Annotated in this window: 52 protein-coding genes and 1 tRNA gene (2 of these 53 only partly in view); 21 read left to right on the top strand and 32 right to left on the bottom strand. The window is 63.1% G+C overall.

Annotation, left to right across the window (positions count from 1 at the left end):
* A protein-coding gene (locus tag ACF8C6_RS11145) for a GNAT family N-acetyltransferase (RefSeq protein ID WP_392499332.1) crosses the window boundary here: on the top strand, positions 1-320 show its 3' portion. It extends 160 nt beyond the left edge of the window; the window shows 320 of its 480 coding nt (coding positions 161-480); its start codon lies off the left edge, out of view; it ends in the stop codon at positions 318-320.
* A 54-nt stretch (positions 321-374) separates the two neighbouring features.
* Here ACF8C6_RS11145 and amn read toward each other — a convergent pair whose 3' ends face one another.
* Positions 375-1,841 carry an AMP nucleosidase gene (gene amn / locus ACF8C6_RS11140; protein WP_392499424.1) on the bottom strand — a complete coding sequence of 489 codons (1,467 nt, stop codon included), beginning with the start codon at positions 1,839-1,841 and terminating at the stop codon, positions 375-377.
* Positions 1,842-1,987: 146 nt separating this feature from the next.
* On the opposite strand from amn, the gene ACF8C6_RS11135 reads away from it, so the two are divergent.
* The 4 genes from ACF8C6_RS11135 to ACF8C6_RS11120 all read left to right on the top strand — a co-directional run bounded on the left by ACF8C6_RS11135 (position 1,988) and on the right by ACF8C6_RS11120 (position 4,983).
* A complete protein-coding gene (locus ACF8C6_RS11135) occupies positions 1,988-2,698 on the top strand; it encodes a hypothetical protein (protein ID WP_392499331.1) in 711 nt (236 codons plus the stop codon).
* Positions 2,699-2,838: 140 nt separating this feature from the next.
* On the top strand, positions 2,839-2,982 hold the full coding sequence (locus ACF8C6_RS11130) for a hypothetical protein (protein ID WP_277689092.1): 144 nt from the start codon (positions 2,839-2,841) through the stop codon (positions 2,980-2,982).
* A gap of 113 nt (positions 2,983-3,095) precedes the next feature.
* The gene (locus tag ACF8C6_RS11125; RefSeq protein WP_392499330.1) at positions 3,096-4,250 is read left to right on the top strand and encodes an MFS transporter; all 1,155 of its coding nucleotides are present in this window, start codon (positions 3,096-3,098) and stop codon (positions 4,248-4,250) included.
* A 67-nt stretch (positions 4,251-4,317) separates the two neighbouring features.
* Positions 4,318-4,983 carry a YoaK family protein gene (locus tag ACF8C6_RS11120; RefSeq protein WP_392499328.1) on the top strand — a complete coding sequence of 222 codons (666 nt, stop codon included), beginning with the start codon at positions 4,318-4,320 and terminating at the stop codon, positions 4,981-4,983.
* A gap of 101 nt (positions 4,984-5,084) precedes the next feature.
* Here ACF8C6_RS11120 and ACF8C6_RS11115 read toward each other — a convergent pair whose 3' ends face one another.
* The 3 genes from ACF8C6_RS11115 to ACF8C6_RS11105 form a co-directional block, all read right to left on the bottom strand.
* Positions 5,085-6,734 (bottom strand): acyl-CoA dehydrogenase family protein, encoded by a 1,650-nt coding sequence (locus tag ACF8C6_RS11115; protein ID WP_392499327.1) that lies wholly within the window; start codon positions 6,732-6,734, stop codon positions 5,085-5,087.
* A gap of 1 nt (position 6,735) precedes the next feature.
* Positions 6,736-7,371, bottom strand: a complete 636-nt coding sequence (locus ACF8C6_RS11110) for a TetR/AcrR family transcriptional regulator (RefSeq protein WP_392499326.1) — start codon at positions 7,369-7,371, stop codon at positions 6,736-6,738.
* A gap of 158 nt (positions 7,372-7,529) precedes the next feature.
* Positions 7,530-9,920: a 7TM diverse intracellular signaling domain-containing protein gene (locus ACF8C6_RS11105; protein WP_392499324.1), complete on the bottom strand. Its 2,391-nt coding sequence runs from the start codon at positions 9,918-9,920 to the stop codon at positions 7,530-7,532.
* A gap of 190 nt (positions 9,921-10,110) precedes the next feature.
* Between ACF8C6_RS11105 and ACF8C6_RS11100 the strand changes: the two genes are divergently transcribed.
* The 9 genes from ACF8C6_RS11100 to ACF8C6_RS11060 all read left to right on the top strand — a co-directional run bounded on the left by ACF8C6_RS11100 (position 10,111) and on the right by ACF8C6_RS11060 (position 19,922).
* Entirely contained in the window at positions 10,111-10,908 is a 798-nt protein-coding gene (locus ACF8C6_RS11100; RefSeq protein WP_392499322.1) for a hydroxymethylpyrimidine/phosphomethylpyrimidine kinase, read from the top strand.
* Positions 10,905-11,534 (top strand): thiamine phosphate synthase, encoded by a 630-nt coding sequence (gene thiE / locus ACF8C6_RS11095; RefSeq protein ID WP_392499321.1) that lies wholly within the window; start codon positions 10,905-10,907, stop codon positions 11,532-11,534. The genes ACF8C6_RS11100 and thiE overlap by 4 nt, the downstream gene beginning before the upstream one ends.
* A gap of 18 nt (positions 11,535-11,552) precedes the next feature.
* Positions 11,553-12,836 carry a glutamate-1-semialdehyde 2,1-aminomutase gene (gene hemL, locus ACF8C6_RS11090; RefSeq protein WP_277689084.1) on the top strand — a complete coding sequence of 428 codons (1,284 nt, stop codon included), beginning with the start codon at positions 11,553-11,555 and terminating at the stop codon, positions 12,834-12,836.
* A 141-nt stretch (positions 12,837-12,977) separates the two neighbouring features.
* Positions 12,978-13,580: a tetratricopeptide repeat protein gene (locus tag ACF8C6_RS11085; RefSeq protein WP_392499320.1), complete on the top strand. Its 603-nt coding sequence runs from the start codon at positions 12,978-12,980 to the stop codon at positions 13,578-13,580.
* Positions 13,581-13,643: 63 nt separating this feature from the next.
* The gene (locus ACF8C6_RS11080; protein WP_392499319.1) at positions 13,644-14,657 is read left to right on the top strand and encodes a class I SAM-dependent rRNA methyltransferase; all 1,014 of its coding nucleotides are present in this window, start codon (positions 13,644-13,646) and stop codon (positions 14,655-14,657) included.
* 88 nt (positions 14,658-14,745) lie between these two features.
* Positions 14,746-17,769, top strand: a complete 3,024-nt coding sequence (locus ACF8C6_RS11075) for a DUF748 domain-containing protein (RefSeq protein ID WP_392499317.1) — start codon at positions 14,746-14,748, stop codon at positions 17,767-17,769.
* Complete coding sequence (locus ACF8C6_RS11070) at positions 17,769-18,059, top strand: DUF2845 domain-containing protein (protein WP_392499316.1); 291 nt, start codon at positions 17,769-17,771, stop codon at positions 18,057-18,059. The genes ACF8C6_RS11075 and ACF8C6_RS11070 overlap by 1 nt, the downstream gene beginning before the upstream one ends.
* A gap of 50 nt (positions 18,060-18,109) precedes the next feature.
* Positions 18,110-18,421 carry a DUF2845 domain-containing protein gene (locus ACF8C6_RS11065; RefSeq protein ID WP_392499315.1) on the top strand — a complete coding sequence of 104 codons (312 nt, stop codon included), beginning with the start codon at positions 18,110-18,112 and terminating at the stop codon, positions 18,419-18,421.
* 46 nt (positions 18,422-18,467) lie between these two features.
* The gene (locus tag ACF8C6_RS11060) at positions 18,468-19,922 is read left to right on the top strand and encodes a rhomboid family intramembrane serine protease (protein ID WP_392499313.1); all 1,455 of its coding nucleotides are present in this window, start codon (positions 18,468-18,470) and stop codon (positions 19,920-19,922) included.
* A 49-nt stretch (positions 19,923-19,971) separates the two neighbouring features.
* Here ACF8C6_RS11060 and ACF8C6_RS11055 read toward each other — a convergent pair whose 3' ends face one another.
* The 16 genes from ACF8C6_RS11055 to ftsH all read right to left on the bottom strand — a co-directional run bounded on the left by ACF8C6_RS11055 (position 19,972) and on the right by ftsH (position 36,616).
* The gene (locus ACF8C6_RS11055; protein WP_277689077.1) at positions 19,972-20,169 is read right to left on the bottom strand and encodes a CsbD family protein; all 198 of its coding nucleotides are present in this window, start codon (positions 20,167-20,169) and stop codon (positions 19,972-19,974) included.
* Positions 20,170-20,215: 46 nt separating this feature from the next.
* Positions 20,216-20,566: a BON domain-containing protein gene (locus tag ACF8C6_RS11050; protein ID WP_392499312.1), complete on the bottom strand. Its 351-nt coding sequence runs from the start codon at positions 20,564-20,566 to the stop codon at positions 20,216-20,218.
* Positions 20,567-20,771: 205 nt separating this feature from the next.
* Entirely contained in the window at positions 20,772-22,184 is a 1,413-nt protein-coding gene (locus ACF8C6_RS11045) for a hypothetical protein (RefSeq protein WP_392499311.1), read from the bottom strand.
* A 94-nt stretch (positions 22,185-22,278) separates the two neighbouring features.
* The gene (gene pnp, locus ACF8C6_RS11040; RefSeq protein ID WP_277689074.1) at positions 22,279-24,384 is read right to left on the bottom strand and encodes a polyribonucleotide nucleotidyltransferase; all 2,106 of its coding nucleotides are present in this window, start codon (positions 24,382-24,384) and stop codon (positions 22,279-22,281) included.
* A gap of 211 nt (positions 24,385-24,595) precedes the next feature.
* Positions 24,596-24,865 carry a 30S ribosomal protein S15 gene (gene rpsO, locus ACF8C6_RS11035; RefSeq protein ID WP_277689073.1) on the bottom strand — a complete coding sequence of 90 codons (270 nt, stop codon included), beginning with the start codon at positions 24,863-24,865 and terminating at the stop codon, positions 24,596-24,598.
* Positions 24,866-25,014: 149 nt separating this feature from the next.
* Positions 25,015-25,935 carry a tRNA pseudouridine(55) synthase TruB gene (truB, locus tag ACF8C6_RS11030; RefSeq protein WP_392499310.1) on the bottom strand — a complete coding sequence of 307 codons (921 nt, stop codon included), beginning with the start codon at positions 25,933-25,935 and terminating at the stop codon, positions 25,015-25,017.
* Between the two features lie 2 nt (positions 25,936-25,937).
* A complete protein-coding gene (gene rbfA, locus ACF8C6_RS11025; RefSeq protein WP_277689071.1) occupies positions 25,938-26,315 on the bottom strand; it encodes a 30S ribosome-binding factor RbfA in 378 nt (125 codons plus the stop codon).
* Between the two features lie 99 nt (positions 26,316-26,414).
* Positions 26,415-28,910 (bottom strand): translation initiation factor IF-2, encoded by a 2,496-nt coding sequence (gene infB, locus ACF8C6_RS11020; protein ID WP_392499309.1) that lies wholly within the window; start codon positions 28,908-28,910, stop codon positions 26,415-26,417.
* Between the two features lie 27 nt (positions 28,911-28,937).
* On the bottom strand, positions 28,938-30,419 hold the full coding sequence (gene nusA, locus ACF8C6_RS11015) for a transcription termination factor NusA (RefSeq protein WP_392499308.1): 1,482 nt from the start codon (positions 30,417-30,419) through the stop codon (positions 28,938-28,940).
* A gap of 47 nt (positions 30,420-30,466) precedes the next feature.
* A complete protein-coding gene (gene rimP, locus ACF8C6_RS11010) occupies positions 30,467-30,925 on the bottom strand; it encodes a ribosome maturation factor RimP (protein ID WP_392499307.1) in 459 nt (152 codons plus the stop codon).
* A 271-nt stretch (positions 30,926-31,196) separates the two neighbouring features.
* Positions 31,197-31,282: transfer RNA gene (locus ACF8C6_RS11005), tRNA-Leu, on the bottom strand.
* Positions 31,283-31,292: 10 nt separating this feature from the next.
* Positions 31,293-31,670 (bottom strand): preprotein translocase subunit SecG, encoded by a 378-nt coding sequence (gene secG, locus ACF8C6_RS11000; RefSeq protein ID WP_392499305.1) that lies wholly within the window; start codon positions 31,668-31,670, stop codon positions 31,293-31,295.
* A gap of 3 nt (positions 31,671-31,673) precedes the next feature.
* Positions 31,674-32,429, bottom strand: a complete 756-nt coding sequence (gene tpiA, locus ACF8C6_RS10995) for a triose-phosphate isomerase (RefSeq protein ID WP_392499304.1) — start codon at positions 32,427-32,429, stop codon at positions 31,674-31,676.
* A gap of 66 nt (positions 32,430-32,495) precedes the next feature.
* Positions 32,496-33,833 (bottom strand): phosphoglucosamine mutase, encoded by a 1,338-nt coding sequence (gene glmM, locus ACF8C6_RS10990; protein WP_392499303.1) that lies wholly within the window; start codon positions 33,831-33,833, stop codon positions 32,496-32,498.
* A 15-nt stretch (positions 33,834-33,848) separates the two neighbouring features.
* Complete coding sequence (gene folP / locus ACF8C6_RS10985; RefSeq protein ID WP_392499302.1) at positions 33,849-34,700, bottom strand: dihydropteroate synthase; 852 nt, start codon at positions 34,698-34,700, stop codon at positions 33,849-33,851.
* Positions 34,701-34,708: 8 nt separating this feature from the next.
* Positions 34,709-36,616 carry an ATP-dependent zinc metalloprotease FtsH gene (gene ftsH / locus ACF8C6_RS10980; protein ID WP_392499300.1) on the bottom strand — a complete coding sequence of 636 codons (1,908 nt, stop codon included), beginning with the start codon at positions 36,614-36,616 and terminating at the stop codon, positions 34,709-34,711.
* A gap of 484 nt (positions 36,617-37,100) precedes the next feature.
* On the opposite strand from ftsH, the gene yhbY reads away from it, so the two are divergent.
* Entirely contained in the window at positions 37,101-37,412 is a 312-nt protein-coding gene (gene yhbY, locus ACF8C6_RS10975) for a ribosome assembly RNA-binding protein YhbY (RefSeq protein ID WP_392499299.1), read from the top strand.
* Between the two features lie 12 nt (positions 37,413-37,424).
* On the opposite strand, the gene ACF8C6_RS10970 is transcribed toward yhbY, so the two are convergent.
* From ACF8C6_RS10970 to grpE, 8 genes are all read right to left on the bottom strand, one after another.
* Positions 37,425-37,826, bottom strand: a complete 402-nt coding sequence (locus ACF8C6_RS10970) for a DUF4149 domain-containing protein (protein ID WP_392499423.1) — start codon at positions 37,824-37,826, stop codon at positions 37,425-37,427.
* Positions 37,827-37,836: 10 nt separating this feature from the next.
* On the bottom strand, positions 37,837-38,313 hold the full coding sequence (greA, locus tag ACF8C6_RS10965; protein WP_277689062.1) for a transcription elongation factor GreA: 477 nt from the start codon (positions 38,311-38,313) through the stop codon (positions 37,837-37,839).
* Positions 38,310-41,531 carry a carbamoyl-phosphate synthase large subunit gene (gene carB, locus ACF8C6_RS10960; RefSeq protein ID WP_392499297.1) on the bottom strand — a complete coding sequence of 1,074 codons (3,222 nt, stop codon included), beginning with the start codon at positions 41,529-41,531 and terminating at the stop codon, positions 38,310-38,312. Before carB ends, greA begins: the two co-directional genes overlap by 4 nt.
* A 36-nt stretch (positions 41,532-41,567) precedes the next feature.
* Positions 41,568-42,704 carry a glutamine-hydrolyzing carbamoyl-phosphate synthase small subunit gene (gene carA / locus ACF8C6_RS10955; RefSeq protein ID WP_392499296.1) on the bottom strand — a complete coding sequence of 379 codons (1,137 nt, stop codon included), beginning with the start codon at positions 42,702-42,704 and terminating at the stop codon, positions 41,568-41,570.
* A gap of 184 nt (positions 42,705-42,888) precedes the next feature.
* Positions 42,889-43,692, bottom strand: coding sequence for a 4-hydroxy-tetrahydrodipicolinate reductase (dapB, locus tag ACF8C6_RS10950; protein WP_392499295.1), 804 nt, complete (start codon positions 43,690-43,692; stop codon positions 42,889-42,891).
* Between the two features lie 10 nt (positions 43,693-43,702).
* Positions 43,703-44,833 carry a molecular chaperone DnaJ gene (gene dnaJ / locus ACF8C6_RS10945; protein ID WP_392499294.1) on the bottom strand — a complete coding sequence of 377 codons (1,131 nt, stop codon included), beginning with the start codon at positions 44,831-44,833 and terminating at the stop codon, positions 43,703-43,705.
* A 117-nt stretch (positions 44,834-44,950) separates the two neighbouring features.
* Positions 44,951-46,867, bottom strand: a complete 1,917-nt coding sequence (dnaK, locus tag ACF8C6_RS10940; RefSeq protein ID WP_392499293.1) for a molecular chaperone DnaK — start codon at positions 46,865-46,867, stop codon at positions 44,951-44,953.
* Between the two features lie 108 nt (positions 46,868-46,975).
* On the bottom strand, positions 46,976-47,569 hold the full coding sequence (grpE, locus tag ACF8C6_RS10935) for a nucleotide exchange factor GrpE (protein WP_392499422.1): 594 nt from the start codon (positions 47,567-47,569) through the stop codon (positions 46,976-46,978).
* A gap of 124 nt (positions 47,570-47,693) precedes the next feature.
* Between grpE and recN the strand changes: the two genes are divergently transcribed.
* Positions 47,694-49,367, top strand: a complete 1,674-nt coding sequence (gene recN / locus ACF8C6_RS10930) for a DNA repair protein RecN (protein ID WP_392499292.1) — start codon at positions 47,694-47,696, stop codon at positions 49,365-49,367.
* 58 nt (positions 49,368-49,425) lie between these two features.
* Here the strand turns inward: recN and fur are convergent, their stop codons facing one another.
* A complete protein-coding gene (gene fur, locus ACF8C6_RS10925; protein WP_277689055.1) occupies positions 49,426-49,836 on the bottom strand; it encodes a ferric iron uptake transcriptional regulator in 411 nt (136 codons plus the stop codon).
* 97 nt (positions 49,837-49,933) lie between these two features.
* Here fur and ACF8C6_RS10920 point away from each other — a divergent pair, with 97 nt between their 5' ends.
* Entirely contained in the window at positions 49,934-50,449 is a 516-nt protein-coding gene (locus ACF8C6_RS10920) for an outer membrane protein assembly factor BamE (protein WP_392499291.1), read from the top strand.
* A gap of 52 nt (positions 50,450-50,501) precedes the next feature.
* Here ACF8C6_RS10920 and ACF8C6_RS10915 read toward each other — a convergent pair whose 3' ends face one another.
* Both ACF8C6_RS10915 and ACF8C6_RS10910 read right to left on the bottom strand, forming a co-directional pair.
* Positions 50,502-50,813, bottom strand: coding sequence for an RnfH family protein (locus tag ACF8C6_RS10915; RefSeq protein ID WP_392499290.1), 312 nt, complete (start codon positions 50,811-50,813; stop codon positions 50,502-50,504).
* Entirely contained in the window at positions 50,806-51,240 is a 435-nt protein-coding gene (locus ACF8C6_RS10910; protein WP_392499289.1) for a type II toxin-antitoxin system RatA family toxin, read from the bottom strand. Before ACF8C6_RS10910 ends, ACF8C6_RS10915 begins: the two co-directional genes overlap by 8 nt.
* Positions 51,241-51,370: 130 nt before the next feature.
* Here ACF8C6_RS10910 and smpB point away from each other — a divergent pair, with 130 nt between their 5' ends.
* A complete protein-coding gene (gene smpB / locus ACF8C6_RS10905) occupies positions 51,371-51,865 on the top strand; it encodes an SsrA-binding protein SmpB (protein WP_277689051.1) in 495 nt (164 codons plus the stop codon).
* A gap of 36 nt (positions 51,866-51,901) precedes the next feature.
* Here the strand turns inward: smpB and ACF8C6_RS10900 are convergent, their stop codons facing one another.
* Positions 51,902-52,666 carry an FCD domain-containing protein gene (locus tag ACF8C6_RS10900; RefSeq protein WP_392499288.1) on the bottom strand — a complete coding sequence of 255 codons (765 nt, stop codon included), beginning with the start codon at positions 52,664-52,666 and terminating at the stop codon, positions 51,902-51,904.
* A gap of 273 nt (positions 52,667-52,939) precedes the next feature.
* Between ACF8C6_RS10900 and ACF8C6_RS10895 the strand changes: the two genes are divergently transcribed.
* The 3 genes from ACF8C6_RS10895 to dld all read left to right on the top strand — a co-directional run.
* On the top strand, positions 52,940-54,634 hold the full coding sequence (locus tag ACF8C6_RS10895) for an L-lactate permease (RefSeq protein WP_392499287.1): 1,695 nt from the start codon (positions 52,940-52,942) through the stop codon (positions 54,632-54,634).
* 67 nt (positions 54,635-54,701) lie between these two features.
* Positions 54,702-55,841: an FMN-dependent L-lactate dehydrogenase LldD gene (gene lldD, locus ACF8C6_RS10890; RefSeq protein ID WP_392499286.1), complete on the top strand. Its 1,140-nt coding sequence runs from the start codon at positions 54,702-54,704 to the stop codon at positions 55,839-55,841.
* A gap of 2 nt (positions 55,842-55,843) precedes the next feature.
* Positions 55,844-57,118 carry the 5' portion of a D-lactate dehydrogenase gene (gene dld, locus ACF8C6_RS10885; protein ID WP_392499285.1) on the top strand. Its footprint extends 438 nt past the window's final position, so the window shows 1,275 of its 1,713 coding nt (coding positions 1-1,275); its start codon is at positions 55,844-55,846; its stop codon lies off the right edge, out of view.

Here is a 57,118-nt window from a genome sequence, read left to right as displayed (position 1 = left end):
CCCGGCAGTACTTCGACCTGGTGCGGCTGATCTGCCTGCGCGATGAGCGCGGGCAGATTCTGGGGTTCGCCGGCACCGCCGAGGACCGCCTGGAGATGCTCTTCGTTGATCCGGCCCATCACGGCCAGGGCGTCGGCAAGCTGCTGCTCAAGCATGTGATCGCCCATCAAGGCGTGCGTCGGGTCGACGTCAATGAACAGAACCCGGGCGCCGTAGCCTTCTACCTCGCCCAGGGCTTCGAGCAGATCGGCCGCTCGCCGCTGGACGGCGCCGACCGGCCCTTCCCGCTACTGCATCTGCGCCTGCGCGACACCGCCTGACAGGCCCAGAGCGTAGCCCGGATGCATCCGGGCTACCTGCCCCCTGAACGGCGCTTAGCGGAACGGCGGCTCGTCGAAGCTGCGCAGCTTGCGCGAGTGCAGCGCGTTGAGCTGGCAGCGCATCAGGTCCAGCGCCGTGATGCCGATGGCAAGGTGCTGGCTGACGGCGCGCTGGTAGAAGCTGCTGGCCGAGCCGGGCAGCTTGATCTCGCTGTGCAGCGGCTTGTCCGACACACACAGCAAGGTGCCGTAGGGCACCCGCAGGCGATAGCCTTGCGCGGCGATGGTGCCGCTTTCCATGTCCACCGCCACGGCGCGCGACAGGTTGATCAGCGGCCGTTCGTGGGCCCAGTGCAGCTCCCAGTTGCGGTCGTCGTAGGTCAGCACGGTGCCGGTGCGCAGACGCTTCTTCAGGGTTTCGCCGCGCTCGCCGGTGACCTGCGCCGCCGCTTCCTGCAGCGCCTGCTGCACCTCGGCCAGGGCCGGAATGGGGATGTTCGGCGGCAGCACGCGGTCGAGGATGCCGTCACGACGCATGTAGGCGTGGGCCAGCACGTAGTCGCCGATGGTCTGCGATTGGCGCAGGCCACCGCAGTGGCCGATCATCAGCCAGCAGTGCGGGCGCAACACGGCCAGGTGGTCGGTGATGTTCTTGGCGTTGGACGGACCGACACCGATGTTGACCAGGGTAATACCGTGACCATCGGCGGCGATCAGGTGGTAGGCCGGCATCTGGTAGCGGTGCCAGACAATGGCGTCGGCCACGGCCTGGGCATCGTCTTCGGAAGTGCCGCGCTCGATGATGACGTTGCCCGGCAGCACCATGCGCACGAAGCGCGGGTCGTTGCGCAGCTGCTCCAGGCCATGGCGGATGAACTGGTCGACGTAACGGTGATAGTTGGTCAGCAGGATCCACGGCTGCACATGGCACCAGTCACTGCCGGTGTAGTGCTGGATGCGTTTGAGCGAGAAATCGGTACGTGCCGCATCGAACAGCGCCAACGGCAGGTCATTGTTGTCGCCCCAGCCATACAGACCATCGGCCACCGAGTCGGTCGCAGCGGACAGGTCGGTGCTGGGGAACACCCGCGCCAGCTCGGCGGCGCTCACTCCGGAGCCAGCCAACTCGTCGCCCTGATCCACCACATAGGGGTAGGGAATGTTCTGCTGGCTGAAACCGACCTCGACGGTAACGGAAAAATCTTCCATCAGCGGGCGCAACTGATCCAGCAGATAGCCACGAAACGCCGCCGGCTGGGTCACCGTCGTACGGTAGGTGCCCGGTACCTGCACCTTGGCATAGGCGCGCACGCTGCTCGGCACTTCGCCCTGACAGTGGTAGGTCAGGCGCAGCTCGGGGTAACGAAACACCGCGCGCTCGGTTGCACTGGGCTGGGTACGCTCCTTGAGGTAGCGCTTGAGCGCCAGGCTCAGGGCAGTGGTCGCCTGATGATGCAGATCGGCGAGGCGGTCAACCGCCTCATCCGCGGTGGCGGCAACGATGAAATCGGTGTGCGGCATAAGGGTCACGGGGCAGCTTCCTGGCTTGATCTGACGCTCTATCTTGCGCTCGTCAGCGCATCCAGTGCCAGTGTCAAAACACCGATAGCGCGCGCGTGGGGTACGGGCGTTCTACGCTTTAAACAAAGCATCCGTGGAGAGCTGTTGTGCGCTGCCTGCCTATTGTCTGCCTGTTGCTCGCCACGCCTATCCTGGCCAACCCGCTGGACGGGCGCTACCAGGCCACCCTCGACAACCAGCCAACCGAACTGATCCTGCGCAGCCATGAGCAGCAGGTGGAGGGTGAGTATGTGGAAGGCCAGCACCTGCGCCTGCGGCTTACCGGCCGTTTCGACGGCACCCTTCTGCAGGCGCAGATCAGCGATCCCAAGTCGGGCCAACTGCTGGCCAACATGAACGCGAATTATGCCGACGGCATGCTCAGCGCCAGCCTGGCCGCCCGTGACCCGCACAGCGGCGAGGCACTGCTGCGTGAGGCGCTGTTCCAGCGGGTCGCCCCAGCTCCACCGCCAGTCGACCCCAATCAGGATCCAGCGCTGGTCGGCACCTGGGTCTACGAGCAGATGAGCAACAGCACCGGCCTGGAGTTCGCCTCGCTGACCACCGTCACTACCCTGCGCATCCGTGCCGATGGCACTATCGCCCAGTGGCGCCGCAGTGTGGCCGGTGGCAGCGAGTGGAGCTACGACCGTCCCGGCGAGCTGCAATACCGCGGCCGCTGGCGCAGCGACGACGGCCTGCTGCTGGTGCAACTGCAAGATGCCCGCGAATACCTGCCAGCGGCGCGCTACCACTTCAGCGAGCCCTACCTGGTCACGGAGAGCAATACCGGCAAGATGCTCTGGCAACGGCGCTGAACGCCCACCACACCTCGTCAAAAACCCCGCACAGAATCACCGGACTGACGCCCCGCTCAGGCGGGGAACCGAGATGGATTGACCCCAATCTGGCCGCGCCATAGACTTCGCGCCCCGTTACGACCAAACACCTCGCTGCCATGCTGCCGCTCGCCCACCTGCCCTGCTCCGCCCAGCCCGATCCCGAGCTGCTGGCGCGCACCCGGCCCGGCGACAGCAAGCTCAAGCGCCGGCGCAGCGTGCTGTTCGCCTTTACCTTCTCTCCGCCCGCCTCGCTGCGCTGAGTCCTGCGGCCCCGCGCCGCAACGCCACCGACTCCCATACCGGCCCCGCCAACGCGCGTGGGCATCCGTCGCTTATTGGCCGCGCCCGGGCCGCAAACGGGCTGGAGAGAACAATGAACAATCGCTATCTGCTCGGCGTGCTGATCTTCGCCGTGTCCGTGGTCGGCCTGAGCATGGGCGCCACTCTGCCGCTGGTGGCGCTGCGCCTGCATGAGGCCGGCTCCGGCAGCCTGGCCATCGGCATCATGTCCGCCCTGCCGGCAGCCGGGATGATGCTGGCCGCCGTATTGATCAACCGCCTGTGCCGCCATTTCAGCGGTCGCCAGCTGTACCTGCTGTGCTTCGCGTTGTGCCTGCTGGCCTGCGCCGCGCTACTGCCAGACGAGCCATCGCTGCCCGTGCTGGCCGGCGCACGCCTGCTGCTCGGTCTGGGCATGGGCGTGCTGGTGATCCTCGGCGAGAGCTGGGTCAACGAGCTGTGCGACGAGCACAAGCGCGGCCAGATCGTCGCGCTGTACGCCGCCTGCTTCACCGGCTGCCAGCTGGGCGGCCCGGCGATGATCAGCCTGTTCGGTGCCGCCAGCGACTGGCCGGTGCTGGTGGTGCTGGGCTGCAACCTTCTGGCCCTGGCCTGGATCTGGCACAGCCTGCCGACGGACGGGGCGGAAGCTGCGGAGGAAGCGCCACGCAGCTTCTCCCTGCTCGGTTTCATGCGCGTGGCCCCGGCGCTGTGCCTGGGCGTGCTGTTCTTCGCCTTCTTCGATGCCGTAGTGCTGTCGCTGTTTCCCGTCTACGCCAGCAGCCATGGCTGGGCTGTGGGCGTGGCGGCGCTGATGGCCAGCGTGATCCTTGGCGGCGACATGCTGTTCCAGGTACCGCTGGGCTGGCTGTCCGACCGCATCGACCGCCGCGCCCTGCACCTGGGCTGCGGCGTGCTGACCCTGGCCCTCGGCCTGGCCCTGCCCTGGCTGATCGGCCAGGGCGAGCTGCTGTGGCCGGCACTGGTGCTGCTCGGCGCCGCCGCCGGTGGCATCTACACCCTGGCGCTGGTGCTGATCGGCCAACACTTCCGCGGCCCCGACCTGGTCACCGCCAATGCCTGCGTCGGCCTGCTCTGGGGTGTTGGCAGCCTGCTCGGCCCGCTGCTCAGCGGCGCACTGATGAGCGTCGGCCCGCAGGGCGTACCGCTGGCCCTGTGCCTGGCCGTCAGTCTGTTCGTGGTCGCGGCACTCGGTGCATGGCCGGCGGCGCGCCGGGTGTTCTCCTAACAGCGCATGGCGCACCCTGCACATTTCGGGCATAACGGGGCGACGACGGACGGGGGGACGTCTCGCCATGATCAATCAACTGCCACGCTGGGTGGAGATCGGCGGCTTCTGCCTGGCGCTGATCGCCGGCAGCGTCAATGCCATCGCCCTGCTCGGCTTCAACCATCAGGGCGTGTCACATCTCTCGGGCAGTTCCAGCCAACTCGGCGTGGAACTGGCCCAGGGTGAACTGGCCGGCGCCCTGCACCTGCTGCTGATCCTGCTGAGCTTCGTTGCCGGCGCGGCCATCAGCGGCTGCGTGATCGGCAACCAGTCGCTCAAGCTCGGCCGCCGCTACAGCGTGGCCCTGCTCGCCGAGAGCCTGGCCCTGTTGCTGGCCATGCTGATGCTGGAACAGGGCAACCACCTCGGCCACTACCTGGCCTCGGCTGCCTGCGGCCTGCAGAACGCCATGACCAGCACCTACAGCGGCGCGGTGGTGCGCACCACCCATGTGACCGGGCTGTTCACCGACCTCGGCATCATGCTTGGCCTCAAGCTGCGCGGCCAGCCGGCGGACCGCCGGCGCATCCTGCTGTACCTGATCCTGATCGGCGGCTTCATCGGCGGCGGGGTGCTCGGCGGCCTGGGCTATTTCGACTGGCACTACCGCGCATTGCTCGGCCCGGCGGCGCTGGCTGCGCTGCTGGCGCTGGTCTACCTGGCCTATTGGCGGCGCCAGCAAGGCGCCTGAAACGACTGAGGCCCCGCGCAGGACGCGGAGCCTCGGCTGCGTAGCCGGCGAGCGGCGATCCGGCTACCCCGCCTCAGGGACAAGGGCGGGGAGTGCCGCGATCACACCAGATGCGGCGTGGCGCGGGTCACCAGTGCCTCGGCATCGATGCCGCGCGCCAGGGTGCCGAAGACCCGTCCGCGGCCGGCCAGACGGCTGGCGATAAAGGCGTCGGAAACAGTGGCGTTGCCAGCCTCCAGCAGCAGCTTGGCCTGCAGCGCCACAGCCACGTCCTCGGTCAGCTGGCGGGCGCGGTACTGGATGTCGGCGGTGTCGCGGAAGTCGGCCTGCAGCTGCTGGATATGCGCCTTGAGGCGGACATCGCCGTGGCCGTCGCCCAGCTCATGGAACAGCGCGTCGAGCACGCCCGGCTCCTTGGACAGGGCGCGCAACACGTCCAGGCACTGCACGTTGCCCGAGCCTTCCCAGATCGAGTTGACCGGCGCCTCGCGGTAAAGACGCGGCATGATGGTTTCCTCGACGTAGCCGGCGCCGCCCATGCACTCGCTGGCCTCGCCGACCATGGTGGTGGCGCGCTTGCAGATCCAGTACTTGCCGATGGCGGTGACCAGGCGGGCGAACTTGTCCTCCTGCTCGTCGTGGGCGTTGTCCAGGGCCTTGCCCATGCGCAGGGTCAGGGCCAGGGCGGCCTCGCTCTCCAGGGCCAGGTCGGCCAGCACGTTCTGCATCAGCGGCTGCTCGGCCAGCACCTTGCCGCCGACCTTGCGGTGCGCGCAGTGGTGCGCGGCCTGGCTCAGCGCCTGGCGCATCAGGGCGCTGGAGCCGACCATGCAGTCGAAGCGGGTCAGCGAGACCATCTCGATGATGGTCGGCACGCCGCGACCTTCCTCGCCGACCATCCAGGCCAGCGCGCCACGGTATTCCACCTCGCTGGAGGCATTGGCCCAGTTGCCCAGCTTGTTCTTCAGGCGCTGGATATAGAACTGGTTGCGCGTGCCGTCCGGGCGATGGCGCGGCAGCAGGAAGCAGCTCAGGCCCTTGTCGGTGTAGGCCAGGGTGAGGAAGGCGTCGCACATCGGCGCCGAGCAGAACCACTTGTGGCCGACCAGCTCGTAGGCCTCGCCCGGGCCGCCGACGCCGACCGGGTAGGCGCGCGTGGTGTTGGCGCGCACGTCGGTGCCACCCTGCTTCTCGGTCATGGCCATGCCGATGGTGGCGCCGCTCTTCTGGGCGATCGGCAGGTTGCGCGGGTCGTATTCGGTGGAGAGGATCTTCGGCAGCCACTGCTCGGCCAGGTTCGGCTGCAGGCGCAGCGCCGGCACCGAGGCGAAGGTCATGGTCAGCGGGCAGCCGCTGGCGGCCTCGACCTGGCTGTGCAGGTAGCTGAGGCCGGCGCGGGCGACGTTGGCGCCGGAGCGCGGGTCGACCCAGGGCAGCGACGGCAGGCCGTGTTCGATGGCCGTGCGCATCAGCTCGTGGTAGGCCGGGTGAAACTCCACCAGGTCGACCCGGTGGCCGTAGCGATCGTGGCTCTTGAACACCGGCTTGTTCTCGTTGGCCAGGAAGCCGGCCTGCATCAGCGGGCCGCCGGCCAGGGCGCCATAGGCCTCCAGCTTGTCCTCGGCCCAACCGCCCCCGAAACGCCGCGTCCACTCCTGCAGCGGCAGGTCGACGCGGTACAGGTTGGCGCCGTCCAGGGTGGGCACCTGGTTGAACACTTCGTGGGTTTCGGCGAATTCGTGCAGGGACATCTCAGGACTCCGGGGCGCCAACGGCGCGCAGGCAAAAAGTGATCAGGGATTGGCTGACGGTGGCCAGCTCGACGCCAGCCTGGCCGCTCTCACGGGCAGCCCGCGCCGGCGGCGAGAGCGGGCCGACCAGCGCCTCGGCAATCGCACCCACCAGGCAGGCAGCCACCAGCTGCACCTGGCCGACCCGGAAGTCGCCGCTCTGCACGCCCTCTTCGAGCAAATCGACGAACAGCTCGGCGTAGGCCTCGCGATACAGCAGGCGTTGCTCGTCGACCTCAGGGTCGACCGGCTCGGCGATCAGGGCGAAGGCCAGGCGACGGCTATGCCAGGCACGGCTGGCAAACTGGTCCAGCCCGGCGGCCAGACGCTCGACAGGACTGCCGGCCCCGCGCAGTACAGCGGCCAGGGCATCCACTTCGACACGGCAGGCATTGCTGAAGACTTCCGCCGCCAGCTCGCCCTTGCCGCTGAAGTGCCGGTACAGGCTGCCGGTGGCGATACCGGCATCCTCGGCCAGGGCCTGCATGGTCAGGTTGGCGAAGCCGCCTTCGACGACACGGGCATGGGCGCAGGCGAGGATGCGCTCACGCAACTCCTGGGCGCGCTCCAGGCGGGTAGTGGGGAGAGGTGAGGCCATAAAATGAATCCTGATTCAGCTTTAGTAAAAGTGAATCATGGTTCATTTCTTTAGGAAAACGACATTTCCGCCAAACGTGGCGGCTTTGGCGGATCTGCAGTGCAGCAGTCAGGTGGAAATTCGCGCAACGATTTCCACCTTGAGTTCGAACGGGAGGGTCAGGCGCTGGCCGGCTGGCACAGCACCCAGTCATGCAGCAGGGTTTGCAGCTCGAGGAACTTCACCGGCTTGGCCAGGTAGTCACTCATGCCGGCGGCCAGGCAGCGCTCGCGGTCGCCGCTGTGGCTATGCGCGGTAATGGCCAGCACCGGCAGTTCGGCGCAGCCCGGCAGCTGGCGCAGCGCGCGACAGGTGGCGAAGCCATCCATCACCGGCATCTGGCAGTCCAGCAGCACCGCGTCGATGGGCTCGCTGCGCAGCATCTCCAGGGCCTCGCTGCCGTTGTCGGCGGTGCGCACGCGGTAGCCGAGCTTGAGCAGCATGCCGCGGGTGACCAGCTGGTTGATCGCGTTGTCCTCGACGATCAGCACGGTGCACTGCTCGGGACGCCGCTGCGCCATGCCGCCGATGCGCCGCAGCGGCGCTGGCGTGCCAGTGCGCGGCTGGACCGGCTGGCTGAGTTCCAGGCTGATGGCGAACGCACTGCCCTGCCCCACGCGCGACTGGTGCTGCAGGCTGCCACCGAGCAGCTCGACCAACTGCCGGCAAATCGCCAGGCCAATCCCCAGGCCACCGTACTGACGGGTCAGGGAGCTATCCAGCTGATGGAAGCGCTGATACAGCTTGCCGTCTTCGGGGGCCGCGAAGCCGATACCGCTGTCGATCACCTCAAAGCGAAACGGCATGCTGGTCGTCAGCGGGCCAGCCGCAGAAACCCGCAGGCTGACCTGCCCCTGGTGGGTGAACTTGATGGCATTGTCGAGCAGGTAACCCAGGCTCTGCGTCAGCTTGGCCGCATCGCCCTCAAGCGTGTCGGGCAGGTTGTCCTCCAGCTCGACGACAAACTCCAGCCCCTTGTCGCTCGCCTGCGGGCCGTACTGGGCACGCAGGCCATCGACCAGGCCACGCAGGCTGAACGGCTCACGGCGCGGGTAGAGCTTGCCGGCCTGCAGCTCATTGAGGGCGAGGATATCGCTGACCATGCGCATCATGTCGCGGGCCGAGCTGGCGGCGGTTTTCTGGTACTGCTCCAGCTCCACATCCATTTTCACCGTCTGCATCAGCTCCAGCGAGCCGATCACCCCGTTCATCGGCGTGCGCAGTTCGTGGGTAACGGTGGCGAGGAATTCGTCCTTGAGGCGATTGCTGTCGGCCAGCTCGCGGTTGAGAGCCTCCAGTTCGCGGCCCGCCTCCTGCAGGATGCGCGCACGCTCTTCCTTCATCGCGTTGATGCGGTCGGCCAGGGCCAGAGACAGCAGCCCTACCTCCAGCGCCGAACCAATCTGGCTGGCATACATGGTGATGAACATGTTCGGCAGGTAACCCAGCACCATCAGGGTATTGACCAGGCCGCCGACCAGGAAGGCTGTCCAGGCGAAGATGAAATAGCGGGCCACGCGCATGCCGCGCAGCCAGGCCAGGATCCCGGCACCGAACACCACCACGGTGAAGACCAGAGCCAGGAAAGTGGCCAGGCGCAGAGAGATGGCGTAGCTGCTGGTCAACGCCATGACCATCACCAGCACGCCACCGGCCATCAGCAGTTTCAACGCACGGTCAACCCAGGGACTGTGCTCGACGGTATGCAGGAAACTGCGCGCGAACTGGCAACCGAACAGCGCCGCCGAACCAATCAGGAACGGCGTGGCGGCATTGGCCCACCAGGGACTGTCCGGCCAGAAATACTGGATACCGGCACCATTGACCGACACCTGATACAGGCCGAAAGAGGCGATATACAGGATGTAGTAGAGGTAGCTGGTGTCACGCACGCTGAGGAAGATGAACAGGTTGTAGATCAGCATCACCAGCAGCACGCCATAGATGATGCCGAGGATGTAGATGCGCGTGGGCTGTTCTTCCAGATAGGCCTGCGGCGACCACAGCGCCAGCGGCACCTGCATCGAGCCCTGGCTTTCCATGCGCAGGTACAGCCGCTGTTCCTGGCCTGGCGGCAGGTCGAGCAGGAACAGGTAATTGTTCTGTTTGATCTGCCGACTGGAGAACGGCAGTGCATCGCCGGTGCGCTGAGCCAGACGGAAACCGCCGGCGCCATCGGGCAGGTAGAGCTCCAGGTGATCAAGAGGCGGGTAGGCCAGCTCCAGCAACCAGGGCTGCGGCCCACCCTTGGCGCTCGGGCTGTAGGTCAGGTCCAGGCGCACCCAGAACACCGAGCGCGAATAGCCGGCATTGAGCACGGGCTGGCCATGCTGACGGAAGCTGCCCTGCAGGGCGGGCGAACTGACCTCGGCGATGCTGGAGTCGCCGCGCACATCCTCGAACACGTACATCACCGCGCCCAAAGGCAGGCGCCGCGTGTGCTCGTCGAACTCAACGGCGTGCGCCAGCCAGGACAGCCCGCACAGGATAAGAAAAACACAGTAACGCATGCCGCCCCGCATAGATCTTGCGCAGCCGCACACAGAGCCCTCTTCTCCCGATGGCGCGGCCCGCAGAATCCTTCTGATTGGTATGGGCGGCACTCTAGCACAGGCCATGCCGGGAAAAAGCCGTCACCTCGGACAAGTTGCAGCACAGGCGCATTGGGCCAGAGGACGGCTGGTGGTAAGCTCGCCGGCCATGAACAGACATAACTCCCGCCCCGTTGTCCTCTGCCTGTCCGGCCACGACCCTTCCGGTGGTGCCGGCCTGCAGGCGGATATCGAAGCCCTGCTCGCCCAGGGTTGCCATGCCGCTCCGGCGGTCACCGCACTGACCGTGCAGGACACCGTCAACGTCTCCGACTTCCGCGTACTCGACCGCGCCTGGGTCATGGCCCAGGTCGACGCCATCATCACCGATCTGCCGGTGGCCGCCGTCAAGCTGGGCATGCTCGGCTCGGTGGAAATGGTCGACACCGTGGTCGAGATCATGCAGCGCCTGCCGGGCGTACCGCTGGTCTGCGACCCTGTCCTGCGCGCCGGCGGTGGCGGTTCGCTGGGCAAGGACGATGTCGGCTATGCCATGCGCGAACGCCTGCTGCCGATCGCCGCGGTGGCCACGCCGAATTTGCCGGAGGCACGCATCCTCGCCGAACTCCCCGAAGGTACAGCGGACGAATGCGCGGCCAAGCTCGCGCCGTTCTGCCAGCACCTGCTGATCACCGGCGGTCACGGTGACGAGGCCGAAGTGCACAACCGTTTATATGTGCGCGGTGGCGACTGCCACACCTTTACCTGCGCGCGCCTGCCGGGCAGCTACCACGGTTCCGGCTGCACCCTGGCCAGCACCCTGGCCGGCCGCCTGGCCCTGGGCGAGGAGGTGGTCAGCGCCGTGCGCTCGGCGCTGGACTACACCTGGCGCACCCTGCGCGATGCCGAACAACCCGGCCGTGGCCAGTTCGTGCCGCGCCGCCTGCCGCTGGACTTCTGCTCGTGAAGCTGCGCGGCCTCTATGCCATCACCGACAGCCAGTTACTGGCCGATGGCAAGCTGCTGCCCTATGTGGAGGCAGCCCTGAAAGGTGGCGCGCGCCTGCTGCAGTACCGCGACAAGTCGAGCGACAATGCCCGCCGCCTGCGCGAAGCCTCGCAACTGGCCGAGCTGTGCGCACGCCACGCGGCCGAGCTGATCATCAATGACGACGCCGAGCTGGCCGCCAAGCTCGGCGTCGGCCTGCACCTGGGCCAGAGTGATGGTTCGCTGGCCGCCGCCCGCGCCCTGCTCGGGCGCAAGGCGATCATCGGTGCCACCTGCCACGCCCGCCTCGACCTGGCCGAGCAGGCCATCGACGAAGGCGCCAGCTACATCGCCTTCGGCCGCTTCTTCAACTCGCAGACCAAGCCCGGCGCCCCTGCGGCCACCCCGGAGCTGCTGCGCGAGGCCCGTCAGCGCTTCGGCCTGCCCATCGTCGCCATTGGTGGCGTCGACCTGAGCAATGGCGCGCAACTGATTGAGCACGGCGCAGACCTGCTGGCCGTCATCCATACCCTGTTTTCCGCGCCCTCCGCCGCCGAGGTGGAGGCCCGCGCACGCGCTTTCAGCGCGTTGTTCGCTACCCCCTGATTCGAGAGAGAGTTCGCCATGTCCCGTTCCGAGCAACTGTTCGCCAACGCCCAGAAGCACATTCCCGGCGGCGTCAACTCGCCCGTGCGCGCCTTCAAGAGCGTCGGCGGCACGCCGCTGTTCTTCAAGCACGCCGAAGGCGCCTATGTGGTGGACGAGGACGACAAGCGCTACGTCGACTACGTTGGCTCCTGGGGCCCAATGATCCTCGGCCACGCCCACCCGCAAGTGCTCGACGCGGTGCGCAACCAGCTGCAACACGGCCTGTCCTATGGCGCGCCGACCGCCATGGAAACCGAGATGGCCGACCTGGTGTGCAGCCTGGTGCCGTCGATGGAGATGGTGCGCATGGTCAGCTCCGGTACCGAGGCGACCATGAGCGCCATCCGTCTGGCCCGTGGCTACACCGGCCGCGACGCCATCATCAAGTTCGAAGGCTGCTACCACGGCCATTCCGACAGTTTGCTGGTTAAAGCCGGCTCCGGCCTGCTGACCCAGGGCGTCCCGAGCTCGGCCGGCGTGCCGGCGGACTTCGCCAAGCACACCCTGACCCTGCCGTTCAACGACATCGCCGCCGTGGAGAAGACCCTGGCCGACGTCGGTTCGAGCGTGGCCTGCATCATCGTCGAGCCGGTGGCCGGCAACATGAACTGCGTGCCGCCGGCACCAGGCTTCCTCGAAGGTCTGCGCGAGCAGTGCGACAAGCACGGCGTGGTGCTGATCTTCGACGAGGTGATGACCGGCTTCCGTGTCGCCCTCGGCGGCGCTCAGGCGCACTACGGGGTGACGCCTGACCTGTCGACCTTCGGCAAGATCGTCGGCGGCGGCATGCCGGTCGGCTGCTTCGGCGGCAAGCGGGCGATCATGGAGTGCATCGCCCCGCTCGGCCCGGTCTACCAGGCCGGCACCCTGTCCGGTAACCCGCTGGCCATGGCCGCCGGCCTGACCACCCTCAAGCTGATCAGCCGCCCGGGCTTCCACGCCGACCTGTCCGACTACACCAGTCGCATGCTGGCCGGCCTGCAGGAGCGCGCCGATGCCGCCGGCATCCCCTTCGTCACCACCCAGGCCGGCGCCATGTTCGGCCTGTACTTCAGCGGCGCCGACGACATCGTCACCTTCGCCGACGTGATGGCCAGCGATGCCGAGCGCTTCAAGCAGTTCTTCCACCTGATGCTGGAAGGCGGGGTGTACCTAGCGCCGAGCGCCTTCGAGGCCGGCTTCACCTCCATCGTGCACGGCACCCGTGAGCTGGAAATCACTTTTGCCGCCGCCGAGCGGGCCTTCGCCAAACTCAAGTGAGGCCACGCCAGGCGCATCCGCAGCAAGGATTCTCGGTAAAGGCTTTGTAAGGTCGCCCCGGCTTGCCACATAATGTGACGGCCGGCGCGTTTCGCCGGCAGGGCATGAAGCCCGACCGTTTCGCGAGGCACTCCGATTTCCATGAAATGCACCGGCCGCAACCTGTTCCTGGGTTGTCTGTTGCTCGCAACACCCCTCCTGGCCAGCGCCGGCGACAACTCGTTGCTGGTGCCGACCGAAAGCCGCTGTGCCCTGAACGTTCCCGACGAAGACCTCGCCAATGCCCTCAGCGCCTGCGAGGAGACCGCCAAACTTGGCGACGCCCAGGCGCAATACGAGCTTGGCGAGTTCTACTACAACGGCCAGCGTACCCAGCCCGACCTGCCCAAGGCCCGCTACTGGTTCGAGCAATCGTCCCTGCAAGGCAACGCCGATGCCCAGCTTCGCCTGGGCAATATGTTCCTGCACGGCGAAAGCGTGCCGCCTAACAAGGTACAGGCCTATATCGTGCTGAAGATGGCGGCGGTGAACGGCTCGGACGAGGCCATGGACAACGCCGATCAGGTCGCCGAGCAAATGCCCCGGGAAGAACTGCAGGTTGCCAGCCAGGTACTGGGTCAGATCTTCCGCAGCTACCTGCTGGAGTTGCAGAACATCGACAGCGAGCCCTCCACTGGTTTCAGCCCCGCGCCCCACTCGCCCGGCGGCAGCCTCAGCCCACAGGCACCCGCCTTCGCTCCATAAGGCCAAGCCCCGGGCAGGTGCTTCTTGGTAAACTGCGCGCCCTCCCGTTCCGAGACACTGCGCATGTCCTCTCTCGACCAGGCGCTGTCCGCCGCCCTCGATGCCCGCCAAGCCCTGCTCAGCGAACTGCACCAGCAGCAGACGGACTGCTATCGCCTGTTCCATGGCAGCCAGGAAGGCGCACCGGGCCTCACAGCTGACCGCTACGGTCCGCAGCTGATGGTGCAGAGCTTTCATCAGCCGCTGGAACGCGAGGCCCTGCTGGCACTGCACGCGCAGATCAACGAACGCCTCGGCCTCGACCTGCAGCTGGTCTACAACGACCGCTCCGGCGGCAATTCGCGTATCGACCGGCGCGATGAGGCGTATCAACCCACGCCGGAGGCGCTGGCAGACAGGGTCGGCCGGGAATGGGGGCTGAACTACCGGGTGCGCGGCCGCCATCCGGGCCAGGACCCGCTGCTGTTCCTCGACCTGCGCAATGCTCGCGGCTGGATCAAGGCCAACAGCGCCGGCAAGCGCGTGCTTAACCTGTTCGCCTACACCTGCGGCGTCGGCCTGTGCGCCGCAGCCGGCGGTGCCCGTGAAGTGCTCAACCTGGACTTCGCCGAGGGCAACCTGGCCGTGGGGAGGGAGAATCTGGCGCTCAATCCAGGCCTGGCGATGGACTTCGTGCAATCCGACTACTTCCCCGCCATCCGCCAGCTGGCCGGCCTGCCGATCACCACGCGACGCGGTCATAAACTGCCCAGCTATCCGCGCCTGGAGCAGCGCCAGTTCGACCTGGTGCTGCTCGATCCGCCCGCCTGGGCCAAAAGCGCCTTCGGTACCGTCGACCTGCTGCGCGACTACCAGAGCCTGCTCAAGCCGGCGATCCTGGCGACGGCCGTTAATGGCACCCTGGTGTGCTGCAACAACCTGGCGAAAGTTGCCCTGGATGACTGGCGCGCCCAAGTGCTGCGCTGCGCCGAGAAACTGGGCCGCCCGGTACGCGATTGCGAGCAGATCCTGCCCGCCGCCGACTTCCCCTCGCGTGACGGCCAGCCACCGCTGAAAACCCTGATCCTGCGCTTCTGAGTCACACCCAAGGCAGAGTGCTGGCCCACAAAGCGCGATAGCCCATGCCATACTCCAGACTCCTCAGTCTGGAAGAAGACGCTGCCCCATGCTCAAAGGATTGCAACGCATCGCCTACGCCGTCGCGGTCGTAATCGGCCTCTATGCCCTGCTCGGTTTCCTGATCCTGCCTGGCATCGGCCAACGCGTGGCCAACCAGCAACTCGGCCAGCTGGCTACCGTGCCGGCCCGCCTTGATCGTATCGAGCTCAACCCCTTCAGCCTGGAACTGCAGCTCTGGGGCCTGCATATCGGCGAGGCAGACAAACCGCAGATCGCCTTCCAGCGCCTGTACGCCAATCTGCAACTCGACAGTCTGTGGCGCAAAGCTCTGCACCTGGCCGACGTGGAGCTGGAAAAAGCGCATACCGAAGTACGCTTCGCCAAGGATGGCCAGCTCAACCTGACCGCTCTGTTCAAACTGCCGCCAAGTGAGGAGAAACCCGCCGAGGAGACTCCGAGCGAACCCTTCCCCCTGCGCATCGAGCGCATCGAACTGATCGAGAACAGCCTGCACTTCGCCGACCTGCGCCCCAGCGAGCCGGTCGAGTTCGTCTACGACTCGCTGAATCTGGAGCTGAACAACCTCAGTACCCTGCCTGAAGACAGTGCCGAGATGCAGCTGGTTGCCACCGGCCCCTACGGCGGCCGCATCGACTGGCACGGTCAGGTCAGCCTCAGTCCGATCAGCTCGCAAGGCCAGCTCAAACTGACTGATGGCAGGCTCAAGGGCGTATGGCCCTATGTACGCGATGCCGCGCCGCTGGTACTGGAAGACGGCGTGCTCGACCTCAGCGCCGATTATTCGCTGAACCTGGCCAAGGGCACCGATCTGCAACTGAGCAATGTCAGCGCCACACTCGCCAAGTTCGCCATCAAGAGCCCTGCAGACAAACCGCTGGTACGCATGGAGCGTCTGGAAATCGGCGAGAGCAGCCTGGATCTGGCCAAGCAACAGGTCATCGTCGGCCAGATCCGTAGCCACAAACTGGAAACCTGGGCGGCGCGGGAGAAGGACGGCCAGCTGGACTGGCAGAAGCTGTTCGCCAGCCACAGCAAGCCGGCGCCAGCAGCAGCTCCTGTGGCGGCACCGGACGAAGCGGCCGCGCCTGAAGCAGTGGCGCCAGTTGCGGAGCAGGCTACAGCCCCCGCCGCCGCGCAGAACCCCGCCTCCTCTGCAGAAGACGCGCAACAGCAGGCGGCCGCCACGCCAGCAGCGCAGGCGCCAGAGGAACCGAGCAAACCCTGGCAGGTACTGTTGCGCGACGTGCAGCTGCGCGACTACCAGGTGCATCTGGCCGACCGCGCGGCGGGAGAGCAGGAGGTCAAACTCGATCTGGCACCGCTCAATCTGGACATCAGCAATTTCGACAGCCTGGGCACCTCGCCCTTCGGCCTCAAGCTCGATACCGGGGTGAACAAACGCGGCCAGATCAAGGCCGAAGGTCAGGTACAGCTGCAACCGACCACGGCCCAGCTGCAATTGGTCACCCAGAATATCGACCTGCGCCTGGCCCAGGCCTATATCAGCCCCTTCGTCCGCCTGGAGCTGCGCAGCGGCCAGCTCGGCAGCAACCTGGCGGTCAACCTGAAGAGCGTCGAGCCGCTGGCCTTCAGCATCGACGGGCGCGCCGAGGTCAATCAGCTGCACACCCTGGATACCCTGAAGAACCGCGACTTCCTCAAGTGGCAGCAACTGCAGGTCGAGGGGCTGGACTATCGCCACGGCGAAGGCCTGGCCATCCAGCAGGTCAACCTGCAACAACCCTATGCCCGCTTCATCATCAACGAAGACCTGACCACCAACATCAATGACCTGCTGATTCCCCAACCGGCTCAGGCCGGCGCCAAGGCGGAGCCTACCGGTAAACCACTGCCCATTCGTATCGGCGGCGTTAACATCAAGGACGGCTCGGCCAACTTCGCCGACTTCAGCCTGACGCCCAACTTTGCCACCGCCATACAGCAGCTCAACGGCCAGATCGGCACCCTGGACAACCAGAGCCCGCAGGCCGCCAGCGTCGACATCAAGGGCAAGGTCGACAAGTACGCTCCGGTCAGCATCAAGGGCAAGCTGACCCCGTTCGACCCGATGAACAGTCTGGATATCGCCACCAGCTTCAAGAACGTCGAGCTGACCACCCTCACCCCCTACTCCGGCAAGTTCGCCGGCTACCGCATCCGCAAGGGCCGCCTCAACCTCGACCTGCACTACCAGATCGAAAAGGGCCAGCTGAACGCCGATAACAAGCTGCTGCTGGAGGACCTGCAACTGGGCGAGAAGGTCGACAGCAAGGACGCCGTGGACCTGCCGATCCGCCTGGCCGTGGCCCTGCTCAAGGACACCCAGGGCAACATCGACATCCAGCTCCCGGTTAAAGGTGACCTGAACAACCCCGAGTTCAGCGTCATGCCCATCGTCTGGCAAACCCTGCGCAACCTGGTGCTACGCGCTGCCCAGGCGCCCTTCAAATTCATCGCCGGCCTGGTCGGCGGCAGCGATACCGACCTCAGCCAGGTACAGTTCGCCGCCGGCAGCAGCGAGCTTGATGGAGCAGCACAGAAGACCCTGGACACCCTGGCTTCCGCGCTCAAGGAGCGCCCGGTACTGCGCCTGGAGGTCGAAGGCATGAGCGCCAGCGCCAGCGACGGCCCGCTGGTGGCCGAGCAACGCCTGGAGCGGGAGTATCAGAATACCCAGTACAAGATTCTCCAGCGCAGTGGCGACGAGGTTCCCGCCGCTCCCGAATTGCTGGTAGTGGATGAGGACGACAAGGCGATCCTGCTGGAAGGCATCTATCGCGCCCGTCTCAAGCAGCAACCGCCGGCCGAATGGAAAGAGTTGCCGGATGAAGAGCGCACGGCGAAGATGCGCGACGCCGTGCTGCAATCCTGGGCCAAGAGCGAACTGCTACTACGCCAGCTGGGGCAGGCCCGCGCGGCCAGCATCAAGGACTATCTGGTCGAGCGTGGCGGCCTGGAAGACCAGCGCATCTACCTGCTGGATGTCAGCCTCACTGAAGGTGCCGCTGGCGCCCCAATCGACACCGCACTGCACCTTGGGAGTTTGTGATGAAAAGCCCCCTGCTGTTAGTCGCGCTGGTCCTCGCCAGCGCCATGGCCGAAGCCGGCACAATGCGCTGCGGCAGTAAGCTGATCAACGAAGGCGACCGCACCTTCGAAGTCGAAAGCAAATGCGGCCAGCCTGCCCACCGCGATCTGGTCGGTTATACCGGCGGCTATCAAAGCGACCGTGATCTGGTGATCGAGGAATGGGTATACGGCCCCAACAACGGCATGCTCAGCATCCTCACCTTCCAGGGTAACCGCCTGGTGCGCATCGAAACCAAACGCGCCAACTGACAGCTCACCACGGCAAGGTGTAGGCTGCCGCAAATACTTTGCGCAGCCCCATGACGATGCTCAAACCTGCCATAACGACCCTGTGCCTACTGCTGACCAGCATGGCCGAAGCCAGCTCTACCCTGCGTTGCGGCAGCCAGCTCATCAGCATCGAAGACCTGGCCAGCGAAATCGAAGCCAAGTGCGGCGCGCCGATGAGCCGCGACTTCCTCGGTTACCGCGAAGTGCGCGACTACTACGGCTATGTCAGCGAAGTCGCCATCGAGGAGTGGGTCTACGGCCCCAAGAACGGCATGTACCACTTCCTCCGCCTGGAGGGTAATCGCCTGGTCAAGATCGAGAGCAAACGCGGCAGTCGCTAGCCGCGCCACAGATTGCTATGCGTAGGCTCAACAAGGACGCAGCCTCATGCTGATCATTCCTGCCGAACACCCGCTGGACTGGAAGCGACCTCCCGTCGTCACCCTGCTGCTGATCCTGCTCAATGTGCTGATCTACTTCGGCTACCAGGGAGGCGATGAAGAGCGCCTGGAGGCAGCCGTCAACAGCTACCTCGATGGCGGCCTGCTCAACCGTGAACGCGCGCTGTTCATCGAGAGCATTAGCCAGCGCAGGGACTTCGATGCCGAGGAGCGCGCCTATGTCGACAGCATGCGCCGTCAGGATCTGGCGGCCTGGGTGCTGCATGACCTGGAGTTCGAGCAGCAACTGCATCAGCGCGCCGATTACCAGGCAGACAACACCTGGCAAGCTGCGCGAGAGTCCGCCGAGAGCGCCCGCAACCGCCTCAGCAACATCCGTTTCGGCTTCATGCCGGCCCGCTTCAGCCTGGAGGGCCTGTTCGGTGCGATGTTCCTGCACGGCAGCTTCGACCACCTGCTGGGCAACATGCTGTTCCTGTTCATCTTCGGCTTCGCCCTGGAGATTGCACTGGGCAAGGCGGTCTATCTTGGACTCTATCTGCTCAGCGGCCTGGCCTCGCACCTGCTGTGGTGGGCACTCGACCCGGTGTGGATCAGCGGCGTCGGCGCATCCGGTGCCATCTCTGGACTGATGGGCATGTACATCGGTGTATACGGCCTGCGCCGAATCAACTTCTTCTACTGGCTTGGCCCATTGATCGGCTATTTCAAGGCGCCCGCGCTGTGGGTGCTACCGCTATGGCTGGGCAAGGAACTTCTCGGCCTGCTCGCCGCGGACGATCACGTTAACTACTACGCCCACCTGGGCGGCCTGGGCACAGGATTCCTGGCCATCTGGCTGGCCAGGTTAACTGGCCGACTGCAGATGGATGAGGCCTATCTGCATAAAGAAGACCCGGACGCCCCCTTCAAGCGTGAGCTGGCCGCCCTGGATCAGCTCATCAGCCAATTTGCCCTGGCCCAGGCCGCCGCTCGCGGGCCTGATCTACTGGCGCGCTATCCGGGCCGACCTGAGCTGTTGGTGCGACTCTACAGTGTTGCCAGCGGGCGCCAGGACAAGGCCCTGCTGACACAGATACTCAAGCAACTGTTCGCCCTGCCCGTAACGGAAGAAACGCGGCCACTGCTGATTCGCCTTGCCATAGACAGCGCCGCCTTCAAACAACCCTGGCTGGCTCACCCCTCGGTACAACTTCATCTGCTGCAGAAGCTGCTCAAGGCCGGAGAAGGGGTGCATGCGCTGGCAGCCTGGCGCAGGCTCACTCAGGCAAGTCAGCCCCTCCAGCAACTGCCGCCCCTGACTCTGCAACTGGCCAGGCAACTGGGGCTGAAGCAGGATTTACGTGCCGTCACCGAGCTGGCGCAATACCTGCGACGCGTCTTCCCTGAGGCAGAACAGACCACTCAACTGAGCCTCTACCAGCAGCACCTGAGCCGTTGAGCGTCCACAAAGAAGCCCCGCCAGGCGGGGCTTCTTCTATCGCAGCCGCTTACAGGTCGCGACTGAAGCTGCGGATCTCTTCCTGAGCCTTTTCCTTGGTCCAGCCATAGCGTTCCTGCAGCTTACCTTCCAGATATTCGCTGTGACCTTCGACCACATCCAGGTCGTCGTCGGTGAGGTTGCCCCAGCGCTCTTTGATGCGCCCGGAGAGCTGTTTCCACTTACCTTTGATCACGTCGGAATTCATGTCTCTGTCCTCACGTTGAGGCTGCCGGTGAAGCCGGTAGCGAGCATTAGTCGGTAGCTTTCAGACCATCGGCCGATACGGCCTTCACACCCTTGACCATCTTGGCTTTCTCGACCGCCAGATCACGCTCGGCACTGCTCGGTACCACGCCGGACAGAGCAACCACACCCTTGTTGGTCTCGACCTTGATATCCAGACCACTGATGCTGTCATCGGCCAGGAAATCCGCCTTCACCTTGCTGGTGATCCAGGTATCGGAAACCACTTCCTGCGCTTCATCCATGGTGTCATTGGCAGCCACTTGCAGGGGTTCGGCAGCGAAAGCGTTGCTCAGCGGCAGGCTCAGGGCAGTGGCAGTCAGGGCGGCAAGAGTCCATTGAGTGAGTGGCTTTTTCATAGCGATATTCTCCTGGTTGCTTTGAAGTTTCGGCAGCCAATACATCCCTTGGCTGCGTCTGCAGGAGTTACATCGCAAGCCCCATGCCAGCCCCACCAAAAATAAAATATCTTTTATATCAATAACTTAGAAAGCAACAAAAACAGCAGACCCGTGCATATTGCGTATTGGCCGTCGAAACGGCCGTGCAGATTGCAATGCGTACTCAGCCGCGCTCGACCAGACGCCTCAGGGTGTCCTGCAACTGCTCGACCTCTGCCAGCAGAGGAGACTGTGGATACTTGCCGCGAATAAAGCTCAGCAAGCGTTGAGCCGGCTCGATTTGTCCCAACCCCTCGGCAAGACCACGCGCCGCCAGCAGGTAGGCCCTGGGAATATGAGGGTAATCGGGAAAACGCAGGTGCAGATTGCGCAGCAGACTCAGCGCTTCGCGGGTCTTGTGGCGCGCCAGCAGCGCCTGGGCAATGCGCTCACAAACCAGGGCATCGTCTGGCAGGTAATCGGCACGCAGCTGCCTGGCGTTGAGTAGCGCCGTAGCGGCCTGCGCCGGATTGAGCCTCGCGGCCAGAGGCAGGTAGTGCGCCAGATGGCGCAGACAACGCTCGCGGGCATCCAGACCAAACAGCAGCTGGTGGAAATGCTCATTGAGGCACAGGTCGTTAGGTGCCGCCTCCAGAGCCACGGCGAGCAATTCCAGCGCCTGGGTGCCCTGCCCCTCCTTGAGACGAATCTCGGCCTCGGCCAGCGCCTTGCGCCGACGATACTCTTCGGCCGGATAGCCTTGCGCTTCGTCCTCTACGGCGACATAACCCAGGGCGCCCTGATACTGGAACACCGCATAACCCATCATGGCGCACATCACCACGCTGAAATAGCCGAACAACAGCGCCGCGACAGGCATCAGCACCACCTTGGGCAGGCCACCGGCAAGCATGTAGGTCACCCAGCCTGGCGATTGCCAGAGGATGAACAGGAAGGCCCAGAGGATCAGGTAGCGCCAGCCCATGGCTTTGATCACCGCACCGACCTGATCGGGGCTGAGTGCCGCCCCCAGCGTCTTGTCCAACGCCAGGCGGATAAGGCTGGCCGGAATCACCAACTGCACGCCGAGCGTCACCGCCCAGAACAGTGCCTCGCTGTGAAAGTCAGCGGCCAGCCAGACTGCGGCAAAGCTGATCAGGAAAATCACCAGCACGCGCCAGAACAGGCTGAAGCCCTCAATAGAAAAAGCCGACCGCAACGAGGGCGCTTCGCGTATGCCGAGACTGGAATCTTCGATCACTGCCTGCAGGTATTTGCTGGCCACGCAGAATAAGGCTAGCCACAGCAGCTTCCACGCCGGCATGAACAAGCTGGCCAGGCATAGCGCTGCAGCAAATGCCAGCGCACCGGGTTGCAGGGCGTATTGAAAGAACTGCGGAATGCGCTGCCAGAACGGTTGCGCGGTATTGGCCGCGCCGAGAAAGCGCAGCTTGTCGCGACACAGCGGGCATAACGGCACCTCGTCCGGCGCCTCGGCATTGAGCGGCACGCAACAGTCGCCGTAATCACGCGGGCAGCCAGGGCAATGCCAGGTCGCCGGTTGCGCGGGGTGGTAGCGGCAGTAGGTGACTTCCATGTGACAGGCATCCTTGGGCCCTACAGGGGACGCTATTGTCCGGGCAAAAAAAGAGGGCCCGCAAGGGGCCCTCTCTTGTACAGCGAGGTCTGGCTTAGACGCCAGAGGCCTTGGCTGCTGCAACGTCCTTGATGGACAGCTTGATACGGCCGCGGTTGTCCACGTCCAGCACCAACACTTCCACTTCCTGACCTTCCTTCAGCACGTCGGTGACTTTCTCCACGCGCTGATCGCTCAGCATGGAGATGTGCACCAGACCGTCCTTGCCCGGCAGGATATTGACGAAGGCGCCGAAGTCGACGATGCGCTCGACCTTGCCGAGGTAGATCTTGCCGATCTCGGCTTCCGCGGTGATGGCCAGTACGCGCTGCTTGGCAGCCTCCGCCGCTTCCTTGGTTTCGCCGAAGATCTTGATCGAGCCATCGTCTTCGATGTCGATCGAGGCCTTGGTTTCTTCGCAGATGGCACGGATGGTGGCGCCGCCCTTGCCGATCACGTCGCGGATCTTGTCCTGGTCGATCTTCATCGCCAGCATGGTCGGCGCATTGGCCGACAGCTCGCTGCGCGACTGGGCGATGACCTGGTTCATCTGGCCGAGGATGTTCAGGCGCGCTTCCAGGGCCTGGCCCAGGGCGATCTCCATGATCTCTTCGGTGATGCCCTGGATCTTGATGTCCATCTGCAGCGCGGTCACGCCATTGGCGGTACCAGCCACCTTGAAGTCCATATCGCCCAGGTGGTCTTCGTCACCGAGGATGTCGGTCAGAACGGCGAACTTGTCACCTTCCTTGACCAGCCCCATGGCGATACCGGCCACCGGGGCCTTCATCGGTACACCGGCGTCCATCAGCGCGAGGGACGCGCCGCACACGGAAGCCATGGAGCTGGAACCGTTCGACTCGGTGATCTCGGAAACCACGCGGATGGTGTACGGGAACTCGTCGGCGCTCGGCAGCATGGCGGCAACGCCACGACGGGCCAGGCGACCGTGACCGATTTCGCGGCGGCCGGTAGCGCCCATGCGACCACACTCACCGACCGAGTACGGCGGGAAGTTGTAGTGCAGCATGAAGGGGTCTTTCTTCTCGCCTTCCAGGGTGTCGAGCAGCTGCGCGTCACGGGCGGTGCCGAGGGTGGCAACCACCAGGGCCTGGGTTTCGCCACGGGTGAACAGGGCCGAGCCGTGGGTCTTGTCCAGAACACCGACTTCGATGTTCAGGCCACGTACGGTGCGGGTGTCACGGCCGTCGATACGCGGTTTGCCGTTGACGATGTTCTCGCGAACGGTGCGGTATTCGATCTCGCCGAAGGCTTCTTTGACTTCAGCCGCAGAAGGCTGACCTTCTTCACCGGAGAACTTGGCGATCACCTGGTCGCGCAGCTCGCCCAGACGCGCATAGCGGTCCTGCTTGATGATGATGGTGTAGGCCTGGGAAATAGCCTCGCCGAACTCGGCGCGGATGGCATTCAGCAGCTCGGTGTTGGCGGCCTTCGGCTGCCAGTCCCAGGTCGGCTTGCCGGCTTCGGCAGCGAATTCCTTGATGGCGCTGATCACGGCCTGGAACTCGTCGTGGGCGAACAGCACGGCGCCCAGCATCTGGTCTTCGGTCAGCTCTTTGGCTTCGGACTCGACCATCAGTACCGCGGTTTCGGTACCGGCCACGACCATGTCGAGGCTGGAGGCTTTCTGCTGCTCGTAGGTCGGGTTCAGCAGGTAGCCGGTTTCCGGGTGGAAGGCCACACGGGCGGCACCGATCGGGCCGTTGAACGGAATGCCGGAAACGGCCAGGGCAGCCGAGGTGCCGATCATCGCGGCGATGTCCGGATCGGTCTTCTTGCTGGTGGAAACCACGGTGCAGATGACCTGCACTTCATTGAGGAAGCCTTCCGGGAACAGCGGGCGGATCGGACGGTCGATCAGACGCGAGGTCAGGGTTTCCTTCTCGGACGGACGCGCTTCGCGCTTGAAGAAGCCACCCGGGATCTTGCCGGCAGCGTAGGTCTTCTCCTGGTAGTGCACGGACAGCGGGAAAAAGTCCTTGCCTGGATCCGCGCTCTTGGCGCCGACCACGGTGACCAGCACACTGACGTCGTTATCGACGGTGACCAGCACGGCGCCGGAGGCCTGACGGGCAATGCGGCCAGTCTCTAGGGTGATGGTCGACTGACCAAACTGGAACTTCTTGATTACCGGGTTCACGGTGTCTTCCTTCTCTTTGTTGCCTTGGGGGGAACGGGTGAGGCACAGACTGTGCCCCGAAAGTCTGTTCAGAATTCGCCGCTCAGCAGCGCATTTGGAACAGGCTCTAATTGGTTGTTGCAGAAAGCCAGAAGCTGGAAGCCCGAAGCCACAGCCGGTACATAACCGACTGCCGCTTCAAACTTCCAGCTTCTCACTTATGGTTTACGTCTTAGCGACGCAGACCCAGGCGACCGATCAGGGCGCTGTAACGCGAGGTGTCCTTGCCCTTCAGGTAGTCCAGCAGCTTACGACGCTGGTTAACCATACGGATCAGGCCACGACGGGAGTGGTGGTCTTTGCCGTTGGCTTTGAAGTGGCCTTGCAGCTTGTTGATGTTGGCGGTCAGCAGGGCAACCTGCACTTCCGGAGAACCGGTATCGCCTTCAGCTTGCTTGTACTCGTTTACGATCTGGGCTTTTTCTTCAACGCTCAGTGCCATGGTAATGGGCTCCTAAGTGAACAGGCCGGGACAAATCCCGTGTTTTAAATAAGAGGAATGACCGTGCCTGCTGACAGCCACCCTCATCACGCACCATCGCTTGGCGACAGCCCGCTCCGGTCACTCGACCGAATCCTTGTTAACCCAGGCTAGGCCTTGGTCGAAATCAGACGCTTCGGCGCAATGCGCCCGTCTTCGCTCACTTCACCGATACCGATGAAACGACCGGTATGATCCTGCACCCGCACCATGCCGAACTTCGGCGCTTCCGGTGCACGTACCGGCTGACCATGCAGCCAGTAGTAGGCGCTGTGTTCGCTGAACTGCAGCAGTGGCCAATGTTCCAGGCCACTGTCCGCTGGCAACAGGAAACGATCCAGCGCCTCGCTGCCACCTTCGGCATGGGCCTTTTCCAGCTCGTCCAGCGTCACCGTCTGCGCCAGGCTGAACGGGCCGGCCTGGGTGCGGCGCAATTCTGCCACGTGAGCACCACAGCCCAACAGCTGACCAAGGTCTTCCACCAGGGTGCGAATATAGGTGCCTTTGCTGCAGGCCACGGAGAGGCGCATCTGCGCACCATCCAGGGCCAGTAAATCCAAGCGCGCAATAGTAACAGAACGCGCCTCGCGCTCCACTACTTCACCGGCACGGGCCAACTTGTACAGAGGCTGGCCATCCTTCTTCAGAGCCGAGTACATCGGTGGTATCTGACTGATTTCACCACGAAAACGCGGCAACAGTGCTTCCACATCCGCCCGACCGACGGTCACCTCGCGACGCTCCAGCACTTCACCCTCGGCATCACCGGTGGTGGTAGTCACACCCAGTTGCGCCAGGGTTTCGTAGCCTTTGTCGGCATCCAGCAGGTACTGGGAGAACTTGGTCGCCTCACCAAAGCAAAGCGGCAAGACACCGGTGGCCAGCGGATCCAGGCTGCCAGTGTGACCGGCCTTCTCGGCATTGAGCAGCCAGCGCACTTTCTGCAGCGCGGCGTTGGAGCTGAAGCCGCGCGGCTTATCCAGCAGGATGATGCCGCTGACGTCGCGGCGAATACGTTTGACCTGGGCCACGCTCAATCGTCCTGATGCTTGCTGTCTTCGGCCACGGCACGCTCGATCAACGAGGACAGATGCGCACCACGGGAAATGCTTTCGTCATAGTGAAAATGCAGATGCGGCACGCTGCGCAGCTTCATCGCCTTGCCCAGCAGCATACGCAGGTAGCCCGCGGCGTCGTTCAGTACGCGCAGGTTCTGCTGGATTTTCTCGGCGTCATTCTCACCCATCACGGTGATGAACACCTTGGCATGACCAACGTCGCGACTGACATCCACAGCGGTAACGGTGACAAAGCCCAGACGCGGATCCTTGACCTCGCGCGGGATCATCTGTGCCAGCTCGCGCTGGATCTGATCGCCGATGCGCTGGGTACGGCTATAAACTTTTGCCATTTCTCATACCTCACCCGCCGCCTTGGACCGCGGGTTCAAAAGCGGCAAACGCCCGGCCGCGCGTAGGCGGGGCCGGGCGTTGCATGTTGCGACTCGCGCTTACAGCGTACGAGCCACCTCGACCTTCTCGAACACTTCGATCTTGTCGCCGACCTTGACGTCGTTGTAGCTCTTCACCGCGATACCGCACTCCATGCCGTTACGCACTTCGGAGACGTCATCCTTGAAGCGACGCAGGGATTCCAGCTCGCCTTCGAAGATCACCACGTCGTCACGCAGTACGCGGATCGGACGGTTACGGTGCACGGTACCTTCGATGACCATACAGCCGGCGACCGCACCGAACTTCGGCGAACGGAACACATCACGCACTTCGGCAGTACCCAGGATGTTCTCGCGAACATCGCTGCCGAGCATGCCGGTCAGAGCCTTCTTGACGTCTTCGATGATGTCGTAGATCACGTTGTAGTAACGCATATCCAGGCCTTCGGCCTCGACGATCTTGCGCGCACCGGCATCGGCACGGACGTTGAAGCCGAACAGCACCGCGTTGGAGGCCAGCGCCAGGTTGGCATCGGACTCGGTGATACCACCGACGCCGCCACCGACCACACGCACCTGCACTTCGTCGTTGCCCAAACCGCTGAGCGAGCCTTGCAGAGCCTCGAGAGAACCACGCACGTCGGCCTTGAGGACGATGTTCAGGGTCTTCTTCTCTTCCTGGCCCATGCTCTCGAAGATGTTTTCCAGCTTGCCTGCATGCGCGCGAGCCAGTTTGACTTCGCGGAACTTGCCTTGACGGAACAGGGCGACTTCACGCGCCTTCTTCTCGTCGGCAACCACGGTCAGATCGTCACCGGCATCCGGAGTACCGTCCAGGCCGAGAATTTCGACCGGAATCGCCGGGCCAGCTTCTTTGATCGGCTTGCCGTTCTCGTCGAGCATGGCACGTACGCGACCGAAGTTGACGCCACACAGAACCATGTCGCCCTGGCGCAGAGTACCGTCCTGAACCAGCACCGTGGCCACCGGGCCACGCCCCTTGTCCAGGCGGGACTCGACCACGACACCACGGCCAGGTGCCGACGGGGTGGCTTTCAGTTCGAGTACTTCAGCCTGCAGCAGCACGGCTTCCAGCAGCTCGTCGACACCGGTACCAGCCTTGGCCGATACGCCTACGAACGGTGCGTCGCCGCCCCACTCTTCCGGAATCACATCCAGCGCGGCCAGGCCGTTCTTGATGTTGTCCGGATTGGCTTCCGGCTTGTCCATCTTGTTGATGGCAACCACGATCGGTACACCAGCAGCCTTGGCGTGCTGCACGGCTTCCTGGGTCTGCGGCATCACGCCGTCGTCAGCCGCCACGACCAGGATGACGATGTCGGTCGCCTTGGCACCACGGGCACGCATGGCGGTAAACGCGGCGTGGCCCGGAGTATCGAGGAAGGTGACCATGCCGCGTTCGGTTTCCACATGGTAGGCACCGATGTGCTGGGTGATGCCACCCGCCTCACCGGATGCGACCTTGGCACGACGAATGTAGTCGAGCAGCGAGGTCTTACCGTGGTCAACGTGGCCCATGACGGTCACGACCGGAGCACGAGCAACAGCCTCACCCTCGTAACGCAGGGACTCGGCCAGCTGGTCTTCCAGGGCGTTCTCGCTGACCAGCTTGACCTTGTGGCCCAGCTCTTCGGCAACCAGCTGGGCAGTTTCCTGGTCCAGTACCTGGTTGATGGTCACCGGAGTGCCCAGCTTGAACATGAACTTGACGACTTCGGCGCCCTTAACCGACATCTGCGCGGCCAGGTCGGCAACGGTAATGGTTTCGCCAATCGAGACTTCGCGCACTACCGGTCCTGTCGGGCTCTGGAACCCGTGCTGATTACGCTTCTTCAACTTGTTCTTGCCACCACGACCACCACGACGGAAACCATCGGTCTCTTCGTCTACGGTACGCGGCGCAACACGCGGTGCAGGCGCCTTTTCCTTGACCATCGGGCGATGCTGAGTGCCCTTGCGCTCGCCACCACGACGATCGCTGTCATCGTTGCGCTCTTTCTCAGGGCGGCGCGGCTCTTCCTTCTTGCGCTCCGGTGCCGGGGCAACAACAGGCTCCAGTACAGGCGCTATGGGAGCCGCAGGGGCTTCTGCTGTTGCAACTTCTTCAGCTTTGGCCGAAGCCTGCTTGCGAGCCTCTTCCTCGGCACGGCGAGCAGCTTCCTGCTCAGCCTTCAGACGCTCTGCTTCCTGAGCAGCGCGCTGCTCTTCCAGCTCGCGCTGCTTCTCGGCCTCGATCTCGGCCGGGCTGCGCTTGACGTAGGTTTTCTTCTTGCGCACTTCCACGCTAATGGTCTTGCTACCGGCAACCTTCAGGGTGGTGGTGGTCTTGCGCTGCAAGGTGATCTTGCGTGGCTCTTCCAGCTTTTCGCCGTGGCTGCTCTTGAGATGGGCCAACAGGGCCTGCTTCTCGTTATCGGTTACCACTTGCTCGGCGTTGGTGTGGGGCAAACCTGCCTCACGCATCTGCTGCAGCAGGCGCTCCACCGGTGTGTCGACCACTTGGGCCAGTTCTTTCACCGTGACTTGCGTCATGCACTTCTCTCCTCAGGCCGCAACCGCTTACTCGAACCAATGGGCTCGGGCGGCCATGATCAGCTTGCCGGCACGCTCTTCGTCGATGCCGTCGATGTCGAGCAGGTCGTCAATAGACTGCTCGGCCAGGTCTTCGCGGGTGATTACGCCGCGAACCGCCAGTTCTTGCGCCAGGTTCTTGTCCATCCCCTCCAGAGATACCAGGTCCTCAGCCGGTTGGGCGTCAGCCAGTTTCTCTTCATTGGCAATGGCCTTGGTCAGCAGACGATCCTTGGCACGAGCACGCAGCTCATTGACGATGTCCTCGTCAAACCCATCGATGCTGAGCATTTCTTCCATCGGCACATAGGCGATTTCTTCCAGGCTGGTGAAGCCTTCCTCGACCAGCACCTGGGCCAGGTCTTCGTCGACTTCCAGCTCGTCGACAAAGTTCTGCAGGATGTCGCCAGTCTCAGCCTGCTGCTTGGCCTGGATATCCGCTTCGGTCATCACGTTCAGCGTCCAGCCGGTCAGCTGGCTGGCCAGGCGCACATTTTGACCGCCGCGACCAATGGCCTGGGCCAGGTTGTCCTCGGCAACAGCGATATCCATGGCATGGGCATCTTCGTCGACGATGATGGCTGCCACCTCGGCCGGAGCCATGGCATTGATCACGAACTGCGCAACGTTCTCGTCCCACAGCACGATATCAACGCGCTCGCCACCAATCTCACCGGAGACTGCCTGAACGCGGGAACCACGCATACCGATACAGGCGCCCTGCGGGTCGATACGCTTGTCTTTCGAACGCACGGCAATCTTGGCGCGCGAGCCCGGATCACGGGAGGCCGCCATCACTTCGATCAGCCCTTCGGCGATCTCCGGCACTTCGATGGTGAACAGCTCGATCAGCATCTGCGGCGCAGTCCGCGACAGGATCAGCTGCGGACCACGGTTCTCGGTGCGGATTTCCTTGAGCAGCGCGCGCATGCGGGCACCGACTCGGAAGGTCTCACGTGGAATGATATCCTCGCGGGCCAGCAGAGCCTCGGCGTTGTTGCCCAGGTCGACAATAACGCTGTCGCGGGTGACCTTCTTCACGGTACCGGAAATGATCTCGCCAACGCGCTCGCGATAGGCGTCAACGACCTGAGCACGCTCTGCCTCGCGCACTTTCTGCACGATGACCTGCTTGGCAGTTTGAGCGGCGATACGACCGAACTCGATCGACTCAACCGACTCCTCAACAGTGTCGCCAACCACTGCACCAGGCTTGTATTCCTGAGCCTGCTCGACAGTCAGCTCGGCAGCCGGGTTTTCCAGCTCATCCTCTTCAACGACTTTCCAGCAACGGAAAGTTTCGTAGTTGCCGCTCTGGCGATTGATCGCCACGCGCAGCTCGACTTCGTCGTCAAAACGCTTCTTGGTCGCCGTCGCCAACGCCAGCTCAAGCGCCTCGAAAATCACACCCGCCGGCACACCTTTTTCGTTGGATACCGACTCTACAACCAGCAGTACTTCTTTACTCATCGTACGCCTCGCCTTTCGCAATCCATTGGATCCGCGGGATCCGCGTCTCAATCAAAACGGGGAATGATATTGGCCTTGTCGATCAGATCGATCGGCAACAGGAACTCGTGGTCTTCCACCAGCACCACCACGTCCTGCTCCTCCACACCACGAAGGAGCCCCTGAAAATTGCGCCTACCCTCAAAGGGCGAGCGCAGCTTGATCTTTACCTGTTCACCAGCATGTGCCGCGAACTGTTCAAGAGAGAACAGCGGCCGATCCATACCGGGCGATGACACTTCCAGGGTGTATTCACTGGAGATCGGGTCCTCGACATCCAGAACCGCACTGACCTGGCGACTAACCACTTCGCAGTCGTCGACCAGAATCCCATTCGCGTGATCGATATAGATGCGCAGCACGGAGTGCCGGCCCTGGGAAATAAACTCGACCCCCCAGCACTGATAGCCAAGAGACTCGACCACAGGGGCCAGCATGGCCTGCAACTGTTCCAGCTTGCTCGACACTCGAAGCCCTCCGCAGATGTCGTAGAAATAAAAAATGGGCGAAACGCCCATCCATCGCGCCGACCGACATCACATATGTCGACAGCAGACTGTCCAGCTAGCAAAAAGCCCCTTGAAAGGGGCTTTTTGACTGCCAATTGTGGGCTGAACAAAATACCAAACCGATCAACGCCACCACAAAGCTGGGCATGAATTATACGGAGCGCGCTTGTGCCGGTCAACTTGAATGAAACAAACAACAAGGCCCGCTTACAGCGGGCCTTGCTTTATATGGTACCGAGGAGGGGACTCGAACCCCTACAGCCTATGGCCACTACCACCTCAAGGTAGCGTGTCTACCAATTCCACCACCTCGGCAAAGAGGGTTTTACTGCTCAGGAACGCTTGGCACGTCAGCCGATTCGCTCGACTCTTTCTGAACTTCCAGAACCGGAACATCTTCGACAACAGGCTTCTGCTGCACTTCCAACGCCGCCGGATCCGGCAAACCAACCTGAGTAAGATTATCAGACTTTTGTTTAGCAAAGAAAGCTAAACCCAAGCTGGTAATGAAAAAAATTGCCGCAAGAACAGCCGTAGTGCGACTCAGAAAGTTAGCAGAGCCCTGACTACCGAAAACGGTAGCAGAGGCACCAGCCCCGAAAGACGCACCAGCATCAGCACCTTTACCCTGCTGAATCAGGACAAAGCCAACGATCCCGAGAGCACCTAGCAGATGTACAACGATTACGACTGTTTCCAGCATTTCTCAGCTTCCTGCGGCGCGACAAATCGCACCGAACTCATCCGCATTCAAGGAGGCTCCACCAATGAGCCCCCCATCAATATCCTGCATACCGAATAGCTCGGCAGCATTGGCAGCCTTGACACTGCCGCCGTACAGAATCCTCACACCGCGCGCCACTTCGGCATTTTCTGCAGCAAGCTGCGCACGGATAGCAGCATGGATCTCTTGAGCTTGCTGCGGCGTAGCAGTCAGTCCAGTCCCTATCGCCCAAACCGGCTCATAAGCCACGACAGCACGAGAAAATGCACCAACACCCAACTCTTCGATCACACTACCCAGCTGAGCAGACACCACATCCAAGGTGCGCCCCGCCTCACGCTGCTCCAGAGTCTCACCGACACACAGAACCGGCACCAGACCACAAGATTGCGCAGCGGCAAATTTGCGACTCAACTGCTCGTCACGCTCACCGAGTATCAGACGACGCTCGGAGTGCCCGACCAACACAAACTCACAACCAGCATCAGCCAACTGACTCGAAGCGACCTCACCAGTCAAAGCACCCTGCATGGGCTCAACGGCACAGTTCTGCGCACCGACCGATATGGCCTTGCCCTCGAGGCCAGCAATCACCTGACCGATATACAGACAGGGCGGCATCACCGCCACGTCGACACCAGCAGGCAATGCCAGTTGACGCAAGCCTTTGATCAGCTCTGCGACGCTGGCGCGGGTACCGTGCATTTTCCAGTTACCAGCTACCAAGGGGCGACGCATGCCAGACCTCGTCGTTCAAAGTGGGCGCAGATGTTACCCAAGAGCTTATGCACTAGCAAGCCGAAATCAGGCACAGAGATCACTGACCACCTTGGCCAACTCCTCGGCGTAACCGCGCACCTGCGCCTCGTCATCACCCTCAACCATTACGCGCACCAGAGGCTCTGTACCGGACTTGCGCAGGAGCACTCGACCACGACCTGCCATGCGCTCGGTAATACTGGCACAAGCCGCCTTGACCTCAGCCGCCTGCAGCGGATCGACATTGCCAGCCAAACGCACATTGATCAGCACCTGGGGGCACTTGCGCAATGCAAGGCGCGCCTGCGCCAGAGTTTCACCGCTGCGTTTGAGCGCCATCAAAACCTGCAACGCGGCAATCACCGCATCCCCTGTGGTGGTGTGCTGAAAGCACACCAGATGGCCGGAGTTTTCGCCACCCAGCTGCCACTCGCGCTCCTGCAACTCGGCCATCACATAGCGATCCCCCACCTTGGCTCGCACGAAGGGCACCTGCAGTTCTGACAGCGCCAGCTCCAGCCCCAGATTACTCATCTGCGTGCCGACCACACCACCCTGCAATTTACCGCGCTGCTTCTGGTCTCGCGCAATGATGTAGAGCAATTCATCGCCATCAACCACGGCCCCCGTATGATCGACCATCAGCACTCGATCACCGTCACCATCGAAAGCGATCCCCAAATCCGCCTGCTGCGCCAAAACCTCAGACTGCAGGGATTCAACATGGGTTGAACCGCAACTGTCATTGATGTTCAAGCCATTGGGCTGAGCCGCAAGAACGGAAACCTGGGCGCCCAGCTCGCGAAACACACTGGGGGCAACCTTGTAGGTAGCACCATGCGCGCAATCCAGCACTACCTTTAGGCCAGCAAAACTGGTGTGATTGGGAACGCTGGCCTTACAGAATTCGATGTAACGACCCGCAGCATCATTGATGCGCGTGACCTTGCCCAATTGCTCAGACTCAACCACGGTCATAGGCTGATCGAGCAACTCCTCGATCATCAGCTCAATTTCATCCGGCAGCTTGGTGCCGTAGCCGGAAAAGAATTTGAAACCGTTGTCGTGATGCGGATTGTGCGACGCACTGATGACAATACCCGCCTCAGCCTGAAAGGTCCTGGTCAGGTAAGCCACAGCGGGAGTCGGCATAGGCCCCAACAACATGACATCCGCCCCGGCCGCCAGCAAACCCGCCTCAAGCGCAGACTCGAACATATAGCCGGAAATGCGCGTGTCCTTACCAATCAAAATCCGGCACTTGCCCTGCTTACGAAACGCCATGCCGGCAGCCCAGCCCAACTTGAGGATGAACTCAGGGGTGATCGGAAACTGACCTACGCGACCACGAATACCATCCGTGCCGAAATACTTTCTGCTCATTAGCACTCCAGACTCTTATTCAGCAGACTGCACCGCGGCAATCATGCGTACCGCATCAACGGTTTCAGCAACATCATGCACCCGCACAATGCCTGCACCCTTGGCAACTGCCAGGGCAGCCAACGCCAGGCCGCCCGACAGACGCTCATGCACCTCACGCCCCAACGCCTGACCGATCATGCTCTTGCGCGAGACTCCGACCAATAACGGACGCCCCAAGTCATGCAGCGCCTCAAGATGGCGGAACAAACTCAGATTGTGCGCAAGGTTTTTGGCAAAGCCAAAGCCAGGGTCCAGCACAATGCGCTCGGCAGGAATACCCGCTTCAGCACAGGCGACCATGCGCTGCTGGAGAAACTCACGCACCTCGAGCACCACATCACGATAATGCGGATCCTGCTGCATCGTGCCGGGCTCTCCAAGCATGTGCATCAGGCAAACAGCAAGACCACTATCGAACGCAGCCTCAAGCGCTCCATCGCGGCGCAAGGCACGGACATCATTGATCATGCCCGCACCCAGGCGAGCCCCCTCACGCATCACTGCAGGCGTCGAAGTGTCCAATGAGATAACGACGTCCAGCTCAGCAGAAACAAGCTCCACCACCGGCGCCACTCGCTCGAGTTCCTCAACTGCAGATACCGGCTTGGCGCCAGGACGCGTGGACTCGCCACCAATATCGATCAGGGTCGCCCCCGCAGCCACCATCGCAGCAGCATGGCGCAAGGCCGCATCGCGCGCCGCAAAACGTCCGCCATCGGAGAAAGAGTCAGGAGTGACATTGAGGATCCCCATCACGTGCGGACGGGTTAAATCAAGAACCCGACTGCCACAGGGCAGTCGGGTTGGGTATTGCATGACAGTCATGACCCGCCTTAATGCTCGCCCGCAGGGCCACCAATCGGATTCTGTGGGCGCTCAGCTTCCTGCTTAGGCGCTGGCGGGTTGCCAGATCCATTTTCCCAATCACGCGGCTCACGAGGTTCACGCCCCGCCATGATGTCGTCTATCTGTTCGGAATCGATGGTTTCGTACTTCATCAGCGCGTCAGCCATCATATCCAGCTTGTCGCGATTCTCCTCCAGCAGGCGTTTGGCAGTGCCATAGCAACCATCAATGATGCTGCGCACTTCCTCGTCGATGGCCTTGGCGGTCTCACCGGAAACATTGGTGTGCTGACTGCCAGCGCTGCGCCCAAGGAACACTTCACCCTCCTCTTCGGCGTACATCAGCGGGCCGAGCTTCTCCGACAAGCCCCACTTGGTCACCATGTTCCGCGCCAGATGGGTGGCACGCATGATGTCGTTGGAAGCGCCAGTGGTGACGCCGTCGAAACCAAGGGTCATTTCCTCGGCGATACGCCCACCGAACAGCGAGCAGATCTGACTGATCAGCGCCCGCTTGGAGAGGCTGTAGCGATCCTCTTCCGGCAGGAACATGGTCACACCGAGAGCGCGGCCACGAGGAATGATCGACACCTTGTAGACCGGATCATGCTCGGGCACCAGACGCCCGACGATAGCGTGCCCCGCTTCGTGGTAAGCGGTGTTGAGCTTCTCCTTCTCCGACATGACCATGGATTTGCGCTCTGCGCCCATCATGATCTTGTCCTTGGCCAGCTCGAACTCCTTCATCTCCACCAGGCGCTTGCTGGCCCGAGCGGCAAACAGCGAGGCCTCGTTCACCAGGTTGGCCAGGTCGGCACCGGAGAAGCCTGGCGTGCCGCGCGCGATCACTGCAGGCTCGACATTGTCGCCGACAGGCACCTTGCGCATATGCACTTTCAGAATCTGCTCACGACCACGGATATCCGGCAGCCCCACCACAACCTGACGATCGAAGCGACCGGGGCGCAGTAGCGCCGGGTCCAGTACATCCGGCCGGTTGGTGGCGGCAATCACGATGATGCCGTCGTTCATTTCGAAACCGTCCATCTCCACCAGCAACTGGTTGAGGGTCTGTTCGCGCTCGTCATGACCACCGCCCAGACCAGCGCCACGATGACGACCGACGGCGTCGATCTCGTCGATAAAGATGATGCACGGCGCATGCTTCTTCGCCTGCTCGAACATGTCGCGCACACGGGAGGCACCAACGCCGACAAACATCTCGACGAAGTCGGAACCAGAAATAGTGAAGAACGGCACCTTGGCCTCACCCGCAATGGCTTTGGCCAGCAACGTCTTACCGGTGCCGGGCGGGCCAACCATCAGCACGCCACGCGGGATACGGCCACCGAGACGCTGAAACTTGCCCGGGTCACGCAGGAACTCGACCAACTCACCGACTTCTTCCTTAGCCTCGTCGCAACCGGCGACGTCGGCCAGGGTGGTCTTAACCTGGTCTTCGGACAGCAGGCGCGCCTTGGACTTGCCAAAACTCATGGGGCCGCCACGGCCTCCCGCGCCACCTTGCATCTGACGCATGAAGAACATGAACACTGCGATGATGACCAAGATCGGGAAGCTGGCGACCAGCAACTGGGTCCAGATGCTCTGACGCTCAGGCTGCTTGCCGACGATCTCGACGTTATTGTCGATCAGATCCTTGATCAGGCCGCGATCCTCAATGGCCGGACGCACGGTCTCAAACGTCGTACCATCCTGATTCTGCCCGCTGATGATGTAGCCATCCACGGTGACCTGCCTGACCTTGCCGCTCTGAACCTGCTGGATGAACTCCGAATAATTCAGCTTTCCGGAGTCACTCGGGCTGGAGAAGTTGTTCATCACGGTGACCAAAACGGCCGCGATGATCAGCCACAGGATCAGGTTCTTTGCCATGTCGTTCAATTAGCTACCCTCTGAAGCGAGCCCCGTCCTGAAACGCGCTCCGCATAACGGCTGGAGAAATACCCGCCTAACTTACTACACAACCCGGCACCTGACAGGCACCGTCTGTAACCCTTTATGAGCCTTAGGCGGCTGGCGCTAACGCCTTCCAGTCTAGGCACCCTGGAAGCCGGGCGCGAACACATGGATCAACGGCCTTAACGACAATGTGGGGTCCTTATGAGAAATCACAAGGGCCGCCTTGTATCAATTGCCCGCTGCAGCAATCAAACGCAGCCTGACACCTGGACTGTCGAAACCATTGATTCAGCCTACGCTAAACCAACAACAGCACCCTGGACTGAATAGACAGGAGCGCGCTCCATTCGGCTCAGGTAAACTATGTCGCTTTTGCGGCCTGCGCTGGCGGCGACAAGCATGGGGCCTTGGCCGCATTGTCGCTCCGCGCCGCCCATCACAGCAGCAAGGTCAAATTATGGCGCTTACCAACGAACAGAAGAAACACTTCAAATCTATCGGCCACCATCTGAAACCTGTATTGATCGTGGCCGAGAACGGCCTGACCGAGGGCGTGCTGGCAGAACTGGATCGCGCCCTCAATGATCATGAGCTGATCAAGGTACAGTTTCGCCTGACCGAGCGTGATGATCGCCGCGCGCTGATCGAAGAACTGGTGCACGCCGGGGGCTGCGAACTGGTGCAGGTGATTGGCAAGATGGCTTTGATCTATCGCAAGAACCCCAAGCCGAACAAGAATCTGTCCAACATTCACCGCTATCAGGCCTGATAGCGGCTGGACCTAACGCCCCCGCTGCCCAGGCAGCGGCTGCAACACCAGCACCAGCCCACACAAAGCCACCACCAGATAGTTGAACAGCAGCCAGCGCTCGGCGCCGGGCAACAGGTGGCTCACCGCAAAGAACACCCCCGCCATCAGCACCACTACAACCAGCAACTGCCCGCGCATGTCGCGCCAGAGACTGGCAATCCCTTCCCCCTGCACCAGCACCACGCCCTGCAGCAGCGCGCAGAAAGCGGCGAAACCGATCAACAACGGCGCCAAAACGCCATTGATCTCTTCGACCAGCAGCGGCGCCAGACCCAGCTTTTCCAGTGCAGGCAGCATGACGAAATGCAACAGCCAGAGGCCGCCGACCCAGAAAGTTTGAGCCAGCTGCCAGCTGATTGCCCCCGCGCGCAGGGGCGGGCGTTTAAAGATGGCGGACTTCGACAATCTCGTACTCAACCAGGCCACTGGGTGTCTGCACAGCCACTACGTCGCCCTCTTCCTTGCCAACCAGTGCGCGGGCGATGGGTGAGCTGACGGAGAGTTTGCCGGCCTTGATGTCGGCCTCATCCTCACCGACGATCTGGTAGGTCACGCTCTCGTCGGTCTCGACGTTGGCGATATCCACGGTAGTGCCGAAGATCACCTTACCGGTGTGGGCAATCGTGGTGACGTCAATGACTACCGCGTGCTGCAGACGCCCCTCGATATCGCGGATACGTGCCTCGACCATGCCCTGCTCTTCACGAGCGGCATGGTATTCGGCGTTCTCCTTGAGATCACCCAACTCACGTGCCTCGGCGATCGCCTGGCTCAGTGCCGGACGACGCACCTTGGTCAGGTGCGCCAGTTCTTCCTCCAGGGCGCGAGCGCCCTGGACGGTCATGGGATATTTATTCATGCCTTGATTCCTGCATGCAGATCCTGCAGACGGCGCACGGTCTTCTCCGAACCGAACTTGAGCGCCTCACAGATCGCCTGACCCGCCGCAATGGTGGTGGTGCAGTAGATCTTGTGCTGCAGGGCGTTACGACGAATGGAGTAGGAGTCAGCGATGGACTGACGACCTTCGGTGGTGTTGATGATCAGCGTGACTTCGTCATTTTTGATCATGTCGACCACGTGCGGGCGACCCTCGGTCACCTTGTTCACGCGGCGCACCGGCAGACCAGCAGCCTCGATCAGCTTGGCCGTGCCGGCAGTAGCGACCACCTCGAAGCCCAGGCTCACCAGATCACGGGCGACCTGCACAGCCTCGGCCTTGTCGTCCTCACGCACACTGATGAAGGCACAGCCAGTGTTCGGCAGGATCTCGTTGGCACCAGCCTGAGCCTTGGCGAAGGCCTCACCGAAGCTGTCGCCAACACCCATGACCTCACCGGTCGACTTCATCTCCGGGCCGAGGATCGGGTCAACGCCCGGGAACTTGTTGAACGGGAACACCGCTTCCTTGACGCTGAAGAACGGCGGGATGATTTCCTGGGTGAAGCCCACATCAGCCAGGCTCTTGCCAGCCATGACGCGCGCAGCAACCTTGGCCAGCGACTCGCCGATGCACTTGGAGACGAACGGCACGGTACGCGATGCGCGCGGGTTCACTTCGATGACGTAGATATCCTCGCCCTGCACGGCCATCTGCACGTTCATCAGGCCGACCACGCCGAGCTCCAGAGCCATCTTCTTGACCTGCTCACGGATCTCGTCCTGGATGTGCTTGGGCAGCGAGTACGGCGGCAGCGAGCACGCGGAGTCACCGGAGTGCACGCCGGCCTGTTCGATGTGCTGCATGATCGCACCGATCACCACGGTCTCGCCGTCGCACACCGCATCCACATCCACCTCGATGGCGCAGTTGAGGAAGTGGTCGAGCAACACCGGGCTGTCGTTGGACACTTTCACCGCTTCGCGCATGTAGCGCTTGAGTTCTTCTTCCTGATAGACGATTTCCATGGCACGTCCGCCCAGCACGTAGGACGGACGCACGACCATCGGGTAACCGATGTTCTTCGACAGGGCCAGAGCCTCATCCTCGCTACGCGCAGTGGCGTTGGCCGGCTGGCGCAGGCCGAGGCGCTGAACCATCTGCTGGAAGCGCTCGCGGTCTTCGGCACGGTCGATGGCGTCCGGGGAAGTACCGATGATCGGCACACCAGCTTCTTCCAGGGCGCGGCACAGCTTCAGCGGAGTCTGCCCGCCGTACTGCACGATCACGCCTTTCGGCTGCTCGACGCGGACGATCTCCAGCACGTCTTCCAGGGTCACCGGCTCGAAGTACAGGCGGTCGGAAGTGTCGTAGTCGGTGGAGACGGTTTCCGGGTTGCAGTTGACCATGATGGTCTCGTAACCGTCTTCACGCATTGCCAGTGCCGCGTGCACGCAGCAGTAGTCGAACTCGATGCCCTGGCCGATACGGTTGGGGCCACCACCCAGAATCATGATCTTGTCGCGGCTCGACGGAGCCGCTTCGCACTCTTCCTCGTAGGTCGAGTACATGTAGGCGGTGTCGGTGGCAAATTCGGCGGCGCAGGTGTCCACGCGCTTGTACACCGGCAGCACTTTCAGCTTGTGGCGATGGCTGCGCAGGTTCTTCTCGGTCACGCCGAGCAGCTTGGCCAGGCGCGAATCGGAGAACCCCTTGCGCTTGAGCTTGCGCATCAGATCGGCGTCGATACCGGACAGGCCGAGGGTCTTGACCCGCTCCTCGTCCTTGATCAGATCCTCGATCTGCACCAGGAACCACTCGTCGATGCGAGTCAGGTCAAACACCTCGGCGACGCTCTTGCCGGCGCGGAAGGCGTCAGCTACGTACCAGATACGCTCAGCGCCCGGCACAGTCAGCTCGCGGCGCAGGGTGCTTTCCGCTTCCGGATCGTTCAGGTCCAGCTTCGGATCGAAGCCGGCGACGCCGACTTCCAGGCCGCGCAGGGCTTTCTGCACCGACTCCTGGAAGGTACGGCCGATGGCCATGACCTCACCCACGGACTTCATCTGGGTGGTCAGACGGGCGTCGGCCTTGGGGAATTTCTCGAAGGCGAAGCGCGGAACCTTGGTCACCACGTAGTCGATGGCCGGCTCGAAGGACGCCGGGGTGCGGCCGCCGGTGATGTCGTTCTGCAGCTCGTCGAGGGTGTAGCCGACAGCCAGCTTGGCGGCGATCTTGGCGATCGGGAAGCCGGTAGCCTTGGAAGCCAGCGCCGAGGAACGCGACACGCGCGGGTTCATCTCGATCACCACCATACGACCGGTGTTCGGGCAGATACCGAACTGCACGTTGGAGCCACCGGTTTCCACGCCGATTTCACGCAGCACCGCCAGCGAGGCGTTGCGCATGATCTGGTATTCCTTGTCGGTCAGGGTCTGCGCCGGGGCGACGGTGATCGAGTCGCCGGTGTGCACGCCCATCGGGTCGAAGTTCTCGATGGAGCAGACGATGATGCAGTTGTCCTTCTTGTCGCGGACCACCTCCATCTCGTATTCCTTCCAGCCGATTAGCGATTCGTCGATCAGCAGCTCGTTGGTCGGCGACAGGTCCAGACCGCGGGCGCAGATTTCTTCGAACTCTTCACGGTTGTAGGCGATGCCGCCACCGGTACCGCCCATGGTGAAGGACGGACGGATGATGCACGGGAAACCGACCATTTCCAGCACGCCATAGGCTTCTTCCATGCTGTGAGCAATGCCCGAGCGCGGGCAGGCCAGGCCGATGGACTTCATCGCCTTGTCGAAGCGCGAGCGGTCTTCGGCTTTGTCGATGGTGTCGGCGTTGGCGCCGATCATCTCGACGCCGAATTTTTCCAGCACACCGTGGCGCTCCAGGTCCAGCGCGCAGTTCAGCGCAGTCTGGCCACCCATGGTCGGCAGCAGCGCGTCCGGGCGCTCCTTCTCGATGATCTTGGCCACGGTGGCCCACTTGATCGGCTCGATGTAGGTGGCGTCAGCCATGGCCGGGTCGGTCATGATGGTGGCCGGGTTGGAATTCACCAGGATGACGCGGAAGCCTTCTTCCTTCAGGGCCTTGCACGCCTGCGCGCCGGAGTAGTCGAACTCACAGGCCTGGCCGATGACGATAGGGCCGGCGCCGAGGATCAGGATGCTTTTAATGTCTGTACGTTTTGGCATGGTTCTTACTCGAATCCTTGGGTCAGTCGGCAGGGCTTAGCGGCGCTTGGCCATGGCTTCGATGAAGCGGTCGAACAGCGGGGCCACGTCGTGCGGGCCAGGGCTGGCTTCCGGGTGACCCTGGAAGCTAAAGGCCACCTTGTCGGTGCGCTCGATGCCCTGCAGGGTGCCGTCGAACAGCGACTTGTGAGTGGCGCGCAGGTTAGCCGGCAGGCTCGCCTCATCCACGGCGAAACCGTGGTTCTGGCTGGTGATCATCACCACGCCGGAATCCAGATCCTGTACCGGGTGGTTGGCACCGTGGTGACCGGTTTCCATCTTCACGGTCTTGGCGCCGGAGGCCAGGGCCAGCAGCTGGTGGCCGAGGCAGATGCCGAACAGCGGAATCTCGGTATTGAGAATTTCCTTGATCGCGGCGATCGCGTAGTCGCACGGCTCGGGGTCGCCGGGGCCGTTGGAGAGGAACACGCCGTCCGGATTCATCGCCAACACTTCACTGGCCGGGGTTTTGGCCGGCACCACCGTCAGGCGGCAGCCGCGAGCGACCAGCATGCGCAGGATGTTGACCTTGACGCCGTAGTCGTAGGCGACCACGTGGTAAGGCAGCTCACCGGCAGGGATTTCCGGGTGGCTGTCGCTCTCCAGGTTCCACACGCTGGAGCGCCATTCGTAGGTTTCGCTGCAGGTGACTTCCTTGGCCAGGTCCATGCCCTTCAGGCCGGGGAAGCTGCGCGCCAGCTCCAGCGCCTTTTCTTCGGTGGCGTCGTCGCCTGCCAGGATGCAGCCGTTCTGCGAGCCCTTCTCGCGCAGAATGCGGGTCAGGCGACGGGTGTCGATGCCGGCGATGGCAACGGTACCGTTTTCTTTCAGGTACTCGTCCAGCGGCTGCTTGTCGCGCCAGTTGCTGGAGATCAGCGGCAGGTCGCGAATGATCAGGCCGGCGGCCCACACGCGGTTGGACTCGGCATCTTCCGGCGTGGTGCCGGTATTGCCGATGTGCGGGTAGGTCAGGGTGACGATCTGCTGGGCATAGGAAGGATCGGTGAGGATTTCCTGATAGCCGGTCATGGCGGTATTGAACACCACCTCACCAATGGTATGGCCATCGGCACCAATGGCTTCGCCGCGAAAAATGCTGCCGTCGGCGAGTGCGAGTATGGCTGGCTTAGTCAAGAAGACCTCCCTTAGATCTGCTGCTTGCTCAAACGCAGGTTGTAAAAAAGCGGGATGACGTATTGACCGTCACCCCGCTTCTTTATCTGATTCATTCTGCGTAACTTTTAGTGGACACACTAAAGCGGGAAGCTTACAGGAAAGACCCTTTTCGGTCCACCGTTTGCATGGACCAAAAAGGCATTCAGTTCAGCCCCAGCACGTCCTGCATGTCATAAAGCCCCGCAGGCTGCTCCTGCAACCAAAGCGCGGCACGCACCGCACCCTTGGCGAAGGTCATGCGACTGGAGGCTTTGTGGGTGATTTCCACGCGCTCGCCATCGGCCGCGAACAGCACGGTGTGATCCCCCACCACGTCGCCGGCACGCACGGTGGCGAAGCCAATGGTCTCGCGCTCGCGCGCGCCGGTCTGGCCTTCGCGCCCGTAGACCGCCACCTTCTGCAGGTCACGCCCCAGCGCATTGGCCACCACCTCCCCCATACGCAGCGCAGTACCGGATGGTGCATCGACCTTGTGCCGGTGGTGCGCTTCGATGATTTCGATATCGACCTCATCGGCCAGCACACGAGCCGCGGTATCCAGCAGCTTCAGGCAGAGATTGACCCCGACGCTGTAGTTGGCGGCAAACACGATCGGAATCTGCTTGGCCGCCTCTGACAGCAACTGCTTTTCCTCCGGCGAGAAGCCGGTGGTGCCGATGACCATGGCCTTGCCCGCCTGACGGCAGACCTCCAGGTTCTTCAGGGTCACCGAGGGATGCGTGAAGTCGATCAGCACATCGAACTGATCCAGCGCAGCACTCAGATCGCCGACCAAAGTGACGCCGATCTTGCCCAGTGCCGCCAACTCACCCGCATCGGCGCCGATCAAGCTGCTGTCCGGCCGATCGATGGCCGCGGTCAGCTGTGCGCCCTGCGCCTGACCAACGGCCTCGATGAGGATCTTGCCCATGCGCCCGGCGGCGCCCATCACTGCAATACGTCGCATAGCCGATTCCTTAGATGTCGCCGAAGAAGCGCTTCATGCCGTCGAACCAGCCGCTGGCCTTGGGCGAGTGGGAACTGTCGCCTTCCAGCGACTTGCGGAAGTCTTCGAGCAGTTCACGCTGGCGCTTGTTCAGGTTGACCGGCGTTTCCACCGCCACCCGACACATCAAATCGCCCGCACCGCCACCGCGCACCGGGGCCACGCCCTTGCCGCGCAGGCGGAACAGCTTGCCGGTCTGGGTGCCTTCCGGAATCTTCAGCTTGACCCGGCCATCCAGGGTCGGCACTTCCAGCTCGCCGCCCAGCGCCGCATCGGCGAAGCTGATCGGCACCTCGCAGTACAGGTGCTTGCCGTCACGCTGGAAGATCGCGTGCTCGCGCACATTGACCACCACATACAGGTCACCCGCCGGACCACCATGGGAACCGGCCTCACCCTCGCCGGACAGGCGAATGCGATCGCCAGTATCGACGCCCGCCGGCACCTTGACCGACAGCGTCTTGCTCTCTTCCACACGGCCCTGGCCGTGGCAGCTGCCACAGGGGTCACTGATCATCTTGCCGCTGCCATGGCAGCGCGGGCAGGTCTGCTGCACCGAGAAGAAGCCCTGCTGCATGCGCACCTGGCCGATGCCACCACAGGTGGTACAGGTCACCGGACTGGTGCCCTTCTTGGCCCCCGTGCCATCGCAGGTCTTGCAACCCACCAGGGTCGGCACGCGGATGGTCACCGTGGTGCCGCGCACCGCCTCCTCCAGATCCAGCTCCAGGGTGTAACGCAGGTCGCTGCCGCGCTGAGCACCGCCACGCGAGCCGCCGCGGCCACCTCCCCCAAAGAAGTCACTGAACACATCGCCGAAGATGTCGGAGAAGTTGGCACCACCGAAGCCGCCAGCCCCGCCACCGCCCATCTGCGGATCGACGCCGGCATGACCGTACTGGTCGTAGGCCGAACGCTTGCCGGCATCGGACAGAATCTCGTATGCCTCGTTGGCTTCCTTGAATTTCTCTTCCGCCGCCTTGTCGTCCGGATTGCGGTCCGGGTGGTACTTCATCGCCAGGCGACGGTAAGCCTTTTTCAGCTCCGCTTCGCTGGCGCCGCGCTCCACACCGAGCACTTCGTAATAGTCACGTTTGGCCATAAATCCTCAACACCTCAATTTGGTCGCTCCAGACACGCCAACGCGGGAGCAAGCCCCCGCGTGGTCGAGCGGCCGACCGGATGACTCCGGCCGGCAGAACACAGCAAGCCCCAGGACTTACTTGTTGTCCTTGACCTCTTCGAACTCGGCGTCGACCACGTCATCAGCGGCATCTTTGGCGCCTTCAGTGCCCTGGGCTTGAGCGCCCGGCTGCGGCTGCTCGGCGTACATCTTCTGTGCCAGCGGCGTAGTGGCCTCGGACAGCGCGTTGATCTTGGCTTCGATCTCAGCCTTGTCGTCACCTTTCAGCGCCGTCTCCAGATCGCCGATGGCTTTCTCGATCGCCGCCTTCTCCTCGGCAGTGGCCTTGTCGCCCGCCTCGGTAATCATCTTGCGAGTAGCGTGCACCAGACCGTCGCCCTGGTTGCGCACGGCAGCCAGTTCTTCGAACTTGCGGTCTTCCTCGGCGTTGGCCTCGGCATCACGCACCATGCGCTCGATTTCTTCGTCGGACAGACCAGAGTTGGCCTTGATCACGATGGACTGCTGTTTACCGGTGGCCTTGTCCTTGGCGGACACGTGCAGGATGCCGTTGGCATCGATGTCGAAGGTCACCTCGATCTGCGGCACGCCACGCGGCGCCGGCGGGATCTCGGCCAGGTCGAACTTGCCCAGCGACTTGTTCTGCACGGCCTGCTTACGCTCGCCCTGCAGCACGTGAATGGTCACGGCGCTCTGGTTGTCGTCTGCAGTGGAGAACACCTGCGACTTCTTGGTCGGGATGGTGGTGTTCTTCTCGATCAGCGCGGTCATCACGCCGCCCATGGTTTCGATACCCAGGGTCAGCGGGGACACGTCGAGCAGCAGCACGTCCTTGACGTCGCCGGCCAGTACCGCGCCCTGAATGGCGGCACCCATGGCCACGGCTTCGTCCGGGTTGACGTCCTTGCGCGCTTCCTTGCCGAAGAAATCGGCAACGGCCTTCTGCACCAGCGGCATGCGGGTCTGGCCACCGACCAGAATCACGTCGTTGATCGAACCGACGTCGATACCGGCGTCTTTCAGCGCGATACGGCACGGTTCGATAGTGCGCTGCACCAGGTCTTCAACCAGCGCTTCGAGCTTGGAACGGGAGATCTTCACGTTCAGGTGCTTCGGACCACTGGCATCGGCGGTGATGTACGGCAGGTTGACGTCGGTCGACTGGCTGGAAGACAGCTCGATCTTGGCCTTCTCGGCGGCTTCCTTCAGGCGCTGCATGGCCAGCGGGTCGCCCTTGAGGTTCATGCCGGTTTCTTTCTTGAACTCATCGACGAGGTAGTCGATCAGGCGGATGTCGAAGTCTTCACCACCGAGGAAGGTGTCACCGTTGGTGGCCAGCACCTCGAACTGGTGCTCGCCGTCGACTTCAGCGATCTCGATCACCGACACGTCGAAGGTACCGCCACCCAGGTCATAGACGATCACGGTGTGGTCGCCCTTGGCCTTGTCCATGCCATAGGCCAGTGCCGCGGCGGTCGGCTCGTTGATGATGCGCTTGACGTCCAGACCGGCGATGCGACCGGCATCCTTGGTGGCCTGACGCTGGCTGTCGTTGAAGTAAGCCGGTACGGTAATCACCGCCTCGGTCACCGGCTCGCCCAGGTAATCCTCGGCGGTCTTCTTCATCTTCTTCAGCACTTCGGCGCTGATCTGCGGCGGTGCCATTTTCTGGCCGTTGACTTCCACCCAGGCATCACCGTTGTCGGCCTTGGCGATCTTGTACGGCACCATCTGAATGTCTTTCTGCACGACGTCTTCTTCGAAACGACGGCCGATCAGACGCTTCACCGCGTACAGGGTGTTGTGCGGATTGGTCACTGCCTGGCGCTTGGCCGACTGGCCGACCAGGATCTCACCATCGTTGGCGTAAGCGATGATGGACGGGGTAGTACGAGCGCCTTCGGCGTTCTCGATCACCTTGACGTTGCCGTTTTCCAGAATGGAGACGCAGGAGTTGGTGGTCCCCAGGTCGATACCGATGATTTTGCCCATGTTCAATCTCTCCGAAACTTGTCTTTAACCTTGAGTCCGCCGCGGTTTGTTCACGCGGCGTCAGCTACTGAATCGCTTGCCCTGTAGATGGGGGCGTTACCGACGATTTCAAGCCTGCTCGTCGATGGACGGTGGCGGCGTGGTCGGCGCCTTGCTGACCACGACCATGGCCGGGCGCAGCAGACGGCCATTGAGCAGGTAGCCCTTCTGGAACACCTTGAGCACGGTGTTCGGCTCGGCATGAATGCTTTCTTCCATGGCCATGGCCTGGTGATGCTCCGGATTGAACGGCGCGCCGTGCGGATCGACCGCCTCCAGCTGGTAGCGTTTGAGCGTGTCGAGGAACAGCTTGAGGGTCAGCTCCATGCCTTCGCGCATCGCCTTGCTCGCCTCATCGGCCGCACTGGTCAACTCCAGGCCACGCTCCAGGCTGTCGACCACCGGCAGCAGGTCATTGGCGAACTTTTCCAGGGCAAACTTGTGCGCCTTCTCCACATCCTGCTCGGCGCGACGGCGCACGTTCTGCAGGTCGGCAGCCATGCGCAGAGACTGGTCCTGAGCGGCAGCCAACTGCTCTTCAAGGCTCTGCACGCGAGCGCCCAGATCGGTCTCGGCGCTCGCCTCGGGGGCCAGGTTGTCTTCGGCTTGCGCCGTGTCCAGGGTCTGTTCGTCTGCCATCGGGTCCTCCTGTGAATGCGACAGCGGGTCATGGCCCGCGCTTCTGGCCTTCTATATGGGGCCCATCCGCAAGGTTTCAAGGGCTGTTGCCGAGGCCGGACAAAGAACTGTATAAATACCCAGCACAATACTTCTAGGAGCGCTCACCATGCTGGTGCACCTGTCGGTCAACAACTACGCCATCGTCGAACACCTGGATCTGGAATTGCAGCGCGGCATGAGCGTAATCACTGGCGAAACCGGCGCCGGTAAATCAATCATGCTCGACGCCCTCGGCCTGGCCCTGGGCGACCGCGCCGACAGTGGTGTGGTGCGCCCGGGCGCGGACAAGGCCGACATTCTCGCCAGCTTCGACCTGGGCGACATCGACGAGGCGCGCACCTGGCTCGCCGAGCGCGACCTGGATAACGACGGGCCGTGCATTCTGCGCCGCGTCATCACCAGCGAAGGTCGCTCGCGCGGCTACATCAACGGTACGCCCTGCCCGCTGGGCGACCTCAAGGCTCTCGGCGAACTGCTGATCGACATCCACAGCCAGCACGAGCATCAGTCGCTGCTCAAACCCGACACCCACCGCCGCCTGCTCGACGAGTACGCCGGCAGCCAGGAACTGGCGCGCCAGGTGCAATTGGCCGCCCAGCGCTGGCGCCAGACCCGCCAGGAGCTGCAGCGCCTATCCTCGAGCGGCGACGAGCAGCGCGCCCGCCATCAGCTGCTCAGCTACCAGCTTGAGGAGTTGGACAACCTGGCGCTCGGCGACAACGAGCTGGAACAGCTGGAGCAGGAACACAAGACCCTGAGCAGCGCCGAACAACTGCTCGGCGCCTGTCGCCAGGTGCTCGACCTGTGCAGCGAAAGTGACGCGGGTAATGTGCTCTCTGCCCTCACCGCCAGCCTCAATCGCCTCACAGCCTTCAACAACCAGCCCGGCGCCTTGAGCGAAGCCACCAGCCTGTTGGCCAGCGCACAGATCCAGGTCGAGGAGGCTGTCGGCGAACTCAATCGCTTCATCGATCACTTCGACGCTGATCCGCAGCGCCAGCAATGGCTGGAAGAACGCCTCGATGCCATCTACAGCCTGGCGCGCAAACATCGCGTACACCCCTTCGAGCTGACTGAACTGCAGCAGCGTCTACTGGAAGAACTGGAAAGCCTGAATGCCGACGACGAGGCCGTGGAGCGGCTCGGCGAGGAGCTGGCCTCCTACGCTCGCCACTACCAGGAAAAGGCCAGCGAACTGAGCGCCCTGCGCAAGCAGGCCGCGAACCGTCTGGCCGATGCCGTGCAGGTCGAGATGCAGACCCTGGGCATGCCCGGCGGTCGTTTCAGCATCGAACTGCAGGCCGCCGACAGCGAAGAGCCACAACCCCATGGCCTGGAACAGGTGGAATTCCTGGTCAGCGCCAACCCCGGCCAGCCGCTGAAATCCCTGGCCAAGGTCGCCTCGGGTGGCGAGCTGTCACGCATCAGCCTGGCCATTCAGGTGATTACTGCACAGACCTCGCGGGTGCCGACCCTGGTATTCGACGAAGTCGACGTTGGCATCGGCGGGCCGACTGCGGAAGTGGTCGGCCAGCTCCTGCGGCGCCTCGGCGAGCGCGGCCAGGTATTGACCGTCACCCACCTGCCGCAGGTGGCGGCCCAGGGTCACAACCACCTGTTCGTACACAAGCAGCGCGGCAGCAGCGAAACCCGCACCGCCGTGGCCAGCCTGAATACCGCCCAGCGCGTCGAGGAAGTGGCGCGCATGCTGGGCGGCGTCGACCTCACCGAAGAGTCGCTGCAACACGCGCGCAAGATGGTCACTAGCGCCCAGGCTTGAAGCTGAGGCAAATGAAAAGGCGCCTTGAAAGGCGCCTTTTTTGTCGGGTACTCCGCGCTTATTTCTTCTTGCGCACGTAGAGCACCAGATTGTGATCGACCAGCTCGTAGCCGTGCTGCTTGACGATGTCTTTCTGCAGCTTCTCGATCTCCGGGTCGAAGAACTCGATCACCTCGCCGCTATCCACGCAAACCATGTGGTCGTGATGGCCGCCGTCGGCCAGTTCAAAGACGGCGTGGCCACCATCGAAATTGTGCCGCTCGACCAGGCCAGCTGCCTCGAACTGGGTCAGTACACGGTAGACGGTGGCCAGCCCCACATCCTCACCCGCCTCCATCAAGGCCTTGTAGACATCTTCAGCACTCATGTGACGCTGGCCGGATACGGCCGAATCGAGCATCTGGAGAATTTTCACGCGCGGCAGAGTGACCTTGAGGCCGGCTTTGCGCAGTTCGTTGTTTTCAACCATGGTCAGCTTTCTCGTGGCTGCTGCTTTCGCAGCTCCCGTTTATACGGGTATGATCGGGGTTTATTTGCCCAGCCAAGATAGTGGAAGTCACCCACCGATGCAAAACACCAAGCTCCTGCTGCCCAGCCTCACTCTCGTGGGTCTGCTCGCACTCGCCGGCTGTTCGTTTCCCGGGGTTTACAAAATCGACATCCAGCAGGGCAATGTCGTAACGCAAGACATGATAGACCAGCTGAAGCCCGGTATGACCCAGAGTCAGGTGCGCTTCATCATGGGCAACCCGCTGATCACCGACACCTTCCACGCCAAGCGCTGGGACTACCTGTACAGCACCCAGCCAGGCGGACGTCAGCGCTATCAGGAACGTATCGCGCTGATGTTCGACAGCAATGATCAGCTGATCGGCCTGGCCGGCGACTTCATGCCTGGCGTGAGCCGCGACCAGGAAATCCTCGGCGAAGATACGGGTAGCGCAATCACCGCACCGCAGACTCAGGAAGTGGAAGAGCCGGCCAAGCCAGGCTCGCTGCTGGAACAGATCCAGCAGGAAGTCGACGCCGCAGAGCCAATCGCCGTGCCGATTCCAGAACCGCTGGATCCACAACCCCAGTAATAGATGCACAAAAAACCCGGCCAACGCCGGGTTTTTCATTTGCGGCTAACGCTCACTCATCTGCCTTGGCCTGCGCCGCCCTCGCGGCACGCTGCTTGCGCACTTCCTTGGGATCGGCAATCAACGGGCGGTAGATCTCAACCCGCTCTCCCTCCTCCAGTACACGCTCATCCGGTTTGGCCACGGCCTTGCCGAAAATGCCCAACGGCGCCGCGTGTAGGTCCAAACCGGGAAAATGTGCATCCAGCCCGGAGCGCAGGGCCGCCTCTCGCACCGTGGTACCCACCGGCACACTGAGGCTCAGCAACTTTTGCTTGTCGGCGAGAGCGTAAACCACCTCAACGACGATATTGGCTTTATCCATAGAGTTGCTTGGCTCTCTGGCAAAAGGCATCAACCATGGTATTGGCCGCCTGGGTGAACAGCGGACCGAGCGTCGCCCGCACCAGCGAGCCCGCGTAATCGAACGTCAGATCGAGACTGATCTTGCAGGCCTTATCGCCCAGGGCCTTGAACTCCCAGACGCCCTGCAACTGACTGAAGGGCCCCTCTTCCAACTGCATTTCGATGCTCTGCCCGGGTAACAGCTGATTGCGCGTCACAAACCGCTGGCTGATATTGCCCTTGGCCACCGTCAGACTGGCACGCATATGCGATTCGCTCACCTCCAGCACCTCGGAGGCCGCGCACCAAGGCAGGAACTGCGGGTAGCTGGCCACGTCATTGACCAGATCATAGAGCGCCTGCGCCGGATAGGGCAGCAGCGCCGAGCGTTGAATTCGCGTGCTCATCAGCCTTCATTTCCACAACTGCAGCGCCGCCCAGGCAGGCGCAAATGAGCGCGCATTGTGCGGAATTCGACCAGCCCCCTCAAGCGCAGCTGTCGCCAGCGCCGCGCCGACTCCCTATAATGCGCGCCCTATGGCCAAACAGAAGAAACATCCCTCCGGGACCATCGCGCTGAATAAAAAGGCGCTGCACGACTACTTCATCGAGCACAAGTTCGAGGCTGGCCTCGTCCTGGCTGGCTGGGAAGTGAAAAGCCTGCGCGCCGGCAAGGCGCAGCTGGTCGACAGCTACATCCTGCTCAAGGATGACGAAGCCTGGCTGATGGGCTGCCACATCACCCCGCTGACCACCGCCAGCACCCACGTGATCGCCGACCCGACCCGCACCCGCAAGCTGCTGTTGAACAAGCGCGAGCTGGACAAGCTGTTCGGCTCGGTGCAGCAGAAGGGCTACACCTGCGTGGCACTGTCGATCTACTGGAAGGCGCACCTGATCAAGTGCGAGATCGCCCTGGCCAAGGGCAAGAAGGACTTCGACAAGCGCCACACCGAGAAGGAGCGTGACGCCGACCGCGAGGTCCAGCGCGCCATGCGTACCAAGGTCAAGGGCAGTCGCGACGACGATTGACAGCAAGGGCGCCAAGGCGCCCTTTCTTCTGCCTGGTCAGACGCCGCGGCGCTGGGCACGTGCCAGGCGCTTGACCTCCTGCTGCCCCTCTTCCAGCACCTCGCGCACATAGTCGATATGCCGGCTGGAGCGCTCTCGCGCTTCCTCGGCACGGCCTTCGACAATGGCCTCGAACAGCTCTCTATGCTGCTCGCGCAGACGCTCACGCGTCTCGCCACGCTGCAAATACATACCACCGATGTTGGTCACCACGTTGTGCTTGAGCAGGTCGAACAGGCCGCGAATGGTGTGCAGCAACACGGCGTTGTGGCTGGCCTCGGCAATGGCCAGGTGGAAGCGCGCATCCGCCGCGCCCTCCTCGGCGCGAGTCGCCTTGCTGCCCTCGGCGTAACAGGCCTGCAGGGCGTCGTAGGCAGCACGCAGACGCTGGTGATCGACCGGCGTGGCACGCTGCGCCGCGTAGTAGGCACAGGAGCCTTCCAGGGTATGGCGGAACTCCAGCAGGTCGCGCTGCGCATCGGGATTGTCTTCCAGCAGTTGCAGCAGTGGATCACTGAAAGTCGAGCCCAGTTGCGCCGCCACATAGTTGCCGCCGCCCTGGCGGCTGACCAGCAGGCCACGCGCCACCAGCTTCTGGATCGCCTCGCGCAGTGACGGCCGCGAGACGCCGAACTGCTCGGCCAACTGGCGCTCCGCCGGCAACCGCTCGCCCGCCTTGAGCGTGCCCTCGAGGATCATCGCCTCCAGTTGACTGACGATATCGTCCGACAAGCGGCGCTGCCGCACCTGCCCCACTTCCATAAGCCGCTCCACTCGCTATTACCCGGCGCCAGGCCGGTGTTTCCGGCAAGCCTATCCGCCACTCGGCAAGCCCAGCAAGCCGACGTCCTGCGACCAAAGTCGAAGGCGCGAAAATTGACAGGCGCCAAGGCCGACTTTTACCCTGAGCCCAACACTTTGTAAATTGGTATTACCAATTAATCAAAGCGCGACCAACAAATCCAACAAGCGCCGAGGTATCTCCCATGTCCCATTCACTGCAGCGCCTGGCGCGCCACTGATCGGAGCCATCACATGTCTTCCGGATTGCTCGCCCTGCTGGCGTTCTCGCCCATCCTGCTTGCCGCCATTCTGTTGATCGGTCTGCGCTGGCCCGCCAAGCGCGCCATGCCGCTGGTCTACCTGCTCACCGCTGGCATCGCCCTGACGGTGTGGGACATGAGCTTCAACCGCGTACTCGCCTCGACCCTGCAGGGCCTGATCATCACCGGCGGCGTGCTGTGGATCATCTTCGGCGCCATCCTGCTGCTGAACACCCTCAAGCACTCCGGCGGCATCACCGCGATTCGCGCCGGCTTCACCACCATCAGCCCGGACCGGCGCATTCAGGCGCTGATCATCGCCTGGCTGTTCGGCTGCTTCATCGAGGGTGCCTCGGGCTTTGGCACACCGGCCGCCATCGCCGCGCCGCTGCTGGTCGCCATCGGCTTCCCGGCGCTGGCCGCGGTCATGCTCGGCATGATGGTGCAAAGCACCCCGGTATCCTTCGGCGCGGTCGGTACGCCGATCATTGTAGGCGTCAACAGCGGCCTGGACAGCGCCGGCATCGGCAGCCAGCTCGCGGCCCACGGCTCCAGCTGGGAGGCCTATCTGCAGCTGATCACCAGTGAAGTGGCGATCATCCACGCCACCGTCGGCACCCTGATGCCGCTGCTGATGGTGCTGATGCTGACGCGCTTCTTCGGCCGCGAGAAAAGTTGGAAGGCTGGCTTCGAAGTGCTGCCCTTCGCCCTCTTCGCCGGCCTGGCCTTTACCCTGCCCTACGCCGCCACCGGCGTGCTGCTGGGCCCGGAGTTCCCCTCCCTGCTTGGCGGTCTGATCGGTCTGGCTATCGTCACCAGCGCCGCGCGCGTCGGCTTCCTGGTGCCGAAGAAGACCTGGGACTTCGCCCCGGCCAACGAGTGGCCGAGCGAGTGGCTGGGTAGCGTGGAAATGAAGCTGGACAGCCTCACCGCGCGCCCGATGAGTACCCTGCGCGCCTGGCTGCCCTACGTACTGGTTGGCGCCCTGCTGGTGATCAGCCGCGTATTCCCCGACATCGGCGCCGCGCTGAAGTCGGTGGTGCTGGTGTTCCCGGACATCCTCGGCGAGGCCGGCATCAAGGCCGACTTCATGCCGCTGTACCTGCCGGGCGGCATCCTGGTCGCCGTGGTCATCGCCACCTTCTTCCTGCACGGCATGAAGGCACGCGAGATGGTGGCCGCGGTCAAGGAATCGTCCAGCGTGCTGCTCGGCGCCGGCTTCGTATTGCTGTTCACCGTGCCGATGGTGCGCATCCTGATCAACTCCGGGGTCAACGCCGCCGAGCTGGCCAGCATGCCGATCACCATGGCGCGTTATGTAGCCGACAGCGTCGGCAGCATCTATCCGCTGCTGGCTCCGTCGGTTGGCGCCCTCGGCGCCTTCATCGCCGGCTCCAACACGGTGAGCAACATGATGCTCAGCCAGTTCCAGTTCGGCGTGGCGCACAACCTCGGCATCTCCACCGCGCTGATCGTCGCCGTGCAGGCCATCGGCGCCGCCGCCGGCAACATGGTGGCGATCCACAACGTAGTGGCCGCCTCCGCCACCGTCGGCCTGCTTGGGCGCGAAGGCAGCACCTTGCGCAAGACGGTGTGGCCGACCCTGTACTACGTGCTCTTTACTGGAGTGATCGCCCTGATCGCGATCCATGTCTTCGGTATCAGCGACCCACTGCAAGGGCTCTGAACAGCAGCCTGGCCACGCCCTGCCCCGCGCAGGGCGCGGTCGTAACAGACCTCACGGAAATCTGCCCATGATCATCTCAGCCTCGACCGACTACCGTGCCGCCGCCCAGCGCAAGCTGCCGCCGTTCCTGTTCCACTACATCGATGGCGGCGCCTACGCCGAGCACACGCTGCAGCGTAACGTCGCCGACCTGGCCGACATCGCCCTGCGCCAGCGCGTGCTGCGCAATATGTCCGAGCTGAGCCTGGAAACCGAGCTGTTCGGCGAGAAGCTGGCCATGCCGGTGGCCCTGGCGCCGGTCGGCCTGACCGGCATGTACGCGCGCCGCGGTGAAGTACAGGCGGCCAAGGCCGCGGCGGCCAAGGGCATTCCCTTCACCCTCTCCACCGTCTCGGTCTGCCCGATCGAGGAAGTCGCCCCGGCCATCGACCGGCCAATGTGGTTCCAGCTCTATGTGTTGAAGGATCGCGGCTTCATGCGTAACGCCCTGGAACGGGCCAAGGCCGCCGGCGTCACCACCCTGGTGTTCACCGTCGACATGCCGGTGCCCGGCGCCCGCTACCGCGACGCCCATTCCGGCATGAGCGGCCCGAATGCGCCGCTGCGCCGCGTGCTGCAGGCCATGACTCACCCGCAGTGGGCCTGGGACGTCGGCCTGCTGGGCAAGCCGCACGACCTGGGCAATATCTCCACCTACCGTGGCAACCCCACCGGCCTGGCCGACTACATCGGCTGGCTGGGGGCCAACTTCGACCCGTCCATCTCATGGAAAGACCTGGAATGGATTCGCGAATTCTGGGACGGCCCGATGGTGATCAAGGGCATCCTCGACCCGCAGGATGCCAAGGACGCCGTCAGCTTCGGCGCCGACGGCATCGTCGTGTCCAACCACGGCGGCCGCCAGCTCGATGGCGTGCTGTCCAGCGCCCGCGCCCTGCCGGCGATTGCCGACGCGGTGAAGAGTGACCTGAAGATCCTGGTCGACTCCGGCATCCGCACCGGACTCGACGTGGTGCGCATGCTCGCCCTCGGCGCCGACTGCGTGATGCTCGGCCGCGCCTTCGTCTACGCCCTGGCCGCCGCCGGTGGTGCCGGCGTGAGCAACCTGCTGGAGCTGTTCGACAAGGAAATGCGCGTCGCCATGACCCTGACCGGCGCCAAATCCATCAGCGAAATCAGCCGCGATTCGCTGGTCAAGGAGTTCTGAGCATGACCGCTGTCAGCCGCGAAACCCTGCTCGCCCAGTTGCGCGACGCCGTAGGTGCCGACCACGTCCTCACCGACGAGCAGAGCACCCGGCGCTTTCGCAAGGGCCACCGTTGCGGCGAAGGCGGCGTACTGGCCGTGGTGCGCCCCGGCACCCTGCTGGAACAGTGGCGCGTGCTGCAGGCCGCCGTGGCGGCCGACCGCATCGTCATCATGCAGGCCGCCAACACCGGCCTGACCGGTGGTTCGACACCGGACGGCGACGACTATGACCGCGAGATCGTGCTGGTCAGCACCCTGCGCATCACCGGCGTGCAACTGATCAACGACGGCCAGCAGGTGGTCTGCCTGCCCGGCGCCACCCTCGACCGCCTGGAGCAGGCCCTGGCCCCGCTCGGCCGCGAGCCGCACTCGGTGATCGGCTCCTCCTGCATCGGCGCCTCGGTGCTCGGCGGCGTGTGCAACAACTCCGGCGGCGCCCTGGTACGCCGCGGCCCGGCCTACACCGAGTTGGCGCTGTACGCGCAGGTCAAGGCCGACGGCTCTCTGGAGCTGGTCAACCACTTAGGGATAGAGCTGGGCGAAAGCCCCGAGGAAATCCTCACCTGCCTGCAGCAGGGCGACTACGGCCCGCAGCAGATTCGCAACGAGGATATCGGCAAGGCCTCGGACGAGCGCTACGGCGAGCACGTGCGCGATGTCGACGCCGACACCCCGGCGCGCTTCAACGCCGACCCGTCACGCCTGTTCGAGGCCTCCGGCTCGGCCGGCAAGCTGTGCCTGTTCGCCGTGCGCCTGGACACCTACGCCAAGGAAGCCAGCTCGGTGTTCTACATCGGCAGCAACGACCCGCACGACCTCACCGAAGTGCGCCGCCACCTGCTCGCCCATCTGCCACGCCTGCCGATCGCCGGCGAGTACATCCACCGTACCGCGTTCGATATCGGCGAAAAATACGGTAAGGACACCTTCCTGCTGATCGATACCTTCGGCACGGCCAAGGTACCTGCCGCCTTCGCCATGAAGAGCAGGGTCGATGGCTTCTTCGAGCGCTTCGGCCTGCGCGGCGTGACCGACCGGATACTGCAGCCCCTGATGAACCTGCTGCCCAGCCATCTGCCCAAGCGCATGCGCGACTACCGCGACCGCTACGAGCATCACCTGCTGGTACGGGTGTCCGATGACACCAAAGACGCGACCCGTGCCTTCCTCGCCGACTACTTCGGCCAGCGCAGCAGCGGCGCCTTCTTCGAGTGCGATGCCGAGGAAGGGCGCAAG

The sequence above is a fragment of the Pseudomonas sp. zbq_18 genome (genome assembly GCF_043102245.1).
In the GTDB taxonomy this organism is placed as follows: Bacteria; Pseudomonadota; Gammaproteobacteria; order Pseudomonadales; family Pseudomonadaceae; genus Aquipseudomonas.
Note: the sequence above shows the minus strand (reverse complement) of the source record. Positions and strands in the feature narration are given on the sequence as shown.

Bases quoted from the DNA above. Each gene is read 5' to 3' on its own strand.
- amn (WP_392499424.1), bottom strand. From the start codon at position 1,841: ATGCCGCACACCGATTTCATCGTTGCCGCCACCGCGGATGAGGCGGTT.
- ACF8C6_RS11130 (WP_277689092.1), top strand. From the start codon at position 2,839: ATGCTGCCGCTCGCCCACCTGCCCTGCTCCGCCCAGCCCGATCCCGAG.
- ACF8C6_RS11125 (WP_392499330.1), top strand. From the start codon at position 3,096: ATGAACAATCGCTATCTGCTCGGCGTGCTGATCTTCGCCGTGTCCGTG.
- ACF8C6_RS11120 (WP_392499328.1), top strand. From the start codon at position 4,318: ATGATCAATCAACTGCCACGCTGGGTGGAGATCGGCGGCTTCTGCCTG.
- ACF8C6_RS11115 (WP_392499327.1), bottom strand. From the start codon at position 6,734: ATGTCCCTGCACGAATTCGCCGAAACCCACGAAGTGTTCAACCAGGTG.
- ACF8C6_RS11110 (WP_392499326.1), bottom strand. From the start codon at position 7,371: ATGGCCTCACCTCTCCCCACTACCCGCCTGGAGCGCGCCCAGGAGTTG.
- ACF8C6_RS11105 (WP_392499324.1), bottom strand. From the start codon at position 9,920: ATGCGTTACTGTGTTTTTCTTATCCTGTGCGGGCTGTCCTGGCTGGCG.
- ACF8C6_RS11100 (WP_392499322.1), top strand. From the start codon at position 10,111: ATGAACAGACATAACTCCCGCCCCGTTGTCCTCTGCCTGTCCGGCCAC.
- hemL (WP_277689084.1), top strand. From the start codon at position 11,553: ATGTCCCGTTCCGAGCAACTGTTCGCCAACGCCCAGAAGCACATTCCC.
- ACF8C6_RS11085 (WP_392499320.1), top strand. From the start codon at position 12,978: ATGAAATGCACCGGCCGCAACCTGTTCCTGGGTTGTCTGTTGCTCGCA.
- ACF8C6_RS11080 (WP_392499319.1), top strand. From the start codon at position 13,644: ATGTCCTCTCTCGACCAGGCGCTGTCCGCCGCCCTCGATGCCCGCCAA.
- ACF8C6_RS11075 (WP_392499317.1), top strand. From the start codon at position 14,746: ATGCTCAAAGGATTGCAACGCATCGCCTACGCCGTCGCGGTCGTAATC.
- ACF8C6_RS11070 (WP_392499316.1), top strand. From the start codon at position 17,769: ATGAAAAGCCCCCTGCTGTTAGTCGCGCTGGTCCTCGCCAGCGCCATG.
- ACF8C6_RS11065 (WP_392499315.1), top strand. From the start codon at position 18,110: ATGACGATGCTCAAACCTGCCATAACGACCCTGTGCCTACTGCTGACC.
- ACF8C6_RS11060 (WP_392499313.1), top strand. From the start codon at position 18,468: ATGCTGATCATTCCTGCCGAACACCCGCTGGACTGGAAGCGACCTCCC.
- ACF8C6_RS11055 (WP_277689077.1), bottom strand. From the start codon at position 20,169: ATGAATTCCGACGTGATCAAAGGTAAGTGGAAACAGCTCTCCGGGCGC.
- ACF8C6_RS11050 (WP_392499312.1), bottom strand. From the start codon at position 20,566: ATGAAAAAGCCACTCACTCAATGGACTCTTGCCGCCCTGACTGCCACT.
- ACF8C6_RS11045 (WP_392499311.1), bottom strand. From the start codon at position 22,184: ATGGAAGTCACCTACTGCCGCTACCACCCCGCGCAACCGGCGACCTGG.
- rpsO (WP_277689073.1), bottom strand. From the start codon at position 24,865: ATGGCACTGAGCGTTGAAGAAAAAGCCCAGATCGTAAACGAGTACAAG.
- rbfA (WP_277689071.1), bottom strand. From the start codon at position 26,315: ATGGCAAAAGTTTATAGCCGTACCCAGCGCATCGGCGATCAGATCCAG.
- infB (WP_392499309.1), bottom strand. From the start codon at position 28,910: ATGACGCAAGTCACGGTGAAAGAACTGGCCCAAGTGGTCGACACACCG.
- nusA (WP_392499308.1), bottom strand. From the start codon at position 30,419: ATGAGTAAAGAAGTACTGCTGGTTGTAGAGTCGGTATCCAACGAAAAA.
- secG (WP_392499305.1), bottom strand. From the start codon at position 31,670: ATGCTGGAAACAGTCGTAATCGTTGTACATCTGCTAGGTGCTCTCGGG.
- tpiA (WP_392499304.1), bottom strand. From the start codon at position 32,429: ATGCGTCGCCCCTTGGTAGCTGGTAACTGGAAAATGCACGGTACCCGC.
- glmM (WP_392499303.1), bottom strand. From the start codon at position 33,833: ATGAGCAGAAAGTATTTCGGCACGGATGGTATTCGTGGTCGCGTAGGT.
- folP (WP_392499302.1), bottom strand. From the start codon at position 34,700: ATGACTGTCATGCAATACCCAACCCGACTGCCCTGTGGCAGTCGGGTT.
- ftsH (WP_392499300.1), bottom strand. From the start codon at position 36,616: ATGGCAAAGAACCTGATCCTGTGGCTGATCATCGCGGCCGTTTTGGTC.
- yhbY (WP_392499299.1), top strand. From the start codon at position 37,101: ATGGCGCTTACCAACGAACAGAAGAAACACTTCAAATCTATCGGCCAC.
- greA (WP_277689062.1), bottom strand. From the start codon at position 38,313: ATGAATAAATATCCCATGACCGTCCAGGGCGCTCGCGCCCTGGAGGAA.
- carB (WP_392499297.1), bottom strand. From the start codon at position 41,531: ATGCCAAAACGTACAGACATTAAAAGCATCCTGATCCTCGGCGCCGGC.
- dapB (WP_392499295.1), bottom strand. From the start codon at position 43,692: ATGCGACGTATTGCAGTGATGGGCGCCGCCGGGCGCATGGGCAAGATC.
- dnaJ (WP_392499294.1), bottom strand. From the start codon at position 44,833: ATGGCCAAACGTGACTATTACGAAGTGCTCGGTGTGGAGCGCGGCGCC.
- dnaK (WP_392499293.1), bottom strand. From the start codon at position 46,867: ATGGGCAAAATCATCGGTATCGACCTGGGGACCACCAACTCCTGCGTC.
- recN (WP_392499292.1), top strand. From the start codon at position 47,694: ATGCTGGTGCACCTGTCGGTCAACAACTACGCCATCGTCGAACACCTG.
- fur (WP_277689055.1), bottom strand. From the start codon at position 49,836: ATGGTTGAAAACAACGAACTGCGCAAAGCCGGCCTCAAGGTCACTCTG.
- ACF8C6_RS10920 (WP_392499291.1), top strand. From the start codon at position 49,934: ATGCAAAACACCAAGCTCCTGCTGCCCAGCCTCACTCTCGTGGGTCTG.
- ACF8C6_RS10915 (WP_392499290.1), bottom strand. From the start codon at position 50,813: ATGGATAAAGCCAATATCGTCGTTGAGGTGGTTTACGCTCTCGCCGAC.
- ACF8C6_RS10910 (WP_392499289.1), bottom strand. From the start codon at position 51,240: ATGAGCACGCGAATTCAACGCTCGGCGCTGCTGCCCTATCCGGCGCAG.
- smpB (WP_277689051.1), top strand. From the start codon at position 51,371: ATGGCCAAACAGAAGAAACATCCCTCCGGGACCATCGCGCTGAATAAA.
- ACF8C6_RS10900 (WP_392499288.1), bottom strand. From the start codon at position 52,666: ATGGAAGTGGGGCAGGTGCGGCAGCGCCGCTTGTCGGACGATATCGTC.
- ACF8C6_RS10895 (WP_392499287.1), top strand. From the start codon at position 52,940: ATGTCTTCCGGATTGCTCGCCCTGCTGGCGTTCTCGCCCATCCTGCTT.
- lldD (WP_392499286.1), top strand. From the start codon at position 54,702: ATGATCATCTCAGCCTCGACCGACTACCGTGCCGCCGCCCAGCGCAAG.